This window comes from Thermus oshimai DSM 12092 (genome assembly GCF_000373145.1).
GTDB classification, from domain to species: domain Bacteria; phylum Deinococcota; class Deinococci; order Deinococcales; family Thermaceae; genus Thermus; species Thermus oshimai.
The window spans coordinates 50,782-104,212 of sequence record NZ_KB890603.1 but is presented as its reverse complement, the minus strand read 5'-3'; the positions used below and the strand labels follow the sequence as shown (position 1 = coordinate 104,212).

Below are 53,431 nucleotides of genomic sequence, written 5' to 3'. Positions count from 1 at the left end.
ATACCTCGAGGCCCCTCTCCTTATCGCACGGTGAGGACCGGCCCCACCGCGTGGCGCACCACCTCCTCCGCGGTGCTTCCCAAAAGGAACCGCCGCACGGGAGCGCCCAGGGTGAGGAGGTCGGAGGGCCCGGCCAGGCCCAGGAGGTGCTCCGCGGGGTCCCCCGAAAGGGCCAGCCCCTCCGCGGCCACCCCGTGGTCCTTGAGGTAGGTTTCCGCCTCCAAGGCCCAGGCCCCCGCCTGGGTGGGGTCCTCGTGCACGCTCACCACCCGCACGAAAAGCCCCAAGGCGCGGGCCAGGGGGGCCAGGGTGTGCAGGGCCCGCACCGCGCTTTCCGAGGCGTTGTACCCCAGGACCGCCCCCTCGAGCTCCACGTACTCCAGGGGGGCCACCAGGGTGGGGATGGGGGAGGCGCGAAGGACCCGGTCCACCGTGCTCCCCAAGCCCATAAACCCCGCCCCGTGGGCCTCCCCGCTCCGGCCGAGGACCAGGAGGTCCGCCGAGCGGGCCTGCCGCAGGATGGCCTCGTGGGGCAGGCCCTTTTCCAGAAGGCCCTCCGCCTCCACCCCGGCCGCCTTGGCGCTTTTCACCACCCGCTCCAAGACCGCCTCCCCCTTGAGGCTAAGGAGCCTTTCCACCTCCTCCCGCCGCACGGGCAGGGGGATGGTGAGGGCCCCCAGGTCCAGGGGCTCCAGGGCCTGGACCAGGCGGAGGTCCACCACGTAAAGGACCAGGAGCTTGGCGGAAAGCTTGTAGCCAAGCCACTCCGCCAGCACCTCGGCCCCCTTGGCCTGGGGCGAGCCGTCGGTGGCCAGGAGGATCCTCATGCGCCCATTCTACCGGGCTCCCGCACCCCCCGGGCCAGGGCCCAGGCGGGGAGGATGAGGCCGCCTAAGGCCAAAAGGACCGGAAGCACCCCGAAGGCCTCGATGAGCCCCCCGATGGGGGCGTAGAAGAGACCGGCGAACCCCCAGGTGAACCCCATGAGGAGGCCGGAGACCGTGGCCGTCTGGGTGGGCTCGAGGTCCTGGGCCAGGGCCACGGCCACGGGGATGCCGGCGTTCATCAGGGCCCCCGTGGCGGCAAGGAGGAGGAGGTAAAGGGGGTTTTCCGGGGGGAAGAAGAGGAGGGCCAGGTAAAGGGGCAGGCCCAGGCTCAGGGTGCCCACCAGGACCGCCTTCCGTCCCAGGCGGTCGGAGAGGGTCCCCCCGAGGAAGGTCCCCAGGGTGGCGGAGAAGCTGTAGACGGAAAGGCTCAAGGCGGTGTAGGCATCCGAGAGCCCCTTTTGCGCGTACCAGTAGGGCAGGGTGGTGGAGAAGCTCATGAAGACCAGGCTCCTCAGGGTGGCCATCCCCCAGAGCCGGGCCACGTCCCCCCGGAAGACCCGGAGGAAGTCCCCCATCCCTGCGGGCCTCCCCTTCCGGCGCACGGGGGGTAGCCGGAGGAGAAGGAGGGCGGGGAGGAGGACCAAAGGGGTGAGCCAGAGGAGCCCCTCAAGCCCCCAGGCCCCCACGGTGAAGAGGGCCACCACCGGCCCCAGGGAAAGCCCCAGGTACCCCGCGGAGCCGAAGAAGGAAAGCCAGAACCCCTTCCGCTCCCGGGGGGCGTACTCCCCCACCAGGCTGGCCCCCGAGGCGTGGAAGAGGGCCGAGCCCAGGCCCGAAAGCCCCAGGACCAAAAGAAGGGCCTCAAACCGGGGCCAGACCCCCAAGGAGCCCATCCCTAGCGCCACCAGCACCGGCCCCAAGGCGGCGAGGAGCCGGCGGTCCATGCGGTCGGCCAAGAGGCCGGCGAAGGGCTGGAGAAGGCTTCCCGTGAGGGAGTAGACCGAGACCAACAACCCCGCCGTCCCCAGCCCCACCCCGAAGCGGTCCATGAGCTTGGGGAGGAGGGGGGTGAGGAAGTTGGAGAAGAGGTCGTTGGTCGTGTGGAGCCAGGCGAGGAGAAGGGGCAGCACCCCCTCATCCTAAGGGGTTTTCTCACCCAGGGTGTGCTAGAATCCCTTTGTGCTTGGGCTTTTCCGGGGTACCAAAAGAAAAATGGCGCGCCCGAGAGGACTCGAACCTCTGACCTTCGGCTCCGGAGGCCGACGCTCTATCCAGCTGAGCTACGGGCGCACTCAGCAGGAGCTACTTTAGCACGCGGGAGAGGAGGCGGTCAAGTGTTCGGACTGAGCAAACGGGTCATCACCATCCTCTTTGGGCTTTTGGCCTTGGCCTTTGCCGTGGGGGCCATCCTGCTTTTCACCCCTCAGGCGGGGCAGCAGGCCCGGGGTAAGGCGGTCCTTTGGGTCAACAACAAGCCCGTGTACGAGCTGGATCTCCTCAGGCTCCAGGGGAACGACCCCCTGTACGCGGCCAACCCCGAGGGGCTTCTCAAAACCCTGGTGGACACCCACTTCCTGGAGCAGGTCATCCTCACCGAGGCCCTGAAGCAGGACGCGGCCCGGGTGCGGGTTTCCAGCGCGGAGGTGCGGTCGGAGCTTAACCGCATCCGCGAGCAGTTCGGCCTGAAGGAGAAGGAGGCCTACGAGAGCTTCCTGAACCAGGTGGGCTACACCGACGCTCAGCTAAGGGCCGAGATCAAGACCCAGCTCCAGATCCAAAAGCGCCTGGACCAGATCCGCACCTCGGTGAAGCCCACCCCCGAGGAGGTGGCCTTCTACTTTGAGGTGCACCGGGACGACTACAAGACCGAGCCCCGGGTCCTGGCCCGGCAGATCGTGGTGGACGACAAGGCCCTGGCGGAGGAGCTCCACCGGAAGGCCAAGGCCGGGGAGGACTTCGCCGCCCTGGCCAAGGCCCACTCCAAGGTGGGGGCGGAAGCAGCGGGGGCCCTCGGGGCCGAGCCCGGGAAGAGCGAGCCCAAGCCCGTGGCCCAGGTGGTCTTCCCCGAGGCGGTGGGCCAGGCGGTCTTCGCCCTCAAGGGCCCCGGCCTGGTGGGGCCCATCGAGGCCGGGGGGCGGTACTACCTGGTGAAGGTGGAGGCCTACCTCCCCCCCAAGGCGCCGGGCTTTGAGGAGGTCAAGGCCCGGGTGGAGGAGGACGCCAAGCGGGTCAAGGGGGAGGGGGCCCTCGAGGCCTACCTGGAGGAGCTCCGCAAGAAGGCCCAGGTGCGCTTCGCCGAGGACGCCCCCTACAGCTACAAAAACCCCGCCGTGGCCCAGGTGAACGGGAAGGAGATCCTCCTTGCCCAGGTCCTCCAGCCCGTCTTTTCCAACCAGCAGACCGCGGCCCTCATCCAGCAGGGCCTGGGGGAGCTTGCGGTGCAGTTCTTCCTCCCCCAGACCCTGGAGAACCTCATTGACCGGGAGCTTTTGGTGGAGGCCGCCAAGGGGAGCGGCAAGCCCTTCTTGGGTTCCAAGGACGCCATGGCCCAGGCCTACGCCCTCTGGGCCACACGGGAGGTCACCGCCACGGAGGAGGAGGCCAAGAGGTTCTACGCGGAAAACCCCGCCCTCTTCACCGTGCCCGCCAGCGCCAAGGTGGTGGGGGTGAGCTTCAAGGAGGAGGCCAAGGCCAAGGCCTTCCGGGCCGCGGCCCTCAAGGGAGGGGACCTCGAGGCCCTGGCCAAGGCCCAGGAAGGCACGGTCACGGACTACGGCACGGTGAACCCCAACAGCCTGCCCGCCGTCTTGGACCGGCTGGTCTTCAAGACCACGGCCACCTTCCCCAAAGGGCCCTTGGGGGAGGTGAGCGAGGTGGTGAAGCTGGAGGACGGCACCTTCGTGGTCCTCCTCATCTCCGAGCGCAAGGCGGAGGTCCTTAAGCCCTACCCCGAGGTGGCGGAGGAGGCCAAGGAGCGGGTCATCGCCAAAAAGCGTTCGGAGCAGGCCCAGGCCCTCATCCAGGAGCTCCGCAAGAAGGCCCAGATTGAAAACCGCCTGAACCAGGTCCTGGCGGAGCTCGCCCCCAAGACGGAGGAGGCCCCCAAAGAGGCCCCCGCCAAGCCCTAAGGGCCTTCCTTGCCCCGCCCCAGGACCCTGGGGCGGGGCGAAGCTTTTAGCATGGGGGCATGGACCTCCTCAAGCTCCTCACCCTCTACTACGAAGAGGCCCCGGACCCCAAGAACCCCTTAGAGCGGGTGGCCTTCGGCACCAGCGGCCACCGGGGCACCTCCCTAAGGCGCACCTTCAACGAGGCCCACGTCCTGGCCTTGGCCCAGGCCGTGGCCGACCTAAGGGCCTCCTTTGGGGCCACGGGGCCCCTCTTTCTGGCCAAGGACACCCACGCCCTCTCCGAGCCCGCCTGGGCCACGGCCCTTCGGGTGTTCGTGGCCAACGGCCTCGAGGTCCGGGTGGAGGCCGACGGGGCCTACACCCCCACGCCCCTCGTCTCCCTGGCCATCCTGGAGCACAACGCCCGCCACCCCGCCAAGGCCGACGGGGTCCTCCTCACCCCCAGCCACAACCCCCCGGAGGACGGGGGCTTCAAGTACAACCCCCCCACGGGGGGCCCCGCGGACGCCCGGGTGACCCGGGCCCTGGAGGAGCGGGCCAACGCCCTGCTGGCCGAGGGGCTCAAAGGGGTGCGGCGCGTCCCCCTGGCCGAGGCCCTGGCCCAGGCGGTGCCCTTTGACTACGCGGGGCTCTACCTGGAGAGGGTGAAGGAGGCGGTGGACCTCGAGGCCATCCGGGCCGCGGGGCTCCGCATCGGGGTGGACCCCCTGGGCGGGGCGAGCCTTAGGGTCTGGGAACGCCTGGCGGAGGCCTACGGGCTTGGCCTGGAGGTGGTGAACCCCACCCTGGACCCCACCTTCCGCTTCATGCCTCAGGACCACGACGGCAAGATCCGCATGGACTGCTCCAGCCCCCACGCCATGGCCGGGCTCCTCGCCCTGAAGGAGCGCTACGACCTGGCCATCGGCAACGACCCCGACGCGGACCGGCACGGCATCGTCACCCCCAAGGGCCTCATGAACCCCAACCACTACCTGGCGGTGGCCGTGGAGCACCTCTTCACCACCCGCCCCTGGCCGGGGGCCAAGGTGGGGAAGACCGCGGTGACCAGCGCCCTCCTGGACCGGGTGGCCCGGGCCCTAGGCCGGGAGGTCTACGAGACCCCGGTGGGGTTCAAGTACTTCGTGGAGGGCCTGCTTGGGGGCTGGCTGGGCTTTGGCGGGGAGGAGAGCGCGGGGGCAAGCTTCCTCCGCCAAGACGGCCGCCCCTTCACCACCGATAAGGACGGGATCCTCCTGGGCCTTCTGGCGGCGGAGATCACCGCCAAGCGGGGGAAGGACCCCGGGGTCCTTTACGAGGAGCTGGCGGAGCGCCTGGGCCGCCCCTTCTACGCCCGCAAGGACCTCCCCATCCCCCCCGAGGCCAAGGCCCGCCTGAAGGCCCTGGACCCCAAGGCCCTCCCCCTTGCGGCGGGGGAAATCCTCACCCACGCCCCCGGAAACGGCGAGCCCCTGGGGGGGCTTAAGGTGGTGACGGAAGGGGGCTGGTTCGCCCTTAGGCCCAGCGGCACCGAGGACCTGGTCAAGGTCTACGCGGAAAGCTTCCAGGGCCCCGAGCACCTCGAGGCCCTTCTGGAAGCGGCGCTGGAGCTTTTGAACGCCCTCCTCTGAAGCGCCTACCCCTTCACCGCCCCCGCGGTGAGCCCGGCCACGATGCGCTGCTGGAAGACGAGGACCAGGACCACCAGGGGCACGGTGACCACCACGCTGGCGGCCATGATGGACCCCCAGGGGATCTCAAAGGGCGTGGCCCCGCCGAAGCTGGCGATGGCGGGGGGCACCGTCTTCACCGAGTCCCCCACGGTGAAGGTGAGGGCGAAGAGGTACTCGTTCCAGGCGGCGATGAAGGCCAAAAGCCCCGTGGTCACCAGCCCGGGCCCGGTGAGGGGGAGCATCACCTTGAGGAGGGTCTGTAGGGGCGTGGCCCCGTCCACGTAGGCCGCCTCCTCCAGCTCCCGGGGCAGGCCCTTGAAGTAGCCCACCAGGACCCAGACCGTGAAGGGCAGGGTGAAGAGGAGGTAGCTCAGGATGAGGCCCAGGTGGGTGTTGAAGAGGCCGAGGCCCCTAAGGAGCAGGAAAAGCCCGCCCAAAACGGCGATCTGGGGGAACATGGTCATGGCCAGGACGAGGTAAAGGACGGCGTTCTTGGGGGGAAAGGGGAGGCGCCCCAAGGCGTAGGCGGAAAGCACCCCCAGGACCAGGGAGAGCAGGGTGGCCCCCCCGGCCACGACGAGGGAGTTCAGGAGGTTCCGCCCGAAGTTGGCCTGGAGGAAGACGTTCTTGTAGTGGTCCAGGGTGAAGGGCAGGGGGAGGAAGCTGGGGTCTGGGGAGAAGAGGGCATCGGAGGGCTTGAAGCTGGAGATCACCGCCCAGTAGAAGGGGAAGACGCTGTAGACCACCACGAAGGCCACCAGCAGGTAGAAGAGGAGCCGGTTAACCACCTTAAGGGCCCCCTTCATTTCAAGGCCTCCCTTCCCAGGGTGCGCATGTAGAGCACCACGAAGACGAAGATGATTACCAGGATGGCCACGCTGAGGGCCGAGCCGTAACCCAGGTCCTGGAAGTCGATAAGGGTCTGGCGGTTGTAGACCGCCAGGGTGCGGGTGGTGGGGTTTACCCCGCTCATGACGAAGATCACGTCAAAGACCCTGAGGGCGTCCAGGGTGCGGAAGATGAGGGCCACCACCAGGGCGGGGGTGAGGAGGGGCAGGGTGATGCTCCAGAACTGCTGCCACCGGCTGGCCCCGTCAATGCTGGCCGCCTCGTAGAGCTCCTCGGGGATGAGCTGGAGCCCGGCGAGGAGGAGAAGGGCCATGAAGGGGGTGGTCTTCCACACGTCCACGGCGATGATGGCGGGCAGGATGAGCTCGGGGCGGGCCAGGAAGGCCACCTTTTGGCTTAGGATTCCGAGCTTTACCCCCAGGACGTTGATCACGCCGTAGACGTCGTGGAGCATCCACTGCCACATCTTGGCGGAGACCACCGTGGGGATGGCCCAGGGGATGAGGATGGCGGTGCGCACCAGCCCCCGGCCCCGGAAGCTGGAGTGGACGATGAGGGCGATGGCAAGCCCCAGCACCGTTTCCAGGCTCACGGAAATGAGGGTGAACTTCAGGGTGTTCCAAAGGGCCTGGCGGAAGTCCGGGTCCTTAAGGAGGAAGAGGTAGTTCTCCAGGCCCACGAACTCCGGGGGTTCCACGAAGGCGATGTCGGCCTTGAAAAGGGACCAGTAGAAGACCTGGGCCAGGGGGTAGCCCGCCACCAGGACCACCGCGAGAAGGGTGGGGAGGACCAGGAGCCAGGCCAGGCGGACCTGCCTTAGGGTGAGCATGGTCTAAGGATACGCCCGGGGGGAGGCCCCCCCGGGCCTACAGGGGCTTAGCGCAGGATGCGCTGGAGGCGGGCCTCGAGGTCGCGCACCGCGGCCTCGCCCCTCTTGCGGCCGGTGAGGGCGCTATGGACCTCGGTCCAGATGGCCTCGGACACCTGGTTGTACTTGGCCCCGGCCACGTCCGAGGGGCGGGAGACGGCGTTCTGGAAGACGGGAAGGAGGTCACGGAACCAGGGGTTCTTGGCCAGGACGTCCCGGTCCGTGTAGAGGGCGGGCCGGGTGGGCAGACGGGAGAGGCGCACGGCGTTGTCCTTCTGCACCTCGTAGGAGGCCAGGTACTTCACCAACTCCGCGGCCAGCCTGGGGTTGCGGCTGTAGGCGGAGACCATCAGCTGCCAGCCGCCCAGGGTGGCCGCGTTGGGGGCGTCCGCCGCCCCTTTGGGCAGCACGGTCACCCCGAATTTGCCCCGCACCGCGCTCCCCTCGCTCTGGCCCAGGGCGTAGGCGTAGGGCCAGTTGCGCATGAAGAGGCTGTTCCCCTGCTGCCAGACGTTGCGGGCCTCCTCCTCCGCGTAGCTCGTGACCCCCTGGGGGGCGATGGTGCCCACGAACCGGCGCACGGTGTTCAGGGCCAGGGCGGCCTTGGGGTTATTGACGCTGATGCGCCCGTCCGCTTCCACGATGCGCCCGCCCCCGAAGGAGTAGATCCACTCCAGGGCGTCGCAGGTGAGGCCCTCGTAGGGCTTGCCCTGGAAGACGAAGCCCCAGAAGTCCTTGTTGGACTTCCGCTCCCCTTCCATGACCTTCTGGGCCATCTGCTCCAGCTCGGCCCAGGTCCTGGGGGGGTTCTTGTAGCCGTACTTCTCCAGGAGGTCCTTGCGGTAGTAGAGGATGCCCGCGTCGGTGAAGAAGGGGATGGAGGTGAGCTTGCCCCGGATGGTGTTGTTCTGGACGATGCGGGGGAAGAACTCCTTGAGCTCGGCCTCGCTGAAGTACTCCTTCAGGTCCAGGGCGTGGGGGGCCACGATGCCCGGCCAGATGACGTCGATCATGTAGACGTCCACGTCCGGGCTTTTGGCCGCCCAGTACTGCTGGTAGAGGGCCAGGCGGTCGTTGGTGTCCGCGGGGGAGTCGATGTACTCCACCCGGGTGCCCGTCTTCTTGCCCCAGGCCTCCACCATCTCCTTCATCCAGCGGCCGCCCTCCCCCACCGCGGTGGAGTCCCCGGCCACGCGGACGATGGGGCTTTGGGCCCGGACGCGCACGGAGCTGAAGAGGACCCCCGCGGCCAGACCCACGCCCGCCTTCTGCAAGAACTCGCGACGCTTCATCCTGTACCTCCCTTAGAAACGCTTCCAGGGGTACTTTACCCCTTCTTTTCCGGTCCCGTCAAGCCCTACTCCAGGGCGAGCCCGATGGGGTCTTCCAGGAGGGAGGCCAGGTGGCGGCAGAAGCGGGCGGCCTCGGCCCCGTCAATGAGGCGGTGGTCGTAGGTGAGGCTGAAGGGCATAAGGAGGCGGGGCACGAAGGCCTCCCCGTTCCAGACGGGCTTCGTTTGGGCCCGGGAGACCCCCAGGATGGCCACCTCCGGCCAGTTCACGATGGGGGTGAAGCCCACGCCCCCGATCCCCCCCAGGTTGGAGAGGCTGAAGGTGCCCCCCTGCATCTCCTCGGGGGTGAGCTTGCGAGCCCGGGCCCGTTCGGAGATCTCCTGGAGCTCCCGGGCCAGGGCGAAGACCCCCTTCTGGTCCACGTTCCGGATCACGGGGACCAGGAGGCCGTGGGGGGTGTCCACGGCCACCCCGATGTGGAGGTAGTCCTTGTAGACGATCTCCTGGGCCTTCTCGTCAATGGAGGCGTTGAACTTGGGGAAGGCCTTGAGGGTGAGGGCCAGGGCCTTGAGGAGGAAGGCGGTGGGGGTGAGGCGGAAGCCCCGCTCCTCCGCCTTGGGGGCGTAGCGCTTGCGCAGGGCCTCGAGGTCGGTGATGTCCGCCTCGTCAAAGTGGGTGACCATGGGCACCTGGGCCCAGGCCTGGGCCATGGACCTAAGGGTGGCCTTCCGCACCCCGCTCATGGCCTCGCGGCGCACGGGGCCGAAGCGGGCGAAGTCGGGGAGGGGGGGACGAGTGGGGGCGGGGATGGCCCGTTCGGGCGCGGCCAGGCCCGCCGCGCGCCTGACGTCCTCCTCCGTGATCCGGCCCGCAAGCCCCGTGCCCCTTAAGGCGTAGATGTCCACCCCCAGCTCCCGGGCGAGCCGCCTGATGGAGGGGGAGGCCGGGACCAGGCGCCGCCCCTCGGTGGGGGGGGCTGGGGAAGGGGCTTCGGGGGGGGCAGGGGGTTGGGCCTTTTCTGCCCTTTGGGGAGCCTCGGCCTTAGGGGCCTCTTCCTGGGCGGGGGCTTCCGGGGCAGGCGCCTCCCCTTCGGCCTGCAGGACCAGGAAGGGCTGCCCCGGCTTCACCTCTTCTCCTGGCTTCACCAGGACCTTCTCCACCACCCCGCCCGCCTCCGCGGGCACCTCCATCACCGCCTTGTCGGTTTCCAGTTCCAGGACGGGCTGGCCGGGGGCCACCCGGTCCCCTTCCTTCACCAACACGCCCACCACGGTGGCCGTGGCCACGTTGTCGCCGAGTTCGGGTAGCCTGAGCTCCATACCTCCTCCTTACCGCCGGTGGGGCGGCGCCTCCTTTAGGCTAAGCCCAAGCCGGGTGCGGGCCTCTTCCAGCACCTCCCCTTTAAGCTTCCCCTCCTCCGCCAAAAGGGCCAAGGCAGCGTAGGCGATGTGCCGGGCGTCCACCTCAAAGAAGTCCCTTAAGGCCTCCCGGGTGTCCGAGCGGCCGAAGCCGTCCGTGCCCAGGGCGCAGAAGGGCCGGTCCAGGTAGCCCCGGATGAGGTTGGGGAGGGCCTTGAGGTAGTCCGTGGCGGCCACCACCGGGCCTTCGTGCCCCTTCAGGGCCTCGGCCACATAGGGCGTGCGGGCCCTGCCGAGAAGCCGCCGCTCCCGCTCCGCCTCAATGGCGTCCAGGTAGAGGGCCTTGTAGCTGGTGGCGCTCCAGACGTCCGCCACCACCCCGAAGTCCCGGAGAAGGTCCTGGGCCTTGATGGCCTGGGGCAGGATGGGCCCCGAGCCGAGAAGCTGGACCCTGGGGCCTTCCCCCTCCCCTTTCCGGAAGAGGTAAAGCCCCTTGAGGATCCCCCGCTTCACCTCCTCCCGGGGTTCGGGCATGGGGGGGTGGGGGTAGTTCTCGTTCTCAATGGTGATGTAGTAGAAGACGTCCTCCCCCTCCCCGTACATGCGCCTTAGGCCGTCCTCCAGGATCACCGCAAACTCGTAGGCGAAGGCCGGGTCGTAGACCTGGAGGTTGGGGGCCGCCAGGGCGTAGACCTGGCTCTGCCCGTCCTGGTGCTGGAGGCCCTCCCCTTCCAGGGTGGTCCTTCCGGCGGTGGCCCCCAGGATGAAGCCCCGGGTCCTTTGGTCTGCGGCGGCCCAGACCAGGTCCCCCACCCGTTGCAGGCCGAACATGGAGTAGGTGATGAAGAAGGGGACGGTGGGGACGCCCCAGTGGGCGTAGGCCGTGCCCGCGGCGATGAAGTCCGCCATGGCCCCCGCCTCCGTGATCCCCTCCTCCAGGATCTGCCCCTCCTTGCTCTCCTTGTAGGCGGTGAGGGTGCCCGCGTCCACGGGGATGTAGAGCTGCCCCTTGGGGGAGTAGATCCCCACCTGGGCGATCAAGGCCTCCATCCCGAAGGTGCGGGCCTCGTCGGGCACGATGGGGACGATGTACTTGCCGATCTTGTGCTTTAGGAGCTTGGCCAGGATGCGCACGAAGGCCATGGTGGTGGAGATGGCCCGCTCCCCCGTGCCCTCGTAGAACTCCTGGAAGAAGGCCTCGTCGGGGACCTCGAGGCCCCCCCCAAAGCGCACCCGCCTTTCCGGCACAAAGCCCCCTAGCGCCTTCCGCCTCTCCAGGAGGTAGCGCACCTCGGGGGCCTCCGGCCCTGGGTGGTAGTAGGGGAGCTCCTTAAGCTTCTCCTCGGGGACGGGGATCCCGAGAAAGCGCCGGGCCTCCTTTAGGTCCTCCTCCGTGAGCTTCTTCACCTGGTGGGCCACGTTCTTGGCCATGGCCGTGGGGCCCATGCCGTAGCCCTTGATGGTGCGGGCCAGGATGACCACCGGGCTCCCCTTGTGTTCCACCGCGGCCTTGTAGGCGGCGTAGATCTTCTTGAGGTCGTGCCCGCCCCGGGAGCGGGTGAGCTCGGTGAGCTCCTCGTCCGAAAGGCCCTCAATGAGCTTCTTGAGCTCCGGGGTGTTGAAGAAGCGCTCCCTAAGCTCCTTCCCCCCAAAGGCGGCGTAGCGCTGGGACTCCCCGTCCACCAGGGCCTCAAAGCGGCGGAGGAGGTGGCCCTCCTTGTCCTTGGCGATGAGCTCGTCCCACAAGGAGCCCCAGACCACCTTGATCACGTGCCAGCCCGCGCCCCGGTAGAGCCTTTCCAGCTCCTGGATGACCTTAGAGTTGCCCCGCACGGGGCCGTCCAGGCGCTGGAGGTTGCAGTTCACCACGAAGATGAGGTTGTCCAGCTCCTCCCGGGCCGCCAGGTGCAGCGCCCCCACGGTCTCGGGCTCGTCGTGCTCCCCGTCCCCCAGGAAGGCCCAGACCTTGGCGGAGCTCTTGGGCTTCAGGCCCCGGTCCTCGAGGTAGCGCATGAAGCGGGCCTGGTAGATGGCCTGGATGGGCCCAAGGCCCATGCTCACCGTGGGGAACTCCCAGAAGTCGGGCATGAGCCAGGGGTGGGGGTAGCTGGAAAGCCCCCGGCCCCCCTCCGCCGGGGGGTGGACCTCCCGGCGGAAGTTCTCCAGGTCCTCTTCCTTAAGCCGCCCTTCCAGGAAGGCCCGGGCGTAGATCCCGGGGGAGGAGTGCCCCTGGAAGAAGACCAGGTCCCTCTCAAGCCCCGCCTCGGGCCCCCGGAAGAAGTGGTTGAAGCCCACCTCGTATAGCTCCGCGATGGAGGCGTAGGTGGAGATGTGCCCCCCGATGCCGTCCGCCTTCTGGTTGGCCCGGGCCACCATCATGGCCGCGTTCCAGCGGAGGATGTTGACGATGCGCCCTTCCAGCTCCAGGTCCCCCGGGTAAGGGGGCTCCTTCTCCTTGGGGATGGTGTTCAGGTAGGGGGTGGAGAGGCGGTTTTGCGGGGTGTGGCCCTGGAGGTAGAGGTATTCGTCCAGGAGGCGGAAAAGCTCCTCCACCCGCTCGGGGCCCTCCACCCTCAGGACGTACTCCAAGGCCTCCAGCCACTCCCGGTTTTCCTCTGCGAAAAGCGCCTTCCGTTCCTCCGGCGAAAGCCGGGCGAAGGCGGCTTTGAGCTCCCGTTCCGTCATGGCGCCCTCCTTGGTGACCACTTACACTACACCAGTTTGGCCAAGGGGGCGGGGCGCTGTCCAATAGCAAGGGCTTCCCCAATGTGATAATCTTTTCTTATCATGAACCTGCGCCGCCTGCGCTGCTTTCTGGTCCTCGCGGAGGAGCGGAACTTCCACCGGGCGGCGGAGCGCCTTTTCCTCTCCCAGCCCGGCCTCACCCAGCAGATCCGGGCCCTGGAGAGGGAGCTTGGGGTGCGCCTTTTGGAGAGGCGCCCCTTCCGCCTGACCCCGGCGGGGGAGGTGCTCTACCGGGAGGGCCGGGCCCTTCTGGAACGGGCGGAGGCCCTAAAGGAGCGGGTCCGGCGGGCCGGACGGGCGGAGCTCCGCTTTGGGGTCCCGGAGAACCTCCTCCCCGACCTCATGCCCCTTCTGGACCACCTGAGGCGGGGCCTGGGCCGAGCGGTGGAGATCCTGGAGATGCACACCCCCGAGCAGGTGAAGGCCCTGAAGGAGGGCCGCCTGGACTACGGCCTGGCGGGGCTTAGGGTGGAGGATCCCGCCATCGCCAAGGAGCCCCTCCTGAAGGTGCCCATCGTGGTGGCCTTGCCCGAGGACCACCCCTGGGCGAGGGCGGAGCGGGTGCCCCTGAGGGCGCTGAAGGACGAGCCTTTCCTCCTCATGCCCAAGGAGGCCCTGCCGCCCCTCTACGAGGCCTTCATGGAGGTCTTCCGCCGGGCGGGCTTCCAGCCCAAGGTGGTGCGGGAGGTGGCCCGCTTTCCCCAGGCGGTGGGCCTGGTGGCCGCGGGGGTGGGGGTCTACCTTACCCTGGCCCCCTACCGGGTCTTCCCCCACCCCGGGGTGGTGCTGAGGCCCCTTTTGGAGGAGGCGGCGTTGGAGGTGGCCCTCATCTACCCCAAGGCCCCCCCGCCCCCCTCTTTGGAGGAGGTCCGGGCCCTCCTCAAGGCCCTGGTCCTTTAGGGTAAAATCCCCCCGTGCCCGATCTCCTTTCGGCCCTCCGCACCCACCCCGGCCTTAGGCGCCCCAAGAACGAGGACGCGGTGGGTGGGGTGGGGACCCCTTGGGGCGGGGTCTTCGTGGTGGCGGACGGGATGGGGGGGCACCGCACGGGGGAGGTGGCCTCGAGGCTGGCCGTGGAGGCCATCCTGGAGGTCCTAAGCCAAAAGGAGCCTTCCCCCAAGGCCCTCCTGGAGGCCTTTGAGGAGGCGAACCGGAGGATCTACCAGGAGGCCCAGCGCCCGGAGAACCGGGGGATGGGCACCACCGCCACCTGCCTCCTCCTGGACCTCCCCTACGCCCTCATCGCCCACGTGGGGGACTCCCGGGCCTACCTCTTCCGCAAGGGGGTTCTGAAGCAGCTCACCGAGGACCACTCCTGGGTGGCGGAGCGGGTCCGCCAGGGCCTCCTCACGGTGGAGGAGGCCCGCACCCACCGCTGGCGCAACGTGATCACCAACGCCCTGGGCTCCTTCCCGGAGGCCCGGGTGGACCTCTTGGGCCTCAAGGTGGAGCCCGGGGACATCTTTCTCCTCTGCACGGACGGGCTTTATGGGGTCCTGGAGGACCGCACCCTGCAGGAGGTGCTGAGGAACTACCCACCCGAGGAGGCGGCCGAGCGCCTGGTGGCCTTGGCCAACGAGTGGGGGGGGCCGGACAACATCAGCGTGGCCGTGGTCCGCGTGCCCGAAACCCTTCCCGAAAGGACCCGCCCCTACGCCCTGCCCCTCGAGGCCGCGGGGGGTGAACCCGTGCACCTGAAGCTGGGGGAGGTGCCGGAGGAGCTCCCCACCCAGGTTCTGGAGCCCAAGCCCCGCCCCCGGGTGGGCTGGCGGGACGTCCTCCTCATCCTCCTTTGGGTGGTGGTGGTGGCCTACATCCTCCTGGGCTACTTCCGCGGGCCCTAGACGAAACCCAAGCCCCCAAGTAGACTCCGAAGGGTATGGAGCGGACCTTCGTCATGGTGAAGCCGGACGGTGTGCGCCGGGGCCTGGTGGGGGAGATCCTGGCCCGTTTTGAGCGCAAGGGCTTCCGCCTGGTGGGCCTGAAGCTCATCACCCTAGACCGGGAGCTTGCCGAGAGGCACTACGCGGAGCACCGGGAAAAGCCCTTCTTCCCTGGGCTCGTGGCCTTCATCACCTCGGGGCCGGTGGTGGCCATGGTCCTGGAGGGGCCGAACGTGGTGGCCGAGGTGCGCAAGATGATGGGGGCCACCCACCCCAAGGACGCCCTCCCCGGCACCATCCGCGGGGACTTCGCCACCACCATTGACGAGAACGTGATCCACGGCTCGGCCACCCTCGAGGACGCCCAAAGGGAGATCGCCCTCTACTTCCGTCCGGAAGAGCTGGTGTAGGGGCGGCGGGAAAGCCCCGCCCGGGGGTTTTATTCTTCTGGGGCCTGGGGGAGGGTCTGGGCCCGGAGGCGGTCCCAGGGGAAGTCGTCCAGGGGGTAGAAGCGGTCCGCCTGCTGGGCCAGGCGGTGGGAGGAGAGGGCGTGGAAGGTGGTGTTCTCCACCTGCTTGCCCATGTCCTGCACCACCCGCACCACCTCGGCGAAATCCCCGTCCCCCGAGACCAGGACGGCCACATCGTAGGCGTCCGCGTAGGCCAGGCGCAGGATGTCGATGGCGATCTGGATGTCCACGCCCTTTTCCACGAACCCGTCCGCCCGCCTCTCCAGCCTTCCTAAGCGCACGGCCACGTAGGGCACCCGCTTGAGGTAGTTGAGGAAGCTCTGGTGGGCCTTGGCCGCGGGGTCCTCCGGGGGGAGGGGGGCGTTGTAGTAGTAGGCCCTGAGGAGCCTGCGCCCGGCGGTGAGGAGGGTGATGAACTCCACAAAGTTCAGCCGATAGTCCGAGCCCAGGTGCTGGACCAACCCCTTGTACAGGTTGGACCCGTCTATGAATATCGCCACCCTTTCCATAAAAGCCCGCCCCTTTCCGGGCTCCTCCAGTGTACTCCCCCCGGATGAGAGCTTTTATAACCCACCGCTCAATGAGCGGTGGGGGCGCGGATACGGCTATCGGCTTAGGCCCCCTTTGAGGGCGGAGGCATCCTACCATGATCCTTCCATGAGCGCAAGATAAGAAGCAAAAGAACCCATCAGGAGCGGCCCTTTTCCGTTTCCGCGTACACGTCCCGGAAGACCCCGGGGATGGGGGCGTGGGGCTTGTGCACCCGCACCCGCACCCTCAGGAGGCGGGGGAAGGCCTTGAGGAGCTCCTCCGCCAGGTGGTCCGCCAGGGCCTCGATGAGGTAGAACCGCTTCCCCCGCACGATCCTTTCCACCAGGGCGTAGACCGCGGCGTAATCCACGGTTTCCTCCAGAAGGTCCCCCCGGCCCTCAAAGGGCACCTCCAGCCAAAGGTCCACCACGAACCGGGCCCCAAGCCGCCCTTCCTCGGGGTGGACCCCGTGGCGGCCGTAGAACTCTAGTCCGAGGAGGGCGATCTCTCCCATAAGGCGCTCCAGACCTTCAGGGCTTCCCGGTGGGCCTTCACGTCGTGGACCCGGAGGATATGGGCCCCTTTTAGGAGGGCGAAGAGGTGGGCGGCCACGCTGCCCACCACCCTTTCCCGTGGGTTTTCCACCCCCGTCAGTTCCCCGATCGTTCGCTTCCGGGAAAGCCCCACCAGGACGGGGTGGCCCAGCTCCACGATCTCCTCTAGCCGCTTTAGGAGGGCCAGGTTGTGGGCAAGGAGCTTCCCGAACCCAAAGCCCGGGTCCAGGACCACCTGGGGCACCCCCATCCTCAGGGCCCGTTCCGCCTGGGCCTTCAGGAAAGCCTTCACCTCCGCCACCACGTCGGCGTAGCGGGCGTGGGCCATCATGGTCTTGGGGTCGGGGACGGGCATGTGCATGACCACCGCGGCCACCCCATAGCGCGCGGCCAGGGCCGCCATGCGCTCGTCCCTGAGGCCGGTCACGTCGTTGAGGAGGTGGGCCCCAAGCCTAAGGGCCTCCTCCGCCACCTCGGGCTTGCGGGTGTCCACGGAGACGGGGGCCCCCAGGGGGAGGACGGCATCGAGGACCGGCAATAGCCTCCGTTTCTCCTCCTCCACCGGCACGGGCTCGGCCCCGGGGCGGGTGGACTCGGCCCCGAGGTCCAGGAGGTCCGCCCCTTCCTCCAGAAGGGCCTTGGCCCGGGCCAGGGCCTTTTCCGGCTCCAGGTAAAGCCCCCCGTCGGAGAAGGAGTCGGGGGTGAGGTTCAGGATCCCCATGAGGAGGGGGCGGTCCAAGGGGAGGGCCCGGTCGCGGAGCCAGAGCACGCCTTGGATTATAGTGGCCCTATGAGGCTCCTAGCGGCGGTGGACTTCGGGGCGACCCACGAGAGCGTGGTGGCCACGGCGGAGGCCTTGGGGGAGGTCCTGGGCCTCGAGCCCTTCCTCCTCCACGTCATCCCCGATCCCTACTTCCAGGGCCTGGCCCACCACTTCCCCGACCTTAAAGAACCCATCCAGGCCCTCCTGGCCCAGGTGGAGGCCCGGGTGGGGGCGGCCCTTAGGGCGCGGGGGCTGAAGGCCCAGGTCCTCCGGGGCCTGCCGGCTTTTGTGGTGGGCGGGGAGGCCACCCGGGCCAAGCTGGTGGTCCTGGGCCAGGTGGGGGAAGCCCCCCTGGAGCGCCTGGCCCGGGGCGGGATGGCCCGCTACCTCCTCCACCGGGGGGAGGTCCCCGTCCTCCTGGTACCCCCCCACCGGCCCCTCCTCCGCCCGGCCCGGATCGCGGTGGGGGTGGACGAGGGGGACGCGGCCCTCGCCGCGGCCCGCCTGGCCCAGATCTTTGGGGAAAGGCTGGGGGCCGAGGTGGTAGGCCTCCACCTGGTGAGCGGGGAGGGGGGGTGCTGCTACCCCACCTACCTGGACCCCAAAGGCCTGGGCCTGGCCCAGGTGCTGGAGCGGGCGGAGGCCTTCTTGAGCGAGCGGCTTGGGCTTAAGGTCCAGGCCTTCAAAGGGGAGGAGGCCCTGGACCTCCTGGAGGCCGCCAAGCGCCTGGGGGTGGACCTCCTCGTCCTGGGCTCCAAGGCCAAAAGCACCTGGCGCCACCGCCTGGGCCAGATGGTGGAGGCCGCCCTGCGCCACGGGGAGCTCCCCCTTCTGGTGGTGCCCGAGGCCGCCCGCTGGTAGAATCCCGCCGTGCAGGGGCCCGGCTGGTACCTCCGCCTTTCCGCGTACTGGTTCGCCACCAGCTTCAAGTGGTTCCTGGTCCTCCTGGTCCTCCTGCCGGCCCGGGTGGCGGAGCTCTCCCCAGAAGGGGAGCGGGCCAGCCGGCTTGGCCTCCTCTTCGGCCTGGGGGCGGTGATGGCCATCCTGGGCCCGCCCCTCATGGGCTTCCTTTCCGACCGCCTGGGAAGCAGGCGCCCTTTTCTTCTCCTGGGGGCCCTCCTCACCGCCTTCGCCCTCTTCTACCTGGCCCACGCCCCGAGCTTCGCCCACCTCCTCCTGGCCTACCTCCTCCTCCAGGTGGCGGACGACCTGGCCACCGGCCCCTACTCCGCCCTCATCCCCGACCTGGTGCCCAAGGGTAGCCGGGGGCTGGCCTCGGGGTACATGGGGGCGCTCCAGGTCCTGGGCCAGATCCTGGGCGGGGCGGTGGGGTTCCTCCTCCCCTTGGCCCCCCAGGCCTACCTGGCCGCCTTCGTGAACCTCCTGGCCGCGGCCCTCACCCTGGGGGCCATCCCCCCCAGGCCCCTGCCCCAGAACCCCACCCCCCTTCGGAAGGCCCTTCTCCTTCCTTTCGCCGACCCCGACTTCCGCCTGGTCTACCTCACCCGCTTCCTGGTCATGCTGGGCTTTTACCTGGCCCAGACCTACCTGCAGTACTACCTGGCGGACGTGGTCCGCCTTTTCCAGGCCTTTGGGCGGACCCTGGCGGAGGAGCCCTTCCAGGCGGTGGCCCTCTTGGGCCTCCTCATCTCCCTGGGGGCCGCCCTCTCCAGCGTCCCCGCGGGCCGGGCCTCGGACCGCTTGGGCCGTAAGCCCCTCATCTACCTCTCGGGGGCGGGGCTGGCCGTCCTCATGCCCTTCCTCCTCACCCTGCCCCGGTACGAGGTCCTCCTCTTCCTGGCCCTCTTCTTTGGGGTCTTCTACGGGGTTTATCTGGCGGCGGACTGGGCCTTGGTGGCCGATGTCCTTAAGGACCCCAAGGCCCACGCCACCGACATGGGGATCTGGCAGACCTCCATCGTGGTGCCCCAGGTGCTGGCGGGGGCCTTTGGCCGGCCCCTGGACCTCTTGAACGCCCGGGAGCCGGGCCTGGGTTACACCGCGCTCTTCCTCCTGGCGGCCCTCTTCTTCCTCCTGGGGGCGTTTCTGGTGGCGGGGGTGCGGCGGGCCCGGTAGGGAGGTGTATATTTATACGCGTTCTTGAAAAGCCTCCGTTGACACCCTCCTTGCGCCCCGTTAGGATGGTCCGGGTTTTTCGGGAGGGGAAAGAATGAAAACGCTCCTGGCTTTGGCCCACGCCATAGACGCCCTAAGCGAGGGCATCGGGCGGGTGATCGCCTGGCTGGCCCTTTTGGTGGCCCTCCTCTCCGCGGGGAACGCCATCCTGCGCTACGGGTTCAGCTACAGCTCCAACGCCTACCTCGAGGCCCAGTGGTACCTCTTCTCCCTCATCTTCCTCCTGGGGGGGGCTTACGCCCTGAAGCGGAACGCCCACGTGCGCATCGACCTCCTCTACGGGCGCCTGTCCCCCCGCGCCCGGGCCTGGATTGACCTGGTGGGCACGGTCCTCTTCCTCATCCCCATGAGCCTGGGGATCCTCTACCTGGCCTGGCCTTGGGTGGCGGAGTCCGTGCGCATCCGGGAGGTTTCCCCGGACGCCGGGGGGCTTCCCCGCTGGATCATCAAGCCCTTCCTCCTGGTGGGCTTTTTCCTCCTGGCCCTCCAGGGCCTTTCCGAGCTCATCAAGAAGGCGGCCTACCTCATGGGCCTGTGCTCCTTGGAGGAAGAACGGGAGGAGGTGCTGGAGTGATGGACCTGCACAGCCTCATGCCCCCCCTAATGTTCCTGGGGCTCATCGTCTTTCTCCTTTCCGGCTACCCCGTGGCCTTCGCCCTGGGGGCCACGGGCATCGTCTTCGGTTTCCTGGGCATCGCCCTGGACCTCTTCCCCCCCGCCCTCCTCCGGGCCATGCCCGACCGCATCTTCGGTATCATGGCCAACCAGCTCCTCCTGGCCATCCCCTTCTTTACCCTGATGGGGATCCTCCTGGAGCGGAGCGGGCTGGCCGAGGACCTCCTGGACACCATGGGCCAGCTCTTCGGCCCCTTGAGGGGCGGCCTCGCCCTGAGCGTGGTCTTCGTGGGGGCCATCCTGGCCGCCACCACGGGGGTGGTGGCGGCGAGCGTCATGGCCATGGGCCTCATCTCCCTTCCCGTCATGCTCAAGTACGGCTACAACCCCCGCTTCGCCAGCGGGGTCATCCTGGGCTCGGCCACCCTGGCCCAGATCATCCCCCCCAGCTTGGTCCTCATCGTCATGGCCGACCAGCTGGGGGTGAGCGTGGGGGACATGTACAAGGCGGCCCTCATCCCCGCGGCCTTCACCGTGGGGCTTTACTTCCTCTACGTGGTGGCCGTGGCCCTCTTCCGCCCCAAGGCCGCCCCCGCTTTGCCCCTCGAGGCCAGGCCCCATGCAGGCAAGGAGCCCGAGGCCGCCTTCGCCCTCCTCTCCTACCTCCTGGTGGGGGTGGGGGCCTGGAAGCTGGGGGAGCTTTTGGCCCTTCCCGCCTGGCTGGAGGGCCTCGAGGTCCTCTTGGGGCTTGCCCTTTGGACCCTCTTCCTCCTCCCCCGCATCCGGAAAAACGCCCTCCTCCGCCGGGCCCTCCTTTCCATGGTGCCCCCCTTGGTCCTCATCTTCCTGGTCCTGGGAACGGTGCTCCTGGGCATCGCCACCCCCACGGAGGCCGGGGCCATGGGGGTGGTGGGGGCCTTGGTGCTGGCCGCCCTGAACCGGCGCCTCTCCTTCCCTGTCCTCTACCAGGCCATGGACCAGACCGCCAGGCTCACCGCCTTCGTGGTCTTCATCCTCATCGGCTCCACCATGTTCAGCCTGGCCTTCCGGGGGGTGGACGGGGACCTTTGGGTGGACGGTTTCCTCACCAACCTCCCCGGGGGGGAGGTGGGGTTCATCGCCTTCGTGATGCTGGTGGTCTTCCTCCTGGGCTTCTTCATAGACTTCTTTGAGATCGCCTTCATCGCCCTGCCCCTCCTGGCCATCGGGGCGGAGAGCCTAAACATAGATAAGCTCTGGTTCGGCCTCCTGGTGGGGGTGAACCTGCAGACCTCCTTCCTCACCCCGCCCTTCGGCTTCGCCCTCTTTTACCTGAGGAGCGTGGCCCCCAAGGAGGTGAAGACCGCGGACATCTACCTGGGGGGCATCCCCTTCATCCTCCTCCAGCTTGTGGTCCTGGCCCTGGTCTACTTCCTGAAAGACCCCATCCTGCGCTTCGTAAACGGTTTCTAGGGCCCTATACTGGGGCACTTCAAACCCCCCGCCCCTTGGGGCGGGGGGCCTTTTGGGGGGGCTTCTTAGACCGAGGGGAAGGCGAACTGCTCGTAGCCCAGCTCGGCCACCGCGAACCAGCGGTACTGCTCCTCCCGGAACTTCTTCCAGGCGGTGTAGACCTTGCGGTAGGTGGCGTCCTTGGCCGCCTCCTCCTCGTACCAGGCGAAGGCCGCCTTCTGGGCCGCCTGCATGATCTCGTTGGGCCACTTCCTTAGGCGCACCCCGGCCCGGATGAGGCGCTGGAGGGCGGGCGGGTTCAGCTGGTCGTACTTGGCCATCATCCACTGGTTGGCCTCGGCCGCGGCCACCTCAAAGGCCTGCTGGTACTCCTTGGGGAGCTTCCGCCACTCGTTCAGGTTCACGTAGAAGGAGAGCATGGGCCCGGGCTCGTGCCAGCCGGGGTAGTAGTAGAACTTGGCCACCTTGTGGAAGCCCAGCTTCTCGTCGTCGTAGGGGCCCACCCACTCCGTAGCGTCGATGGTGCCCCGCTCCAGGGCGGGGTAGATGTCCCCCCCCGCCAGCACCTGGGGCACCACCCCCAGCCGGCTCATCACCTGGCCCCCGGGGCCGGGGATGCGCATCTTGAGGCCCTTGAGGTCCGAGAGGCTCTTGATCTCCTTGCGGAACCAGCCCCCCATCTGCAACCCGGTGTTCCCGCCGGGGAACTGGATGATGTTGAAGTCGGCGAAGATGGGGCGGAAGAGCTCAATCCCGCCCCCGAAGTACATCCAGGCGTTCTGCTGCCGTGCGGTGAGGCCGAAGGGCACCGCGGTGTCGAAGGCCAGGACCTGGGCCTTCCCCACGAAGTAGTAGCTGGCGGTGTGGCCCACCTCCACCGTGCCCTGCTGCACCGCGTCCATCACCTGCAGCCCCGGCACGATCTCCCCCGCCTGGTAGGGGCGGATCTGGAACCGGCCCCCGGTGAGGGCGGAGACCCGCTCCGCCAGCACCTCCGCCGCCCCGTAGATGGTGTCCAGGCTTTTGGGGAAGCTGGAGGCTAGCCGCCAGCGCACGCTGGGGCTTCCCTGGGCGAAGACCGGGCCGAAGGCCGCGCTTGCCGCTACGCCGATACCCGCCTTCTTCAAAAAGTCCCGCCTTTGCATGGTTGACCTCCTTAGCGGTCGCGGGGATTATACCCCAAGGGGGGGTAGGGCCTGCAACCCCGCCCTGCATGGACTTGCGTTAGCGGAGGTAGAAGAAGGTTTCCGCCCGGTCGTGGCGGCGGGCCTGGGCGGCCTCGAGGTAAAGCCTTAAAACCCCCTCAAAGTCCCGGTAGACCCCCTCCAGGCGCAAGGTGGTGGGGGCCTGGTCGGTGTACACCGCCCACACCCGGTGCAGGCCCCTGGGGGGCACCAGGGTGTAGCGGTAGGCCCCGGGGGGGAGGACGTGGGTGCCCCGGGCAAGGTAGAAGCGGTCCAGCCCGTAGGTGCGGCCGTCCGGGTCCTCCACGAAAAGGGCCACCCAGCCGGGCTCGGCCAGGGTGAGGAGGAAGCGCACCTCCTCCCCCAGGTAGTAAACCCCTCCGGGCCCCCGGTCGGGTTCAAAGCGCAGGATGGCCCGGCCGAAGTCCAGCCGGTAGGTGAGGGAAAGCCCCGCGGGCTCCACCACCAGGGTGCAGGCGGAAAGGAGCCCCGTAAGGAGGAGAAGCCCCAAGCGCATGTCCACCTCCTCCCTTCCAGGATACGCCCCCCTTTCCCCCTCCGCCTTGAGCCTTCCTTAAAGGAGGGGAGGGCGGGCCACGGGGGCGAAGCGCCGGCGGTGGACGGGGGAGGGGCCGAGGGCGAGGAGGGCTTTCTGGTGCTCCTCCGTGCCGTAGCCCTTGTGCCGGGCGAAGCCGTAGCCGGGGTAAAGCCGGTCCAGCTCGGCCATCTTTCGGTCCCGGTGCACCTTGGCCAGGATGCTGGCCGCGGCCACGCTGGGGCTTTGGTCCTCCGCCCGGGGCGGGGCCAGGAGGGGGAGGGCGGTCTTTAAGGGAAGATAGTCCGCCACCAGGGCCTCCGGGGGGAGGGGGAGGGCCTTCAGGGCCCGTTCGGCCGCGAGCAGGGTGGCCTTCAAGACCCCAAGCCGGTCGATCTCCTCCACCTCCGCCACCCCTAGGGCGAAGGCCAGGGCCACCCGCTCCACCTCCTCCGCCAGGCGCTGCCGGTGCTTGGGGCTTAGCCTCTTGGAGTCCCGGAAGGGGTAGGCCCCGGGGGGGAGGACCACCGCCCCCACCACAATGGGGCCCGCCCAGGCCCCCCGGCCCGCCTCGTCCAGGCCCGCCACCCTTAGGCCTGCCTGCCAAAAGGGGGCCTCGAGGGGGTCGGGAGGGATCATGGGGTTTATTCTACGGGCCGTTTCCTGGATTACCTTCACTAAAAACCAAGGTGCGGCAGGGCGCGGCGCCTTGGGCTACCATAGCCCTATGCGGGCCACCTGCCCTCTGGACTGCCCGGACGCCTGCCGCCTCCGCCTCACCTTCCGGGAGGGGCGCCTCGCCAAGGTGGAAGGGGACCCGGAGCACCCCATCACCCGGGGCTTCGCCTGCGCCAAGACCTACCGCTACCCCGAACGGGTGAGGGAACGCCTCCTCTACCCCATGCGCCGCGTGGGGGCCAAGGGGGAGGGGCGGTTCGTGCGGGTCTCCTGGGAGGAGGCCCTGGACGGGATCGCGGAGCGGCTTAGGGCCACCCTGGACCGGTACGGGGGCGAGGCCGTCCTCCCCTACCACTACGCGGGCACCATGGGCCTGGTGGAGGGGCAGCACCCTTTGGCCTTCTTCCGGGCCATCGGGGCGAGCGAGCTCCTGGAGACCATCTGCGCCACCGCCGGGGGCGAGGCCTGGGCCATGACCTACGGCCCCCGCCTGGCCCCAGACCCCGAGGACATCCCGGAAAACGCCCGCTACATCGTCCTTTGGGGCATCAATAGCCTCTCCACCAACAGCCACCTCACCCCCCTCCTCAAGGAGGCCCGGAAGCGGGGGGCCAAGGTGGTCCACCTGGACCCCTACGAGAACGCCACCAGCCGCTTCGCGGACTGGCACCTCAAACTCCGCCCCGGCACGGACGCCGCCTTGGCCTACGCCATCGCCCACGTCCTCTTCCGGGAGGGCCTGGTGGACTGGGCCTATCTGGAAAAGGCGGCCATAGGCCTTGCCGACTTCCAGGCGAGGGCCGAGGCTTGGCCGCCCGAGCGCGCCAGCGCCCTCACCGGGGTGCCCGAGGAGGCCATCCTTCGCCTCGCCCGGGAGATGGGGGAGGCCAGGCGGGTCTTCCTGCGGGTGGGCTACGGCATGACCCGCCACCCGGGGGGCGGGAACGCCCTGAGGGCCGTGGTCCTCCTCCCCGCCCTCCTTGGGGCCTGGCGCTACCCGGGGTGCGGGGCCATGCTCTCCACCAGCGGGGCCTTCCCCCTAAACAAGCGCTTCCTCGGGGGGCGGCACCTCCTGGAGGGGCCGAGGCCCCACCAGGGCTACTTCCGCCCGAACCCCAAGGCCAGGGCGGTGAACATGAACCAGCTGGGGACGGCCCTCCTGGAGCTAGACCCCCCCATCCGGGCCCTTTTCGTCTTCAACTCCAACCCCCTGGTGGTGGCCCCGGACACGGGCCGGGTGAAGAGGGGCCTAGAGCGGGAAGACCTCTTCACCGTGGTGCTGGAGCAGGTCATGACCGAGACCGCCCGCTTTGCGGACTACCTCCTCCCCGCCACCTTCTTCTACGAGCACCCTGACCTCTACACCAGCTACGGCCACCACTACCTCTCCTGGAACGAGGCCCTGGTGCCCCCGGAAGGGGAGGCCAGGCCCAACACCTGGGTCTTCCGGGAGCTCGCCCAACGGCTCGGCCTAGAGGAGCCCACCCTCTACTGGACCGCGGAGGAGGTGGCGAGAAGCCTCCTGGACTCGGACCACCCCTACCTCCGGGGGATCACCTTTGAGGCGCTAAGGGAGGCGGGCTTCCTCAAGCTCAATCTCCCAACGCCCTTCCTCCCCTTCGCCCAGGGCCCCGTGCGCTTCAGCCCACCCCCGGAGGTCATCCCCACCCTCCCCGAGCCGGGTTACCCCCTGATCCTCCTCACCCCCCCGGCCCACCGCTTCCTGAACACCACCTACGGGAACGTGGAGGCCCTGGTGGAGGCGGAAGGGGGGGAACCCCGCCTCCTCATCCACCCAGAGGACGCGGAGGCCCGGGGGATCCAGGACGGGATGCTGGTCCTGGTGCGCTCGGGGAGGGGCCAGGTGGTGCGAAGGGCAAGGGTCACGGAGGCCCCCCTGCCGGGGGTGGTGGTCCTCGAGGGCACCTGGTGGGAGCGGTGGGCCCCGGACGGGAAGGGGATCAACCACCTCACCTCAGAACGGCTCACCGACCTTGGGGGCGGGAGCACCTTCCACGCCAACCCCGTGGAGGTGGCCCCCCTGCTTGGGGACTTTCCCGATGCTTCGTGGGCCTAAGCGGGGTACAGGCTCCTCCGGTAGGTGAGGGCCTCGGCCACGTGGGCCTCCTCCACTCGCTCCGAGCCCATGAGGTCGGCCACCGTGCGGGCCACCCTCAGGAGGCGGTCGTAGCTCCGGGCGGAGAGGAGGAGCTTCTTGGCCGCGGCTTGGAGGAGGGCCTCCGCCCCTGGGGTGAGGTGGAGGTGGGCCCTCAAGGCCCTTCCCGAAAGCTCCCCGTTGGGCCGCCCCTGGCGGGCGAGCATCCTTTTGCGCGCCAGGAGCACCCTTTCCCGCACCGCCTCCGTGCTTTCCCCTTCGGGGGCCCGGGCGAGCTCCAGGGGGGTGAGGCGGGGCACCTCCACCACCAGGTCAAACCGGTCCAGGAGGGGCCCCGAGATGCGGTTGGCGTAGCGCAGGCGTTGGGTGGGGGTGCAGGCGCAGGGGCGCTCCGGGTCCCCGTACCAGCCGCAGGGGCAGGGGTTCATGGCCGCCACCAGGAGGAAGCGGGCGGGGAAGGTGAGGCTGGCCCGGGCCCGGGCCACGGTGACCACCCCGTCCTCCAGGGGCTGGCGCAGGGCCTCGAGGGCCTCCCGGGAAAACTCCGGGAACTCGTCCAGGAAGAGGACCCCGCGGTGGGCCAGGGAGACCTCCCCCGGCTTGGGGATGGCCCCGCCCCCGATGAGCCCGGCGTAGCTCACCGTGTGGTGGGGGGCGCGGAAAGGGGGGGTGCGGAGAAGGCCCCGCACGGGGAGCCCCGCGGCGGAGTGGACCCGGGTTACCTCCAAGGCCTCCTCTTGGCTTAGGGGCGGGAGGAGGAAGGGCAGGCGGCGGGCCAGCATGGTCTTCCCCGAGCCCGGGCTCCCCACCATGAGGAGGTGGTGGCGGCCGCTGGCGGCGATCTCCAGGGCCCGCTTGGCCTTGGCCTGGCCCTTCACGTCCCGGAGGTCCAGAAGGGCCTCTTCCCAGAGGGCCTCCTCCCCTTCCGCCGGCGCAAGCTCCCGCTCCCCCCTCAGGAAGGCCACGGCCTCCCCTAAGGAGCCCACCCCGTAGGCCTCCACCCCCTCCACCAGGGCGGCTTCCTTGGCGCTTCCCTTGGGGAGGAGGAGCTTTTTCCCCTCCCCTAGGGCCCCGAGGGCCAGGTTCACCGCGCCGGGGACGGGCCTTAAGCTTCCGTCCAGGCCCAGCTCCCCGGCGAAGGCGAAGGGGGCCAGGGCCTCAGGGGGCACCACCCCTTGCGCCGCCAGGAGGCCCAGGGCGATGGGCAGGTCAAACTGGCTCCCCTCCTTGCGGAGCTCCGCCGGGGCTAGGTTCACCACCACCCGGGCCTGGGGGTAGGGGAGGCCGCTGTTCTTCAGGGCGGAGCGCACCCTTTCCCGGCTCTCCTCCACCGCCTTGTCGGGCAGGCCCACCAGGGCGTAGCTGGGAAGCCCCGGGCTGACATCCACCTCCACGGTGACGGGGACCGCCTCGAGGCCCAAAAGGGCGTAGCTCCGCACCTGAGCTAGCATGGAAAAAGCTTACCACCTGGAATGGTGTGGGGATTTTTCCACCTCACCCCTTGCGCAGGAGGGGCAGGTAAAGCCCCACCCCCAGGAGGAGAAGCCCCAAAAGCCCCAAGAAGGCCGCCCCGTACCCCAGGGCCCCCACCGCCACCCCCACCCCCCACTGGAGGAGGAAAGTCCCCCCGATGCCGAAGAGGTTCACCAGGGTGGTTGCCCGGCCCACCAGGTGGGCGGGGACCAGCTCCCGGGCCTGGGTCAGGGTCAGGATGTTGAAGGCCCCAAAAAACCCCAAAAGGGCGTAGGCGGGGAGGAGGACCTTTAGGAGGAGGAAAAGAAGCCCCAAAGCGAAGAGGAGGGCGGAGAAGAGGAGGACCCGCGCCGTCCCCAGGCGGTCCGCCAGGTAGCCGGAGACCAAAAACCCCAAGACCGCCCCGCCGCTATAGAGGAGGAGGAGGTTCCCCACCTCTAAGGCCGAAAGCCCCAGGGCGTACCCATAAGCCCCCGCCCAGAGGGTCTGGAGGGCCAGGAAGCTCCCCGCAAAGGCCAGGGCTAAAAAGGCCACCCGGAGGAGGGGCCCGTTCCCCAAGACCTCCCTAAGCCCCCCTACCCCTCCGCCTTGGGGCCAGGCCACCCCCTTAGGGGTGTTCCTCACCCCTAGGGCGATGGCCAGGGCCACCAGGACCACCACCCCGCTTCCCACCAAGAAAACCCCCCGCCAACCCAGGGCCTCCTTCAGGAAGGCCAGGGGCGTGGCGGCCATGAGCCCCCCCGTGGCCCCCAGGCCCACGAGGAGGGTGGACACCGTGGCGTAGTTCCTGGGAAACCAGAGGCTGAAGGCCTTCAGGGCCCCCATGAGGGCCGCGGCCATGCCCACCCCGATGAGGGCCCGCCCCAGGGCGAGGACGGGGAAGCTTTGCGCCAGGCCGAAGACCAGGCTTCCCAGGGCGGCTAGGAGGAGGAAGGCCGGGGTGATGAGCCTGGGTCCGTGCCGGTCCAGCAGCCCCCCTAAGGGGAGTTGGACCGAGGCGAAGGCCAGGTAGAAGAGGCTGGTCATGAACCCAAGCTCCGCCGGCCCAAGCCCCATTTCCGCGGAGAGGTCCTTGGCCAAGACGGCGTTGGCCGAGCGGTAGAAGTAGGAAAGAAAGTAGCCCAGGGTGAAGAGGAGGAAGACCCTTAGCGCCATATCACCTCCGGTTCAAGGCTACCCCCAGGAGGATGAGAAGCCCCCCCAGAAGGGCATCGGGGCTCAGGGGCTCCCCCACGAGGGGCACGGCGAAAAGGGCCCCCGCCACCGGCTCCAGCATGGCAAGGAGGGTGGCTTGGCGGGCGGGGACCCTTTTCACCCCCAGGAGGAAGAGCCCAAAGGGGATCACGGTGCCGAAGACCACCAGGTAGAGCACGGCCAGAACCTCCTTAAGTCCCAAGCCCCAGAGGAGGGGCAGGTGGTAAAGGAGGACGGGGAAGGCGAGGAGGCTCCCTACCCCTGTGGCCACCGCCAGGCTGGTGAAGGGGGGGGTCTTGAGCCCGTAGGAAAAGGCGGCGTAGGCGGCGAAGGAGACCGCGGAGAGGAGCCCAAAGGCTACCCCCACCGCGCCCCCTACCAGGCCCTCGGGCCCCACTACCAGGAGGTAGGCCCCCAGGAGGGCAAGCCCCACCCCCGCAAGGGCTTTGGTGGGAAGGCGCTCCCCCCGGAGGAGGGCGTAGAGGGTGAGGAGGGCCGGGGCCAGGTACTGGAGGAAGATCCCCGTGGCCACGGTGGTGGCGTGGATGGCCAGGTAGTAGAAGGCCTGGGCTCCGGAAAGGGCGAGGCCCACCCTAAGGAGGCGCGGCCTCTCCTCGGGAAGGGGCGGGTGGCGGCGGAGGAGGGGCAGGAGGAGGAGGAAGCTTAGGAGGAAGCGCAAGGGGATGAGGAGCCCGGGGGGGATGGCCTCCATGAACCGGCCCGCCAGGGCCCCGCCCAGGCCCCAAAGGAGCGCGGCGAGAAGGATGGGGATCACCGCCTACCCCCCAGCACCGCAAGCCCCACCCCCACGAGGAGGACCAAAGCCCCCAGGAGGACCAAGGGCCCCGGCACCTCCCCGAAGAGGAGGAAGGCCAGGAGGCTCGCCCCCACCGGCTCAAACAGGATGGCCAGGGTGACCAGGACGGGGGAGATGTGGCGGGTGGCCCAGTTGAAGCTGGTGTGGCCGATGAGCTGGGGGATCAGGGCCATGAGGAGGATGTAGAGGTACACAGGAAGGGGGTATCCGCCGTACCCTCCCCCGAAGAGGTAGGGCAGGGGGAGGAGGAGAAGGGCGGCCGCGGTGTAGGCGAAGCGGATGTACTCCAAGGTGGAAAGCCCCCGCCGCTGGGCCTCCCGTCCGAGGAGGAAGTAAAAGGAAACGGCCACCGCCCCCAAGAGGGCCAGGAGGTCCCCCAGGAGGGGGTTCTTCCCCCCACCCCCCTGCGCGTCCCCCAGGCCGATGAGAAGCCCCCCCGAGAGGGCCACCCCTACCCCGAGGAGGGTGAGGGGGGTGGGCTGTTCCCGGAAGAGGAGCCAGCCGAGGAGGGTCACCCAGACGGGGTTGGTGGTGACGAGGGCGGTGCTGGCCGCCACGGAGGTGTAGGAGAGGGAGGTGATCCAGAAGGCGAAGTGCAGGGCCAGAAAGGCCCCCGCCCCCAGGGCCCAAAGGACCCCTTCTCCCTTCGCGGGCCTCCGCCAGCCCGGGAGGAGAAGGAGGGCGGCCAGGCTCAAGCGGCCTGCGCTCATCACCAGGCTGAAGGCGAGGCTCGCATCCCCGCTGGCCCCTAGGGCGAGCCGCACCAGGATGCTCCCGAAGCTGATGGCCAGGATCCCCAGGAGGAGGACGGCGAGGAGTTTTGCCCCCGAGGGCCGCATGGGAGCATTTTTCCACGAAGGGGCGTATATGACCAGTGGGTCAAGGGGCTTCTGTCCCTTTACCATGGGACCAATGCCCATACCTGGGCTGGTATACTTGCGGCGAAGGAGGACCGTATGGTGACGGTTGCGGTTCCTAAAGAGAGGGCGCCAGGGGAACGAAGGGTGGCCCTGGTGCCCGAGGTGGTGGCCCGCCTGGTCAAGGGGGGGGCCCGGGTGCGGGTGGAGCGGGGCGCCGGCGAGGGCGCCTACCACCCGGACGAGGCCTACCTCGAGGCCGGAGCGGAGGTGGTGGAGCGAGGCGAGCTCCTAAAGGGCGCCAACCTCCTCTTCACCGTCCAGCCCCCGGACGAGGAGCTCATCGGGGGCCTCGAGGCGGGGGCCATCCTGGTGGGCTTCATCCAGGCCCATAAGAACCCGGACCGGGTGCGGGCCCTGGCGGCCAAGAAGGCCACGGTCATCGCCATGGAGCTCATCCCCCGCATCACCCGGGCCCAGAGCATGGACGCCCTCTCCAGCCAGGCCACGGTGGCGGGGTACCTGGCGGCCATCCACGCGGCCAGGCTTTCCCCCCGCTTCTTCCCCATGCTCACCACCGCCGCGGGCACCATCCGCCCCGCCAAGGTCATGGTCATGGGGGTGGGGGTGGCGGGCCTCATGGCCATCGCCACCGCCAAGCGGCTTGGGGCCCAGGTCTTCGCCTACGATGTGCGCAAGGCCGCGGTGGAGCAGGCCCTCTCCTTGGGGGCCAAGCCCATTGAGCTCCCCATCAGCGCGGAAGGGGAGGGGGGGTACGCCCGCGAGCTCACCGAGGAGGAAAAGCGCATCCAGCACGAGGCCCTAAGGGAGCACGTGGCGGGGATGGACGCCATCATCACCACCGCCCAGGTGCCGGGGCGGAGGGCCCCCATCCTCCTCACCGAGGACATGGTGGAGCGCCTCAAGCCGGGCACGGTGGTGGTGGACCTGGCGGCGGAAAGCGGGGGGAACTGCGTCCTCACCAAGCCTGGGGAGCTGGTGGAGGTCCGGGGGGTGAGGATCTACGGGCCGTTGAACCTCCCCAGCGAGCTTTCCGTCCACGCCTCGGAGATGTACGCCAAGAACCTCTTGAACCTCTCCAGCCTGCTCATCGAAAAGGGGGAGTTTGCCCCCAAGTGGGAGGACGAGATCATCCAGGGGGCCCTCCTCATGAAGGAGGGCGAGGTGGTCCATGGGCCCACCAAGGCCCTTCTGGGAGGTGCGTGATGGAGTTTAACCTTTGGGCCGCGCTTTACATCTTCATCCTGACCGCGTTCTTGGGGTACGAGCTCATCACCCGGGTGCCGGTGATCCTCCACACCCCCCTGATGTCCGGCTCCAACTTTATCCACGGGGTGGTGGTGGTGGGGGCCATGGTGGTCCTGGGGCACGCGGACACCGCCCTGGAAAAGGCCATCGGCTTTATAGGGGTGGTCCTGGGGGCGGCCAACGCCGCCGGGGGGTATGCGGTCACCGTGCGCATGCTGGAGATGTTTGAACGGAAGCCCGGCAAAGGGGGTGGGGCGTAATGGACCTCATCCAGCTGGCCTATCTGGTGGTGGCGGTGCTCTTCATCACCGGCCTTAAGCGCATGGCCCACCCCACCACCGCCAAAAGCGGCATCGTCTGGGCGGGCTGGGGCATGCTCCTTTCCGTCCTCGCCACCTTCTTCTGGCCGGACATGGGGAACTTTGGCCTCATGCTCACCGCCCTCCTCCTAGGCACGGTGGTGGCCTGGTGGGCGGCGGTGCGGGTGGCCATGACGGACATGCCCCAGATGGTGGCCATCTACAACGGCATGGGCGGGGGTGCGGCGGCCACCATCGCCGCGGTGGAGCTTTTGAAGGGGGCGTTTGAGAACGCGGGCCTCATGGCCCTGGCCATCCTGGGGGGGCTCATCGGGAGCGTGGCCTTCACGGGAAGCCTCATCGCCTTCGCCAAGCTCCAGGGGCTCATGCGCGCCCGGCCCATCCTCTTCCCCGGGCAGAAGCCCCTGAACCTCCTGGTCCTCCTCCTGGCCGTGGCCTTGGGGCTTTACCTCCTCTTGAACGACGCCACCCCCCTCATCGTCCTCTTCTTCCTCCTGGCCCTCCTTTTTGGCGTCCTCATGACCCTGCCCATCGGCGGGGGGGATATGCCCGTGGCCATCTCCTTCTACAACGCCTTCACCGGGATGGCCGTGGGCTTTGAGGGCTTCGCCGTGGGGAACCCCGCCCTCATGGTGGCCGGCACCCTGGTGGGGGCCGCGGGCACCCTCCTCACCGTGCTCATGGCCCGCGCCATGAACCGCTCCGTCTGGAGCGTTCTGGTGGGGGGCTTTGGGGTGGAGCAGGCCGCGGGGGAGATCCAGGGGAGCCTCAAGCCCATCGACGTGGAGGACGCCGCGGTCATGCTGGCCTACGCGAACAAGGTGGTCTTCGTGCCCGGCTACGGCATGGCCCTCTCCCAGGCCCAGCACAAGGTGAAGGAGCTGGCGGACCTCCTGGAATCCCGGGGGGTGGAGGTGAAGTTCGCCATCCACCCCGTGGCGGGGCGGATGCCCGGGCACATGAACGTCCTCCTGGCGGAGGCAGGGGTGGACTACGACAAGCTCAAGGACCTGGAGGAGATCAACCCCGAGTTCCCCACGGTGGACGTGGCGGTGGTCATCGGGGCCAACGACGTGGTGAACCCCGCCGCCCGCCGCCCCGGAAGCCCCCTTTACGGCATGCCCATCCTGGACGTGGACAAGGCCAAGAACGTCATCGTCATCAAGCGGGGGCAGGGGAAGGGCTTCGCGGGGGTGGAAAACGAACTCTTCTACGCGGACAACACCCGCATGCTCTATGGGGACGCCCAGGACGTCCTCACCCGGCTCACCCAGGCCCTGAAGAAGCTCTAGCGCCGTAGGGGCCCCGCCGTGGGTTCCACGGCGGGGTTCCCTTGACGCCCTTTTAGGCCCTTGGTATAGTACCTACTGCGGTCGGTCCGCGGTAGCTCAGTCGGTAGAGCGGCCGGCTGTTAACCGGTTGGTCGCAGGTTCGAGTCCTGCCCGCGGAGCCAAGAGGGGGGCCTAGGCCCCCCTGGGTCTTTTATTTGGGGGGAAGAGCGGGTATAATCTCCCTTCGTGCGGCCTGCCGGCCGGGAAAGGAGGTGAGGCTTCCCCTAAGGGAGCTCACATGCGCGTATACGAGGTGAACATCATCCTGAACCCCAGCCTGGACCAGACCCAGCTGGGCCTGGAGAAGGAGATCATCGGCCGGGCCCTCGAGGCCCACGGGGCTGAGGTGGAGAAGGCGGAGGACCGGGGGGTGCGCCGCCTGGCCTACCCCATCGCCAAGGACCCCCAGGGCCACTTCCTCTTCTACCGGGTGAGGATGCCCGAGGACCGGGTGAACGCCCTGGCCGCGGAGCTCCGTCTCCGGGACAACGTGCGCCGGGTCATGGTGGTCAAGGCGGTGGAACCCTTCCTCAGCAAGGCGTAAAGTGAAAGCATGGCCAGAGGCCTGAACCGCGTTTTTCTCATCGGAACCCTCACCGCCCGCCCGGACATGCGCTACACCCCTTCTGGGATGGCCATCCTGGAGCTCAACCTGGCGGGCCAAGACCTCATCCGGGACGAGACCGGCCAGGAGCGGGAGCTCCCCTGGTACCACCGGGTGCGCCTTTTTGGCCGCCAGGCGGAGATGTGGGGGGATGTCTTGGAAAAGGGCCAGCTCCTCTTCGTGGAGGGGCGGCTTTCCTACCGCCAGTGGGAGCGGGAGGGGGAGAAGCGGAGCCAGCTGGAGATCCGCGCGGATTTCATTGACCCCCTGGCCCCCGCGGGCCGGGAGACCCTGGAGGACACCCGGGGCCAGCCCCGCCTCAAGAACGCCCTCAACCAGGTTTACCTCATGGGCAACCTCACCCGGGACCCGGAGCTCCGCTACACCCCCCAGGGCACCGCGGTGGCCCGGCTGGGCCTGGCGGTGAACGAGCGCGGGCGGCAACAGGGGGAGGAGAGGACCCACTTCGTGGAGGTTCAGGCCTGGCGCGACCTGGCCGAGTGGGCCGGGGAGCTGAGGAAGGGCGAGGGGCTTTTCGTCATCGGCCGTTTGGTGAACGACTCCTGGACAAGCTCCACCGGAGAGCGCCGCTACCAGACCCGGGTGGAGGCCCTCCGCCTGGAGCGACCCACCCGTGGGCCTGCCCAAGCCGGCGGAAGCAGGCCCCAAACCGTCCAGACGGGTGGGGTGGACATAGACGAAGGACTCGAGGACTTCCCGCCGGAGGAGGATCTGCCGTTTTGAGCACCAAGAACGCGAAACCCAAGAAGGAGGCGCAGGCGCGCCGCCCCCGGAAGGTCACCAAGGTGAAGGCCAGCCTGGGGGAGTTTGACCTTAAGGACTACTGGAACGTGGAGGTCTTGAAGCGCTTCCTGTCGGAGACGGGGAAGATCCTGCCCCGCCGCCGCACGGGGCTCAGCGCCAAGGAGCAGCGGATTCTGGCCCGGACCATCAAGCGGGCCCGGATCCTGGGGCTTCTGCCCTTCACGGAGAAGCTGGTGCGCAAGTAGGGGGACGCCATGAAGGTCATTCTTCTAGAACCCCTGGAGAACCTGGGCGATGTGGGCCAGGTGGTGAACGTCAAGCCCGGCTACGCCCGCAACTACCTCCTGCCAAGGGGCCTTGCGGTCTTGGCCACGGAGAGCAACCTCAAGGCCCTGGAGGCCAAGATCCGCGCCCAGGCCAAGCGCCTGGCGGAGCGCAAGGCCGAGGCGGAGCGGCTTAAGGAGATCCTGGAGAACCTCACCCTCACCATCCCGGTGCGGGCGGGGGAGACCAAGATCTACGGCTCCGTCACCGCCAAGGACATCGCCGAGGCCCTAAACCGCCAGCACGGCATCGCCATTGACCCCAAGCGCCTCCAGCTGGAAAAGCCCATCAAGGAGCTGGGGGAGTACGTCCTCACCTACAAGCCGCACCCCGAGGTGCCCATCCAGCTCAAGGTGAGCGTGGTGAGCCAGTAACCCCTTTCCCGGCAGGCCGCACCCCGGGGGGCCTATGGGCTCCCCGGGCCTTTTTTGGGGCCCCCACCGCCGGGTGGGGTTTTATCGGAGCACCACCCCCGGCTGGACCCGAAGGGCCCTGAGGAGGGGGAGGAGGGAGGAGAGGAGGACCGCCCCCAGGCTTGCCGCGCTCACCAAGAGGAAGTCCCGCCCCTCCATCTTCACCGGGAGGTGGGTGAGGAAGTAGAGTTCCCCGGGGAGGTCCAGGGGCCTTTGGGCCAGGTAAAGCCCCAGGAGGTAGCCGAGCCCGTTCCCCAAAAGCACCCCCCCAAGCCCCAAAAGCACCCCCTCCAGGGCGAAGACCAGGCCCACGGTGGCCCTCGAGGCCCCCATGGCCCGCAGGAGGGCGATCTCCGGGGTCTTCTCCACCACCTTGAGCACCAGGAGGTTGGCCACGCCCAACGCGGCCACGGCCACGATGAGGTAAACGAGAATGCCCAAGACCCGCTTTTGCAGGGCCAGCTGCTCCAGAAGCGTCCTCTGGGTGTCCTGCCAGGCCTGGGGGTAGAAGCGGGTGCCGGCCATCTCCGCCCCCACCTCCTTGGCCCGCCAGGGGTCTTGTAGGCGCACCTGGTAGCCCTGGGCCTTAAGGCCGGCCAGGGCCTCCACGCTCTTTAGGTCCACGAAGGCGTAGGCCGAGTCTATGAGGTAGTTGCCCGTGCGAAAGGAGCCCAAGACCCTAAGCTCCACCCGTTCTTGCAGGGCCGAAAGGGCGTAGATCCGGTCCCCGGGCAGGGCCCCTAGGCTCTGGAGGAGGGCCGAGCCCAGGTAGATCCCCCCAGGCTCCAGCTTTAGGCCCAGCTCCGGGTAGAGCGCCTCTCCCCCCTCCCCCAACCCCACCAGGGTGGCGAAGTCCACCCCCGGCCCCCGGCCGGGCTCCGCAGGCCGGGTGAGGAGGGCCTTGGTGGCGGCGAAGGGGGCCTGGGCCACGGCCTCGGGGTGGGGGGGGAGGGGGGGGAGCCCGGGGGTCAGGCTGAAGAGGACCAGGTGGGGGTAGGCCTTGAGGGTGGCCCGCACCAGCCCGTCCACAAAGCCGTTGGTGAGGGAAAGGGCCAAAAGGAGCACCGCCACCCCCACCCCCACCCCCAGGAGGGCCAGGCCGCTTTGCAGGGGGCGGCGGCGGATGTGGGCCAGGGCCAGGAAAAGGGCGAAGCGCACCCTTCCAGTCTAGGGTTTCCTCCCGCCCGGGTAGGCCACCACCTCCAGATGCACCAGCCTGCGCCCGAAGCGCAAGGCCGTGGCCCGGTCGGGGAGCCACACGTCCACCTTCTCCCGCATCCTGGGGTGCATCACGTCCGCCACCACGAAGACCAGGCCCCGGAAGAGGGGGTCAAACTGGCCCTTGCCCCGGCCGTAGACCGTGCCCAAATCCCTTAGCCGCACCTGGGTGCCGAAGGGGAGGACCTTGAGGAGGTCCCGGCTTACCGCCAGGACCCCGAGCCGGGTGCGCATCCCCGTGGCGGTCACGAAGGGGGTGGCGTCCGTTTCCCGCACGCTGGAGGTGTAGGCGGTGGCCTCGAGGACCATCGCCTTGGGCGCCTGGGCCTTGCCAATGGGCAAGACAAGGAGGAGAAGGAGAATCCAAGGCATAGCGTCCTTTACTATCCCCACCAACCCTTGAAGACCCTGAGAAGGATTAGGCCGGAGGCTCATGCGGCGGGGGCCTTTTTTCTTGGACCCAGTCTTAGGGTAAGAAAATCCCGCCGGATAGGGAGCTTATCCGGCGGGGCTGGATGAGAAAATCCTCTAATCCCTTAAGTTTAGCCTCATCTCTTTCCCAAAGAGCCCCTCAGGGGCAGGGGGTGTTGGAGAGCTCCAGGGTGTACCGTCCGCTCCCCTCCTCGTCAAACCCCGCCCGGGCCAGGCCCCGGTCCCGCACCACGAGGAGGGTGGCGGGGCTTACGGGGGCGCAAGCGTAGACCGAGTCCAGGGTAAGGGGGGTGGGGTCGCTTGGACTCCCATAGAGAAGGACCACCAGGTCCAGGGGGCCGCTGTAGGAGAGGCGCAGGTACCCCGTGGCCGAGGCCACGTTGTAGCGGTCAAACTCCCCCAAAAACTCTATGGCCCCCGTGACCGTGCCCGAAGAGAAGGCTTCGCCCTGGCCCCTTGGGTCTGGGGTGAAGTCCTCCGCGTAGAGGCTCACGGTGTCCCCTGCGGGGGCGAAGTTTTCCACCTTGAGGTAGTAGGCCTTCCCCGCCTGGGCCTTGAAGTTTAGGCGGATCCCGGGGTCCGGGGTGAGGCCTAAGGTCTCGAGGCCCAGGGGGGCCAGTTCGGGCCCCAGGGCGAAGTAGTTCCGGGCCACGCTCACCCCCTGGACCACGTAGTTCCCGTCGTACAGGGTGAGGCGGAGCCGGGCCCGGCCCTCTAGTTGGGCCGAGACCGCCCCTACCCGCACCGGGCCGCTTCCCCCTACCAGGCGGTAGACCTTGACCCCGGGGCGTAGGGTACCGTCCGGGCGTTCCTCTGCCGGGGGTAGCTCCACGGACACGCTTTCCCCCACCCTGAGCTCCCCGCTCACCGGGGCCCCGAGCTGAAGCTCCCCGCACCCCGCCAGGGCCAAGGCAAGGGTGAAAAGCCCCAAGACCTTGCGCATACGTCCCTCCTTAGGACAAAGCTTACCCTCCTGGGCCGGGGGGCGGGCTTTAGCCTCCCTTTACTCCAGGACCCCCAGGTAGGGGTAGAGGTCGGGCCCCCCGGGGAGGATCTCCACCGCCAGATGGGGAAAGGCCTCCACCACCCTTTCCGCCCGTTCCCGCTCCACCCTGGGGCCCAGGAAGAGGGTGAGGACCTCCTTGCCCTCCTGGGCCAGGCGGAGGAGGCGGTCTAGGACCTCTTCCGGCGTCTCCCCCACGGTCACCAGCCTGCCGTCCAGGAGGCCGATGGGCTGGTCCTTCAGGACCTTGACCCCATCCACCTCCGCGTCCCGGCTGGCCCAGGTGACCTCGAGGGTCCGGGCGCCCGCCATGGCCTCCTCCATCTCGGGGAGGAGGGTCTCCGGCTCCTCCTCCGGCAGGTAGCGCACCGCCGCGGCTAGGCCCTGGCCGATGGTGCGGGTCTTTAGGAGGTGGACCTCCTTGCCCAGTTCCCTGGCCAGCCTCGCCGCCTCCTCCGCGGCCAGGAAGACGTTGGGGTTGTTGGGGAGGAGGATGACCTTGGGGTTGGGGAGGCTTTTGATGGCGGAGAGGATCTCCTCCACGCTGGGGTTTTGCGTCTGCCCCCCCGCCACCACCCGCGCCCCCAGGCTCCGGAAGGCCTTGGCCACCCCGTGCCCCAGGGCCACGGCCACCAGGCCCGTGGGGGGCGGGGCCTCCTCCAGAAGGCCCGCCATGGCCAGGATCTCCGTGTGCTGGGCGGTCATGTCCTCCACCTTGGTGCGCACCATGCGGCCGAAGCGGGCCACCGTGGCGAGGAGACCGTCGGGGTCGTCGGTGTGGATGTGCCCCTTCACGTAGCCCTCGGCCCCCACCACCAAGAGGGAGTCCCCGAAGGGGGCCACCGCCTCCCGGATCTTTTCTATGGGCACCTCCACCCCCTCCATGAGGAACTCCGTGCAGTAGCCGAACTCCTCCGTTGCGAAGGCGGTCTGGGCGTAGCGCTCCACCTTGGGGGCCTCGGGAAGGGGAAGCTTAAGGGTGTACCCCAAAAAGCCCTCCAGAAGCCGCACGTACCCCGCCCCCCCGGCGTCCACCACCCCCGCCTGCTTGAGCACGGGGAGGAGGTCGGGGGTCTTCGCCAGGGCTTCCCGCGCGGCCTCCAGGGCGCTTTGCCAAACCTCCTCCAGGGTGTCCCCGCGGGCCCCTTGGGCCGCCGCCCTTGCCACGGTGAGGATGGTGCCCTCCACGGGCTTCATCACCGCCTTGTAGCCGGTTTCCGCCCCCAGGCGCAGGGCCTCCTTTAGGAGGGGGGCCTCGAGGCGCTCCCCCTTGCGCAGGGCCTCGGTGAAGCCCTTCAGGATCTGGGAGAGGATGACCCCGCTATTGCCCCTGGCCCCAAGAAGGCTTCCGTAGGCGATGGCCCGGGCCACCTCGGCCATCTTGGAGGTGTCCTGCAGGTCCAGCTCCCGCCGGGCGGAGCTCAGGGTGAGGTGCATGTTGGTCCCCGTGTCCCCGTCGGGCACGGGGTAGACGTTGAGGGCGTTGAGCTCCTCCACGTACACGGAAAACCAGTCCGTGGCGTAGCGGAAGGCCTGGGCCAGCTCCTCCGGGCTCCAGCTACCCACGCCCCACCCCCACCACGTGCACCCGCACCTGGGAGAGCTCCACCCCGGCAAGCTTCCGGGCGGCGAAGGAAACCCGCTCCGCCAGGGACTCCACCACGGTGGGGATGCGGGTGCCGTAGGCCACCACCACGTAGAAGTCCGCCTGGTACTGGCCGGGCCTAGTGGGGTCTTGGCGCACCACCACCCCCTCGCTCGCCTCCTGGCGCCTCAGGATGCGCACCACCTGGTCCTTAAGCCCCGCGGGGGCCATCCCCACCACCCCCGGGACCTCGTGGGCCGCCAGGGCCAGGATGGCCGCCAGGGCGTTTTCCGTTACCGTGACCCGTCCCCCCATGGCTACCCCCTTAGGGCCTCCTCGGGGGGCGTGTAGGGGAGGCCGAAGGCCTCGGCCACCCCGGGGTGGGTGAGGCGGCCCTCGTGGGTGTTAAGCCCCTTGAGGAGGGCCGGGTCTTCCTTTAGAGCCTCCAGGCCCTTCTCCGCCAGCTTCAGGAGGTAGGGCAGGGTCTGGTTGGTGAGGGCGAAGGTGCTGGTCCTGGGCACCGCCCCCGGCATGTTGGCCACCCCGTAGTGGACCACCCCGTCCACCACGTAGGTGGGCTCCGCATGGGTGGTGGGGCGGATGGTCTCCACGCACCCCCCCTGATCCACGGCCACGTCCACGATCACCGCCCCTTCCTTCATCAGGGGGAGCATCTCCCGGGTGACCAGCTTGGGGGCCTTGGCCCCGGGGACGAGCACCGCTCCGATGAGGAGATCGGCGTGCTGGACGCTCTTCTTGATGTTGGCCTCCGTGGCCGTGAGGGTCACCACCCGGCCCCCGAAGACGTCGTCCAGGTACTGGAGGCGCTTGTGGTTCACGTCCAGGATGGTCACCTGGGCCCCCATCCCCAGGGCGATCTTGGCGGCGTTGGTGCCCACGGTGCCGCCCCCCAGGATGACCACGCTGGCCGGGGCCACCCCGGGCACGCCCCCCAGGAGCACCCCCCGGCCCCCCTTGGGCTTTTCCAGAAACTCCGCCCCCACCTGGGGGGCCATGCGGCCCGCCACCTCGCTCATGGGGATGAGGAGGGGAAGGGAGCCGTCGGGAAGCTGCACGGTCTCGTAGGCGATGCCCGTGACCCCGCTTTCCAGCATGGCCCGGGTGAGGGCCTCGTCCGCGGCCAGGTGGAGGTAGGTGAAGAGGATGAGGCCCCTCCTGAGGAAGCGGTACTCCTCGGGCAGGGGCTCCTTCACCTTCACCACCAGCTCCGCCCCCCAGGCCTCGTCCCGGCCCACCAGGATGGCCCCGGCCCGCTCGTACTCCGCGTCGGATAGGCCCGAGCCCACTCCCGCGCCCCGCTCCACCAAGACGGTGTGGCCGCGCCGCACCAGGCTCTCCACGCCCCCCGGGGTCAGGGCCACCCGGTTCTCCAGGGTTTTGATCTCCTTCGGTACGCCGATCACCATGCTAGGCCTCCTTTACGAACACCCGTTTGATCTTGAGCTTGAAGCCATCGCCCTCCGCGATGGCCAGAAGCCGCCTGCGGGAGTCTACCAGGGTTACGTAGCCCAAGGCGGGGATGGGGAGGGGGATGCCCTCCAAGACCCTCCGCGCCTCGGTGTGGGAAAGCTCCACCACCGGGAAGGGAAGGGCGTCCAGCTCGGGGATGGCCTTGTCGGGGGCCAGCTCGGAAAGGGGCACGGCCCGCTCCAGGCCGATCTTGCCGATGCGGGTGCGCACCAGCCCCGAGAGGAAGGCCTTGGTCTTCAGCATCTCCCCCAGGTCCCGGGCGAAGGCCCGCACGTAGGTCCCGGGGCCCACCAGAAGCCGGATCACCGCGGTGGGGTAGGGGCCTAAGGGCCTGGGCAGGGCCACCTTCCGCCCCCCCTTTTCCGCAAGCCGCCACCCCCGGGCGGAAGGGGCGATGGGGTGGGGGGTGGGGAAGGGGTCAAAGGCCAAAAGCTCCACCTCCAGGTAGCGCACGGGCCTCGGCCCAAGCTCCAAGGGCTTGCCCTCCCGGGCGGCCTCGTAGGCCCGTTTGCCCCCCACCTTGATGGCGGAATAGAGGGGAGGAACCTGCTCTCTCATCTCCAGGAAGCGGGGGAGGGCCGCTTCCAGATCCTTGCGGTCAAAGCGCACCGGGGCCTCCTCGCTCACCGGCCCTTCCGCATCCAGGGTGGGGGTGGTGGCCCCGAAGGAGACCCAGGCCAGGTACTCCTTGTCCTCCCCCGAGAGGAAGGGGACCAGCTTGGTGCTCTCGTCGGAGACCAGGAGGAGGAGCCCCGTGGCCAGGGGGTCCAGGGTGCCCGTGTGCCCCACCCGCCTCGTTCCCAGGCGCCGCCTCGCCTCCTCCACGGCGTGGTGGGAGGTGAGGTGGAGGGGCTTATCCACCGCGTAAAGGGCCATGCCTTAGGGATTCTATCACCCCAGGAAAGGGGGGTAAAATGCCCTTTATGGACCTAGCCGCCCGCTACCCGAGCCTAGGTTTCGCCTGGCCCAGGCCGGGGGTTTTGGAGATCACCTTCCGGGGGGACAAGCTCAACGCCCTCTCCCCGGAGGCCCACCGGGCCCTGGCCCGGGTCTGGAAGGACCTGGAGGGGGTGGAGGGCCTCCGGGCGGTCCTCCTAAGGGGGGAAGGCGGGGTCTTCTCCGCCGGGGGCTCCTTCGCCCTCATCGAGGAGATGCGGGCCTCGAGGGAGGCCCTCCTTAGGGTCTTCTGGGAGGCCAGGGACCTGGTCTTAGGGCCCCTAGACTGCCCCTACCCGGTGGTGGCCGCGGTGGAGGGCGTGGCGGTGGGGGCGGGGCTCGCCCTGGCCCTGGCCGCGGACATCGCCGTGGTGGGGAAGGGGGCAAGGCTTCTGGACGGCCACCTGCGCCTGGGGGTGGCCGCGGGGGACCACGCCGTCCTCCTCTGGCCCCTCCTGGTGGGCCTCGCCAAGGCCAAGTACCACCTCTTCCTGAACGAGCCCCTCACGGGGGAGGAGGCGGAAAGGCTTGGCCTGGTGGCCCTGGCGGTGGAGGACGAAGGGGTCTACGCGAAGGCCCTGGAGGTGGCGGAGAGGCTCGCAAAGGGCCCTAAGGAAGCCCTTCGCCACACCAAGCACGCCCTAAACGGCTGGCTCAGGGCCTTCCTGCCCCAGTTTGAGGTTTCCTTGGCCCTGGAGTTTCTGGGCTTTTCCGGGGAGGAGCTGGAGGAGGGCCTGAGGGCCCTTAGGGAAAAGCGCCCGCCCCGCTTCCCATGAGGCTTCAGGCCTACCTGGCCCGCGCAGGGGTAGGGAGCCGGAGGAAGGCGGAAGACCTCATCCGCCAGGGCCGGGTGCGGGTGAACGGGGCCGTGGCCCACCTGGGCCAGAAGGTGGGCCCCCATGACCGGGTGGAGGTGGACGGGAAACCGGTGGCCCTCCCCGAGCGGGTGGTCCTCGCCCTGCACAAGCCCCGGGGCTACACCACCACCCGCTTTGACCCCCACGCGGAGCGCACGGTCTACGAGCTCCTCCCCCACATCCCCGGCCTCCACCCCGTGGGGCGGCTGGACCGGGACTCGGAGGGCCTCCTCCTCTTCACCAACGACGGGGAGCTCACCTTCCGCCTCACCCACCCCCGGTACGGGGTGGAAAAGGTCTACCGGGTCTGGACCGAGGGGGGCACCCTGCCCGAGGCGGTCTGCCGGCGGCTTTTGGAGGGGGTGGAGCTGGAGGACGGGCTGGCCCGGGCCCTCGCCTGCCGCCCGGCCCCCGGGGGGGCGGTTCTGGTCCTGGCCGAGGGCCGCAAGCGGGAGGTGCGGCGGATGCTGAAGGCGGTGGGCTACCCCGTGCGGCGCCTCCTCCGCACCCAGGTGGGCCCCGTGCGCCTGGGGGACCTTCCCCCTGGGCGCTGGCGCTTCCTGAAGGGGTCCGAGCTTAAGGCCTTGGAGAAGCGGGTGGGCCTGCTGGGGTAGTATAGACGGGATGTTCGCGCCCGGAAACGGACCGGTACAGATCAGCCAGGAGGCCATCGCCAAGCGGGTGGCGGAGCTGGGGGCGGAGATCGCCCGGGACTACCAGGGCAAGACCCCCCATCTCATCTGCGTTCTGAACGGGGCCTTCATCTTCATGGCCGACCTGGTGCGGGCCATCCCCCTGCCCCTCACCCTGGACTTCATCTCCATCAGCTCCTACGGCAACGCCTACAAGACCAGCGGGGAGGTGGAGCTCGTCAAGGACCTCCGCCTCCCCATCCACGGGCGGGACGTGATCGTGGTGGAGGACATCGTGGACACCGGCCTCACCCTCTCCTACCTCCTGGCCTACCTCGAGGCCCGGAAGCCCGCCTCCATCCGGGTGGCCGCCCTGCTCTCCAAGCCCGCCCGGCGCCAGGTGGAGGTGCCCGTGCACTACCTGGGCTTTGAGGTGGAGGACGCCTACGTCTACGGCTACGGCCTGGACCGGGCCCAGTTTGACCGCAACCTGCCCTTCATCACCTCCATCTCCCCGGAGGAAGAATGAGGTACCTGGACCTCATCGCCGTGCTCTTCGCCGCGGTGCTCCTCGTCTCCAACGTGGCCTCCACCAAGCTGGTGGTCCTGGGCCCCTTCACCTTTGACGGGGGCACCCTGCTTTTCCCCTTGGCCTACATCTTCGGGGACGTGCTCACCGAGGTCTACGGCTACCGGAAAAGCCGGAGGGTGATCTGGCTGGGGTTTTTCTCCCTCCTCCTCGCCGCCTTCACCTTCCAGCTGGTTTCGGCCCTGCCCGCGCCGGGGGATGAGGAGAGCCGGCGCTTCGCCGAGGCCTTTGGCCTCCTCCTCGGCCTCACCCCGAGGATCGTCCTGGGGAGCCTTCTCGCCTACTTCGTGGGGGAGTTCGCCAACGCCTACGTGCTGGCCCGGCTCAAGGTGCGCACGGAAGGGCGGCACTTCTGGCTCAGGGCCCTCCTCTCTACCCTGGTGGGCCAGGGGCTGGACACGGGGGTCTTCCTCCTGGTGGCCTTCCTGGGGGTCTTCCCCCCGGAGGTCCTCCTCGCGGTCTTCCTCTCCAACTACGCCTTCAAGGTGGGGGTGGAGGCGGCCATGCTCCCCCTCACCTACGGGGTGGTGGGCTTCCTGAAGCGGGCCGAGGGCCTGGACGTCTACGACCGGGACACGGACTTCAACCCCTTCCGCCTGGCATGAACCCCCTTTTTTCCCACCCCATGGGCGTGGGCACCTGGGCCTGGGGGGACCGGCTCTTCTGGGGCTACGGCCGGGGGTATGGGGAAGGGGAGCTGGAAGGGGCTTTTCGGGCCGGCCTCGAGGCCGGGGTGCGCCTCTTCGACACCGCGGAGTTCTACGGCTTTGGCCTCGCCGAGCGCCTCCTCGGCCGCTTCATGGCCCGAAGCGGCGAACGGCCCTACCTGGTCACCAAGTTCTTCCCCTACCCCTGGCGCCTCTCCCGGAAGAGCCTCCTCCTGGCCCTAAAGGGAAGCCTTGGGCGGCTTGGGGTGGAGGCGGTGGACCTCTACCTCCTCCACTGGCCCTGGCCCCCGGTGCCCTTAAGGGTCTGGGCCTCGGCCCTGGCGGAGGCCTATGAACGGGGCCTCGCCCGGGGCGTGGGGGCCTGCAACCTGGCCCTGGGCCAGCTTGGGGAGGTAAAGGAGGTTTTGGACCGCCACCGGGTGCTCCTTTTGGCCCTGCAGGTGGAGTATAGCCTCCTCAAGCGGGACTGGGAGCCTCACCTTCCGGCCCTCCGCCGGGAGGGGATCGCCCTCATGGCCTATAGCCCCCTGGCCATGGGCTGGCTCACCGGCAAGCTGGACCCCAAGCGCCCCCCCAAGGGCTACCGGGGGGCCAAGTACCGCCCCCTGCTCGCCCAGGTGGAGCGCCTCCTTCCCCCGCTTAGGGCCCTGGCGGAGGCCAAGGGGGTAAGCCCCGCCGCCGTCGCCCTCCGCTACCTCATGGAGAAGGGGGCCCTCCCCATCCCGGGGGCCAAGAACGCGGCCCAGGCCCGGCTCAACGCCGAGGCCCTGCGCTTCCGCCTCACCCCCGAGGAGGTGGCCCTTTTGCAGGCGGCGTCGTAAGCTTTAGGGGGATGCCGGGGATCGCCATCATCGGGGCGCAGTGGGGGGACGAGGGCAAGGGCAAGGTGGTGGACGCCCTGGCCCCGGAGGCGGACTACGTGGTGCGCTACCAGGGCGGGGCCAACGCCGGCCACACCGTGGTGGCCGAGGGGCGGGTGTTCAAGCTCAACCTCCTCCCCTCGGGGGTCATCCACCCCCACGCGGTGAACGTCCTGGGGGACGGGATGGTCATAGACCCCTTCCGCTTCCAGGAGGAGCTTTCCGCCCTGGAGAAGGAGGGCTTCCGGCCCCAGGTCCTGGTCTCCGAGCGGGCCCACCTGGTCCTTCCCCACCACAAGCACGTGGAGAGCCGCCACAACTTCGTGGGCACCACCGGACGGGGGATTGGCCCCGCCTACTCCGACCGGGCCCGCCGGGTGGGGATCCGCGCGGGGGACCTCCTGGACGAGGAGGTCCTGAAGGAACGGGTGCGCCGCCTCCTCTTTGAGAAGCCCAACTCCACCCGGGAGGCGGGCTGGACCTCGGAGGAAAAGGCCCTGGAGGACCTCCACCGCATGCGGGAGATCCTCGCCCCCTACCTCGCGGACACCGGGGCCCTCCTAAGGGAGGCGGTGCGCAAAGGGAAAAGGATCCTCTTTGAGGGGGCCCAGGCCACCCTTTTGGACCTCAACTACGGCACCTACCCCTATGTGACCAGCTCCCACCCCACGGTGGGGGGCATCCTGGTGGGGGCGGGGGTTAACCACAAGGCCATCACCAAGGTCTACGGGGTGGCCAAGGCCTACGCCACCCGGGTGGGGGAGGGGCCCTTCCCCACGGAGATCGGGGGGGCCTTGGCCCACCACCTCCGGGAGAAGGGCGGGGAGTACGGCACCACCACCGGCCGTCCCCGCCGGGTGGGCTGGCTGGACCTGGTGGCCCTGAAGTACGCCTGCGAGGTGAACGGGTTTGACGGGCTGGCCCTCACCAAGCTGGACGTGCTTTCGGGGCTGGAGACGGTGCGGGTGGCCGTGGAATACCTGGACGGAAGCCGCCCTGGGGAGGCCCCGCCGGAAGCGGTGCGCTACCTGGAACTCCCGGGCTGGGGGGACCTTTCCGGGGTTAGGCGGCGGGAGGACCTCCCCAAGAGCCTCCAGGCCTACCTCGAGCTCATTGAGGAGCACACCGGAGTCCCCGTGGTCCTCTTCTCCACCAGCCCCCGGCGGGAGGACACCTTCGGGGCGGTGAGCTGGGTCTAAGGGCCCTGTCGCGGCTTGCGCCGCGACGGGAACCCCACAGAGCGCCCCACCAAAGCGGAAGCTTCGGTGGGGTGATTAGAGGGGCCTTACCCAGACCTCCCGCCTCCTCGGCCCGTCAAACTCCGCCAGGAAGACCTGCTGCCAGCGCCCAAGCTTAAGCCTTCCCCCCTCGGCGAAGAGGAGGAGGCTCACCCCGGTGAGGAGGCTTTTCAGGTGGGCGTGGGTGTTGCCCTCGGCGTGCCGGTCCTTGGGGTGGAGCTTAGGGGCAAGCTCCTCCAGGCGCCGGAGGAGGTCGTGGGCCACGTCGGGGTCCGCCCCTTCCTGGAGGAGGAGGCCGCAGGTGGTGTGGGGGGTGAAGAGGTAGACCAGGCCCGTGTGGCCCGAGAGGGCCTCCTCCACCTTCCGGGTGATGTTCACGAAGCCTTCCCTTGGGGTTTCTACTTGGATGGTCTTCATCCCAGCCGGGTCACGCGCAGGTGGAAGCTCTTCTCCACGGTGAAGGGCCGGTCCAGGTCGCCGAAGGTGCCCTCGGCCCAGGTCCAAAGCCGGGCCATGGCCCGCTCGTGGGCCTCCTGGGGCACCCTTTGGGTGAAGGAGTAAAGCCTTTCCTGGAGGGCCTCGAGGCTCTCCCTGGGGGTCCTCTCCTCCCGCCAAAGGGCCACCTGGCGGGCTTTGGGCCTAAGGCCGAGCCGCCTAAGGGCCTCCTCCACCTCCTTTAGTCTCCTCTGGTGGAGCCCCCGCTCCACGGGAAAGCCCTCTTCCTCCACCAGGGCCCGCCACTTCTCCTGCAGGGCCCACTCCTCCTCCGAGACCACCCGGTCCCAGCCCTCCAGGAGGACCCCCCCGGGCTTCAAGACCCTTAAGGCCTCCGCCAGGGCTTTGGGCCAGTCGGGAAGGAGGTGCCAAAGGTGCACCGCGATCACCGCGTGGACGCTTTCGTCCGGCAGGGGCACCTTCCTGGCGTCCGCCTCCAGGACCTGGACCTTGCGCATAACCCCCGCGGCCTTCTGCCGGAAGACCTCCAGCATGGCGGGGTCATGGTCCAGGGCGATGTACCGGTACCCCCGGGCGATGAGGGGGAGGGCGATGCGCCCCGTGCCCACCCCAAGCTCCAGGAACACCGCTTCCTCCCCCCTGGTCTGGAGGGCGCCCGCCATGGCCGTGGCGATCTGCCCTGCCACCTCCGGGGGGTGGGCCCTCAGGCGGTCGTACGCGTAGGCCACCCGGGTCAAGGTGTACCCCATGCCCCTTCTCATTCTACCGGGTATGCTTTCCCCCATGAAGGGTCTCATCCTGGCCGCGGGCCGGGGCACGCGCCTCAGGCCCCTCACCCACACCCGGCCCAAGCCCGTGATCCGGGTGGCGGGGCGGCCCATCATCCACTACGCGGTGGAGAACCTCCTCCAGGCAGGGGTGGAGGAGATCGGGGTGGTGGTCTCCCCGGAAACCGAGAAGGACCTGAGGCTGGCCCTCGAGGCCTACCCCGTGCGCTACATCCTCCAGGAGGAGCCCCAGGGCCTGGCCCACGCGGTGGGGGTGGCCCGGGGCTTCCTGGGGCAAAGCCCCTTCGTCCTCTACCTGGGGGATAACCTCTTCCAGAAGGGCATCCGCCCTTTCCTGGAAGCCTTTTCCGAGGGGGTGAGCGCGGTCATCGCCCTGGTGCGGGTGGAAAACCCCCGCCAGTTCGGGGTGGCCGTCTTGGAGGGGGAGCGCATCGTCCGCCTGGTGGAGAAGCCCAAAGACCCCCCTTCGGACCTGGCGGTGGCCGGGGTCTACGTCTTCACCCCGGAGATCCTGGAGGTCATCCGGGACCTCAAGCCCTCGGCCCGGGGGGAGTACGAGATCACGGACGCCATCCAGGGCCTGATTGAGCGGGGCCGGAAGGTGGTGGGGGTGGAGGTCCAGGGCTGGTGGAAGGACACCGGCCGCCCCGAGGACCTCCTGGACGCCAACCGCCTCCTCCTGGAGGAGCTTGCCCCCCGGCTGGACGGGGAGGTGGAGGAAAGCCACCTCACGGGCCGGGTGGTGGTGGAGCGGGGGGCGAGGGTGGTGGGAAGCCGGGTCATCGGCCCGGCCTACATCGGCGAGGGCGCGGTGGTGGAGGGGGCCTACATCGGCCCCTTCACCTCCTTGGGGCCGGGGGCGAGGGTGGTGCGGGCGGAGGTGGAGTACGCCATCCTGGAGGACCAGGCGGTGGTGGAGGACTCCCCCCTCCGCCTCCAGGAGAGCATCCTGGGCGTGGGGGCCCAGGTGAAGGGGCGTAACGGCCTCCCCCGGGCCCACCGCCTGGTCCTGGGGGATCTCTCCCAGGTGGAGCTGGCCTGATGCCGGCCCTGCTGGACCTCCTTACCGAGGAGTTCCAAAGCGGCGAGGCCCTGGCCCGCCTCCTCGGGGTGAGCCGGGCCGCGGTGCACAAGGAGGCCCACCGCCTCCTGGAAGAGGGCTACCCCCTGGAGGTGGGGCGGAAGGGGTACCGCGTCCGCCCCGGCACCCCCCTTCCCCATCTCTTCCACCCCCCGGGGCGGTTTGGGCGCCCCTACCGCTACCTGGGCCGGGTGGGGAGCACCCAGGACGCCCTCAAGGCCTGGGCGGAGGAGGGGGCCCCGGAAGGGGCCTTGGTCCTTTCCGAGGTGCAGGAAAGGGGCCGGGGCCGGAGGGGGAGGCCCTGGCAAAGCCGCCCTGGGGATAGCCTCACCTTCTCCCTCCTCCTGAGGCCGAGCCTTCCCTTGGCCGCCTTGGGCCTTCTCCCCCTCCTTTCCGGCCTGGCCCTGTGGGAGGCGGTGGGGGTGGGGGGGCTCAAGTGGCCCAACGACCTCCTGGCCCCGGACGGCCGCAAGCTGGCTGGGGTCCTCCTGGAGGCCAAGGTGGAGGGGGAGGAGGTGGCCTACGCCCTCCTTGGGGTGGGGGTGAACGTGGCCTGGGCCCCCGAAGGGGCGGCACCCCTCCTGGAGTTTGGGGCCTTTTCCCGGCGGGGGATCTTGGAGGCCTTCCTCCTCCGCTTGGAGGCCCTCCTCCCCCTCCTGGAAGACCCCCCCTCTTTCCTCGCCCGCTACCGGGAGGCCTCCTACACCCTGGGCCGGAGGGTGCGGGTGGAAACCCCAAAGGGCCCCGTGGAGGGGGTGGCGGAGGCGGTCCTCCCCGACGGGAGCCTGGTGGTGGGGGGGGTGCGGGTGGCCGCGGGGGAGGTGGCCCTTCTGCCCATTATTGAGTAAGCTGCGCTCATATTTTCCCAACACCCATGCTATACTGAGGGCAGGATGTTCGCTCGCATCTTCACCAAGGAAGAAGCCGACGCCCTCCTCCCCGAGCTCCGGCGGGTCCTGGCCCAGATGCGCCAGGCCAAGGGGGAGCTTAAGGACCTCCAGGCCCGCCTCCCCGAAGCCCGGGGCCTCGAGCGCCGGAGGCTGGAAGAGGAGGCCCGCTTCCTCCTGGGGGCCCTGGAGGCCGACGCCCGCTATTTGGCCTCCTTGGGGGTCTTCCTAAAGGACCTGGACCGGGGGCTGGTGGACTTCCCCGCCCGGGTGGGGGGGGAGGTGGTCTTCCTCTGCTGGCAGGAGGGGGAGCCCGAGGTGGCCCACTACCACCCCCTTTCCGGGGGGTTCAAGGACCGGCGCCCTTTGGGGCCTAACCCGCCCCTTCTCCCGGAGCCCCGCCCCGGCGAAAGGCGGCCAGGCGCCTAAGGTCCTCCTCCACCAGGTCGCTCCGGCCCGCCAGGGATTCCAGGTGGTGCCTTAGCTCATGGAGGAGGGTTTCCCACACCTCCCCCTCCCAGTCAAACCCCTCGTCCGCCACCTCTAAAAAAGAGCCGTAGTAGAGGGCGATGTGCCGACCCAGGCCCTCAAAACCCCCCAGGGCGCTGGGGGGCCCCGGGTCCAGGTACTCCCCGAGCCGCCACACCCCGGGCAGGCCAGGCTCGGGCTTGGCCTCGGGGAGGACGTGGACCCCTTGGAGCCCCTCTTTGAAGGCCTCGGGAATTTCCGCCCAAAGCCGCTCCACCAGTTTTTGAAACGCCCGGTAGGTCATCGGTGGTAGGGGTGGCCCGCCTTGAGGGTGAAAAGGCGGTAAAGCTGCTCCAGGAGCACCAAGAGAGCCAGCTCGTGCTGGAGGGTGAGGGGGGAGAGGGCGAGGAGGAGGTCCGCCCTTTTCCGGACCTCCTCGGGGTGCCCTTCCGCGCCCCCCACCAGGAAGGCCACCCTTTGCCCCTCCCATCCCTGGAAGAGCCGGTAAAGCCCCTCCGTGGTGAAGAGCTTCCCCCTTTCGTCTAGGACCACCTTGAGGTGGCCCTCCGCCTTGGGGAGGAGGGCTTCCCCTTCCCGCACGAAGAGGAGCTCGAGGGGGGCGTACCTTCCGATGCGCCCCGCGTACTCCTCCACCCCGAGCCTGGCGTAGGCCAGCCGGGGCCTGCCCACCGCCACCACCCGCAGGCGCACGCCCCCATCCTACCCCTTGGGGCGGTATACTCGGGGGCGAAGGGAAAGTGGGACCTAACCCCCACCCCGAAAGGAGCCTGAAGCCCTTACCCAGGGCGGGCTGAGAAGGCGCCACAAGCGCCCAAGAAGGAGGGTTTATGGTCAAGGACACCCACCGGTTCCAGCCCTTCACCCCCGAGCCCATAAGGCTCATTGGGGAGCGAGGGGAGTGGCTAGGGGACTTCCCCTTAGACCTGGACGAGGCGGTCCTCCGCCGCATGTACCGGGACATGCTGGCCGCCCGGATGCTGGACGAGCGCTACACCATCCTCATCCGCACGGGCAAGACCAGCTTTGTGGCCCCTTCGGCGGGGCACGAGGCCGCCCAGGTGGCCATCGCCCACGCGGTGAAGCGGGGGTTTGACTGGATCTTCCCCTACTACCGCGACCACGGCCTGGCCCTGGCCTTAGGGATCCCTCCCCGGGAGCTTTTCGGCCAGATGCTGGCCACCCAGGCCGATCCCAACAAGGGCCGGCAGATGCCCGAGCACCCCGGTTCCAAGGCCCTCCACTACTTCACCGTGGCCAGCCCCATCGCCTCCCACGTCCCTCCGGCGGCGGGGGCGGCCATCAGCATGAAGCTCCTCCGCACCGGCCAGGTGGCGGTCTGCACCTTCGGGGACGGGGCCACCAGCGAGGGGGACTGGTACGCCGGCATCAACTTCGCCGCCGTCCAGGGGGCCCCGGCGGTCTTCGTGGCGGAGAACAACTTCTACGCCATCAGCGTGGACTACCGCCACCAGACCCATAGCCCCACCATCGCCGACAAGGCCCACGCCTTTGGCATTCCCGGCTACCTGGTGGACGGGATGGATGTCCTGGCCAGCTACTACGTGGTGAAGGAGGCGGTGGAAAACGCAAGGCTCGGCAAGGGGCCGAGCCTGGTGGAGCTTCGGGTCTACCGCTACGGGCCCCACTCCTCCGCGGACGACGACAGCCGCTACCGCCCCAGGGAGGAGGTGGAGGCCTGGAGGAGGAAAGACCCCATCCTCCGCTTCCAGCGCTTTTTGGAGGCCCGGGGCCTCTGGACCCTGGAGTGGGAGGAGGACCTCAAGGAGGAGATCCGCGCGGAGCTGGAACGGGGCCTGAAGGAGGCCGAGGAGGCGGGGGAGGTGCCCCCCGGGTGGATGTTTGAGGACGTCTTTGCGGAGATGCCCTGGCACCTGAAGCGCCAAAAGGCCCTTCTAGAGGAGGAGCTCTGATGGCCCTCATGACCATGGTGCAGGCCCTGAACCGGGCCCTGGACGAGGAGATGGCCCAGGACCCCCGGGTGGTGGTCCTGGGGGAGGACGTGGGGAAAAGGGGCGGGGTCTTCCTGGTCACGGAGGGGCTTCTCCAAAAGTACGGCCCCGACCGGGTCATGGACACTCCCCTCTCCGAGGCGGCCATCGTGGGGGCCGCCCTGGGCATGGCCGCCCACGGCCTCAGGCCCGTGGCGGAGATCCAGTTCGCGGACTACATCTTCCCGGGGTTTGACCAGCTGGTGAGCCAGGTGGCCAAGCTCCGCTACCGCTCTGGGGGGCAGTTTGCCGCACCCCTGGTGGTGCGCATGCCCTCCGGGGGCGGGGTCAAGGGGGGGCACCACCACTCCCAAAGCCCCGAGGCCCACTTCGTCCACACCGCGGGGCTTAAAGTGGTGGCCGTCTCCACCCCTTACGACGCCAAGGGCCTCCTGAAGGCCGCCATCCGCGACGAGGACCCGGTGGTCTTCCTGGAGCCCAAGCGCCTCTACCGGGCGGTGAAGGAGGAGGTGCCGGAGGAGGACTACACCTTGCCCCTGGGCAAGGCCGCCCTTAGGCGCGAGGGGAAGGACCTCACCCTGATCGGTTACGGCACGGTGATGCCCGAGGTCTTGAAGGCCGCGGAGGAGCTTCAGGGGGTGGGGGTTTCCGCGGAGGTCCTGGACCTGAGGAGCCTCATGCCCTGGGACTACGAGGCGGTGATGAGCTCCGTGGCCAAGACCGGGCGGGTGGTCCTGGTCTCCGATGCGCCCAGGCATGCGAGCTTTATCAGCGAGGTGGCGGCCACCATCGCCGAGGACATCCTGGACATGCTCCTGGCCCCCCCCATCCGGGTTACGGGGTTTGACACCCCCTACCCCTACGCCCAGGACAAGCTCTACCTGCCCACGGTGACCCGCATCCTGAACGCGGCCAAGCGGGCGTTAGAATACTAGGGGAGGTTCCATGCGCTTTAAGGTGGTGCTGGAAAAGAGCGAGGACGGGGGGTACACGGTGTACGTGCCCGCCCTTCCAGGGTGTATCAGCGAGGGGGACACCTTGGAGGAAGCCTTGGCCAACATCCGGGAGGCGATTGCCCTTTACCTCGAGCCCCTAGACGAGGAGATTCCCGAGGGTGTGGAGTTGGCTGAGGTGGAGGTTTGAAGGTCCCTTCCCTTTCCTACAAGAGGGTGATTGCGGCCCTGGAAAGGGCGGGGTTCCAGCATGGAGAAGCGCTTGGGTGGAGAGCGGATTGTGGTGATCGTC

At 68.9% G+C, this 53,431-nt stretch carries 58 protein-coding genes and 2 tRNA genes (1 of these 60 cut by a window edge); 31 read left to right on the top strand and 29 right to left on the bottom strand.

Annotated features, from left to right (window positions below):
- Positions 1-20: 20 nt before the first annotated feature.
- From B043_RS0102870 to B043_RS0102860, 3 genes are all read right to left on the bottom strand, one after another.
- Positions 21-827: a universal stress protein gene (locus B043_RS0102870; protein ID WP_016330332.1), complete on the bottom strand. Its 807-nt coding sequence runs from the start codon at positions 825-827 to the stop codon at positions 21-23.
- Positions 824-1,957, bottom strand: coding sequence for an MFS transporter (locus B043_RS0102865; RefSeq protein ID WP_016330331.1), 1,134 nt, complete (start codon positions 1,955-1,957; stop codon positions 824-826). Before B043_RS0102865 ends, B043_RS0102870 begins: the two co-directional genes overlap by 4 nt.
- Positions 1,958-2,040: 83 nt before the next feature.
- Positions 2,041-2,117, bottom strand: a tRNA-Arg gene (locus B043_RS0102860).
- 44 nt (positions 2,118-2,161) lie between these two features.
- Between B043_RS0102860 and B043_RS0102855 the strand changes: the two genes are divergently transcribed.
- Both B043_RS0102855 and B043_RS12200 read left to right on the top strand, forming a co-directional pair.
- Entirely contained in the window at positions 2,162-3,955 is a 1,794-nt protein-coding gene (locus B043_RS0102855; RefSeq protein ID WP_018460880.1) for a peptidyl-prolyl cis-trans isomerase, read from the top strand.
- A 59-nt stretch (positions 3,956-4,014) separates the two neighbouring features.
- Positions 4,015-5,568, top strand: a complete 1,554-nt coding sequence (locus B043_RS12200) for a phosphohexomutase domain-containing protein (protein ID WP_018460879.1) — start codon at positions 4,015-4,017, stop codon at positions 5,566-5,568.
- A 5-nt stretch (positions 5,569-5,573) separates the two neighbouring features.
- Here B043_RS12200 and B043_RS0102845 read toward each other — a convergent pair whose 3' ends face one another.
- The 5 genes from B043_RS0102845 to aceE all read right to left on the bottom strand — a co-directional run bounded on the left by B043_RS0102845 (position 5,574) and on the right by aceE (position 12,662).
- On the bottom strand, positions 5,574-6,416 hold the full coding sequence (locus tag B043_RS0102845; protein WP_018460878.1) for a carbohydrate ABC transporter permease: 843 nt from the start codon (positions 6,414-6,416) through the stop codon (positions 5,574-5,576).
- Positions 6,413-7,288 carry a carbohydrate ABC transporter permease gene (locus tag B043_RS0102840; protein WP_016330327.1) on the bottom strand — a complete coding sequence of 292 codons (876 nt, stop codon included), beginning with the start codon at positions 7,286-7,288 and terminating at the stop codon, positions 6,413-6,415. The genes B043_RS0102845 and B043_RS0102840 overlap by 4 nt, the downstream gene beginning before the upstream one ends.
- 47 nt (positions 7,289-7,335) lie before the next feature.
- Positions 7,336-8,619 carry an ABC transporter substrate-binding protein gene (locus tag B043_RS0102835; RefSeq protein WP_026234098.1) on the bottom strand — a complete coding sequence of 428 codons (1,284 nt, stop codon included), beginning with the start codon at positions 8,617-8,619 and terminating at the stop codon, positions 7,336-7,338.
- 65 nt (positions 8,620-8,684) lie between these two features.
- Positions 8,685-9,938 carry a 2-oxo acid dehydrogenase subunit E2 gene (locus B043_RS0102830; protein WP_018460876.1) on the bottom strand — a complete coding sequence of 418 codons (1,254 nt, stop codon included), beginning with the start codon at positions 9,936-9,938 and terminating at the stop codon, positions 8,685-8,687.
- Positions 9,939-9,947: 9 nt separating this feature from the next.
- Positions 9,948-12,662: a pyruvate dehydrogenase (acetyl-transferring), homodimeric type gene (gene aceE / locus B043_RS0102825; RefSeq protein WP_018460875.1), complete on the bottom strand. Its 2,715-nt coding sequence runs from the start codon at positions 12,660-12,662 to the stop codon at positions 9,948-9,950.
- A gap of 102 nt (positions 12,663-12,764) precedes the next feature.
- On the opposite strand from aceE, the gene B043_RS0102820 reads away from it, so the two are divergent.
- The 3 genes from B043_RS0102820 to ndk are packed head-to-tail and all read left to right on the top strand — an operon-like array spanning position 12,765 to position 15,015.
- Complete coding sequence (locus B043_RS0102820; RefSeq protein WP_016330323.1) at positions 12,765-13,622, top strand: LysR family transcriptional regulator; 858 nt, start codon at positions 12,765-12,767, stop codon at positions 13,620-13,622.
- Between the two features lie 14 nt (positions 13,623-13,636).
- Positions 13,637-14,566: a Stp1/IreP family PP2C-type Ser/Thr phosphatase gene (locus B043_RS0102815; RefSeq protein WP_018460874.1), complete on the top strand. Its 930-nt coding sequence runs from the start codon at positions 13,637-13,639 to the stop codon at positions 14,564-14,566.
- A gap of 35 nt (positions 14,567-14,601) precedes the next feature.
- On the top strand, positions 14,602-15,015 hold the full coding sequence (gene ndk, locus B043_RS0102810) for a nucleoside-diphosphate kinase (RefSeq protein ID WP_018460873.1): 414 nt from the start codon (positions 14,602-14,604) through the stop codon (positions 15,013-15,015).
- Positions 15,016-15,044: 29 nt separating this feature from the next.
- Here the strand turns inward: ndk and B043_RS0102805 are convergent, their stop codons facing one another.
- From B043_RS0102805 to folP, 3 genes are all read right to left on the bottom strand, one after another.
- Positions 15,045-15,584 carry a LabA-like NYN domain-containing protein gene (locus B043_RS0102805; protein WP_018460872.1) on the bottom strand — a complete coding sequence of 180 codons (540 nt, stop codon included), beginning with the start codon at positions 15,582-15,584 and terminating at the stop codon, positions 15,045-15,047.
- A 179-nt stretch (positions 15,585-15,763) separates the two neighbouring features.
- Entirely contained in the window at positions 15,764-16,120 is a 357-nt protein-coding gene (folB, locus tag B043_RS0102800) for a dihydroneopterin aldolase (RefSeq protein WP_018460871.1), read from the bottom strand.
- On the bottom strand, positions 16,093-16,929 hold the full coding sequence (folP, locus tag B043_RS0102795) for a dihydropteroate synthase (RefSeq protein ID WP_018460870.1): 837 nt from the start codon (positions 16,927-16,929) through the stop codon (positions 16,093-16,095). Before folP ends, folB begins: the two co-directional genes overlap by 28 nt.
- 21 nt (positions 16,930-16,950) lie before the next feature.
- Between folP and B043_RS0102790 the strand changes: the two genes are divergently transcribed.
- From B043_RS0102790 to B043_RS0102775, 4 genes are all read left to right on the top strand, one after another.
- A complete protein-coding gene (locus B043_RS0102790) occupies positions 16,951-17,784 on the top strand; it encodes a universal stress protein (RefSeq protein WP_018460869.1) in 834 nt (277 codons plus the stop codon).
- 9 nt (positions 17,785-17,793) lie between these two features.
- Complete coding sequence (locus tag B043_RS0102785; protein WP_016330311.1) at positions 17,794-18,999, top strand: MFS transporter; 1,206 nt, start codon at positions 17,794-17,796, stop codon at positions 18,997-18,999.
- Positions 19,000-19,093: 94 nt separating this feature from the next.
- A complete protein-coding gene (locus B043_RS0102780) occupies positions 19,094-19,633 on the top strand; it encodes a TRAP transporter small permease subunit (protein ID WP_018460868.1) in 540 nt (179 codons plus the stop codon).
- Positions 19,633-21,126, top strand: a complete 1,494-nt coding sequence (locus tag B043_RS0102775; RefSeq protein WP_016330309.1) for a TRAP transporter large permease — start codon at positions 19,633-19,635, stop codon at positions 21,124-21,126. Before B043_RS0102780 ends, B043_RS0102775 begins: the two co-directional genes overlap by 1 nt.
- Before the next feature lie 65 nt (positions 21,127-21,191).
- Here B043_RS0102775 and B043_RS0102770 read toward each other — a convergent pair whose 3' ends face one another.
- The 3 genes from B043_RS0102770 to B043_RS0102760 form a co-directional block, all read right to left on the bottom strand.
- Positions 21,192-22,271: a TRAP transporter substrate-binding protein gene (locus tag B043_RS0102770; RefSeq protein WP_018460866.1), complete on the bottom strand. Its 1,080-nt coding sequence runs from the start codon at positions 22,269-22,271 to the stop codon at positions 21,192-21,194.
- A 79-nt stretch (positions 22,272-22,350) separates the two neighbouring features.
- Complete coding sequence (locus B043_RS0102765) at positions 22,351-22,827, bottom strand: DUF4384 domain-containing protein (RefSeq protein ID WP_016330307.1); 477 nt, start codon at positions 22,825-22,827, stop codon at positions 22,351-22,353.
- Between the two features lie 57 nt (positions 22,828-22,884).
- The gene (locus tag B043_RS0102760) at positions 22,885-23,481 is read right to left on the bottom strand and encodes a ribonuclease HII (RefSeq protein WP_155987389.1); all 597 of its coding nucleotides are present in this window, start codon (positions 23,479-23,481) and stop codon (positions 22,885-22,887) included.
- A 91-nt stretch (positions 23,482-23,572) separates the two neighbouring features.
- Between B043_RS0102760 and B043_RS0102755 the strand changes: the two genes are divergently transcribed.
- Positions 23,573-25,600 (top strand): molybdopterin oxidoreductase family protein, encoded by a 2,028-nt coding sequence (locus B043_RS0102755; RefSeq protein WP_018460864.1) that lies wholly within the window; start codon positions 23,573-23,575, stop codon positions 25,598-25,600.
- On the opposite strand, the gene B043_RS0102750 is transcribed toward B043_RS0102755, so the two are convergent.
- Genes B043_RS0102750 through B043_RS0102735 form a run of 4 tightly spaced genes read right to left on the bottom strand, consistent with a single transcriptional unit; the run spans position 25,597 to position 29,962 of the window.
- Positions 25,597-27,090 carry a YifB family Mg chelatase-like AAA ATPase gene (locus B043_RS0102750; protein ID WP_026234097.1) on the bottom strand — a complete coding sequence of 498 codons (1,494 nt, stop codon included), beginning with the start codon at positions 27,088-27,090 and terminating at the stop codon, positions 25,597-25,599. The two genes, B043_RS0102755 and B043_RS0102750, sit on opposite strands and share 4 nt — an antisense overlap.
- A gap of 43 nt (positions 27,091-27,133) precedes the next feature.
- Positions 27,134-28,267, bottom strand: coding sequence for an MFS transporter (locus tag B043_RS0102745; protein WP_018460862.1), 1,134 nt, complete (start codon positions 28,265-28,267; stop codon positions 27,134-27,136).
- Between the two features lies 1 nt (position 28,268).
- Positions 28,269-29,081 (bottom strand): EamA family transporter, encoded by an 813-nt coding sequence (locus B043_RS0102740; protein ID WP_018460861.1) that lies wholly within the window; start codon positions 29,079-29,081, stop codon positions 28,269-28,271.
- Positions 29,078-29,962, bottom strand: a complete 885-nt coding sequence (locus B043_RS0102735; RefSeq protein ID WP_018460860.1) for a DMT family transporter — start codon at positions 29,960-29,962, stop codon at positions 29,078-29,080. Before B043_RS0102735 ends, B043_RS0102740 begins: the two co-directional genes overlap by 4 nt.
- A 117-nt stretch (positions 29,963-30,079) precedes the next feature.
- On the opposite strand from B043_RS0102735, the gene B043_RS0102730 reads away from it, so the two are divergent.
- The 8 genes from B043_RS0102730 (at position 30,080) to rplI (ending at position 34,967) form a co-directional block, all read left to right on the top strand.
- Entirely contained in the window at positions 30,080-31,207 is a 1,128-nt protein-coding gene (locus tag B043_RS0102730) for an NAD(P) transhydrogenase subunit alpha (RefSeq protein WP_016330299.1), read from the top strand.
- Positions 31,207-31,509, top strand: a complete 303-nt coding sequence (locus B043_RS0102725; protein ID WP_016330298.1) for a proton-translocating transhydrogenase family protein — start codon at positions 31,207-31,209, stop codon at positions 31,507-31,509. The genes B043_RS0102730 and B043_RS0102725 overlap by 1 nt, the downstream gene beginning before the upstream one ends.
- Complete coding sequence (locus tag B043_RS0102720; protein WP_018460859.1) at positions 31,509-32,861, top strand: NAD(P)(+) transhydrogenase (Re/Si-specific) subunit beta; 1,353 nt, start codon at positions 31,509-31,511, stop codon at positions 32,859-32,861. Before B043_RS0102725 ends, B043_RS0102720 begins: the two co-directional genes overlap by 1 nt.
- A gap of 85 nt (positions 32,862-32,946) precedes the next feature.
- Positions 32,947-33,022 (top strand) — tRNA-Asn (locus B043_RS0102715).
- A gap of 116 nt (positions 33,023-33,138) precedes the next feature.
- Complete coding sequence (gene rpsF, locus B043_RS0102710) at positions 33,139-33,444, top strand: 30S ribosomal protein S6 (RefSeq protein ID WP_016330296.1); 306 nt, start codon at positions 33,139-33,141, stop codon at positions 33,442-33,444.
- A gap of 9 nt (positions 33,445-33,453) precedes the next feature.
- The gene (locus B043_RS0102705) at positions 33,454-34,248 is read left to right on the top strand and encodes a single-stranded DNA-binding protein (RefSeq protein ID WP_026234096.1); all 795 of its coding nucleotides are present in this window, start codon (positions 33,454-33,456) and stop codon (positions 34,246-34,248) included.
- Positions 34,245-34,514, top strand: a complete 270-nt coding sequence (gene rpsR / locus B043_RS0102700; protein WP_018460858.1) for a 30S ribosomal protein S18 — start codon at positions 34,245-34,247, stop codon at positions 34,512-34,514. Before B043_RS0102705 ends, rpsR begins: the two co-directional genes overlap by 4 nt.
- A 9-nt stretch (positions 34,515-34,523) precedes the next feature.
- Positions 34,524-34,967, top strand: coding sequence for a 50S ribosomal protein L9 (gene rplI, locus B043_RS0102695; RefSeq protein ID WP_016330293.1), 444 nt, complete (start codon positions 34,524-34,526; stop codon positions 34,965-34,967).
- Positions 34,968-35,048: 81 nt separating this feature from the next.
- Here rplI and B043_RS0102690 read toward each other — a convergent pair whose 3' ends face one another.
- The 7 genes from B043_RS0102690 to truB form a co-directional block, all read right to left on the bottom strand.
- Positions 35,049-36,164 carry an ABC transporter permease gene (locus B043_RS0102690; RefSeq protein ID WP_018460857.1) on the bottom strand — a complete coding sequence of 372 codons (1,116 nt, stop codon included), beginning with the start codon at positions 36,162-36,164 and terminating at the stop codon, positions 35,049-35,051.
- 9 nt (positions 36,165-36,173) lie between these two features.
- Positions 36,174-36,596 (bottom strand): 3D domain-containing protein, encoded by a 423-nt coding sequence (locus B043_RS0102685; protein ID WP_018460856.1) that lies wholly within the window; start codon positions 36,594-36,596, stop codon positions 36,174-36,176.
- 199 nt (positions 36,597-36,795) lie between these two features.
- On the bottom strand, positions 36,796-37,599 hold the full coding sequence (locus B043_RS0102680; RefSeq protein WP_018460855.1) for a hypothetical protein: 804 nt from the start codon (positions 37,597-37,599) through the stop codon (positions 36,796-36,798).
- A gap of 60 nt (positions 37,600-37,659) precedes the next feature.
- Positions 37,660-39,225: a DAK2 domain-containing protein gene (locus tag B043_RS0102675; RefSeq protein WP_018460854.1), complete on the bottom strand. Its 1,566-nt coding sequence runs from the start codon at positions 39,223-39,225 to the stop codon at positions 37,660-37,662.
- Positions 39,218-39,559, bottom strand: a complete 342-nt coding sequence (locus B043_RS0102670; protein ID WP_016330288.1) for an Asp23/Gls24 family envelope stress response protein — start codon at positions 39,557-39,559, stop codon at positions 39,218-39,220. Before B043_RS0102670 ends, B043_RS0102675 begins: the two co-directional genes overlap by 8 nt.
- A 2-nt stretch (positions 39,560-39,561) precedes the next feature.
- The gene (gene ald, locus B043_RS0102665; protein WP_018460853.1) at positions 39,562-40,671 is read right to left on the bottom strand and encodes an alanine dehydrogenase; all 1,110 of its coding nucleotides are present in this window, start codon (positions 40,669-40,671) and stop codon (positions 39,562-39,564) included.
- 1 nt (position 40,672) lies between these two features.
- On the bottom strand, positions 40,673-41,611 hold the full coding sequence (truB, locus tag B043_RS0102660; RefSeq protein ID WP_018460852.1) for a tRNA pseudouridine(55) synthase TruB: 939 nt from the start codon (positions 41,609-41,611) through the stop codon (positions 40,673-40,675).
- A 47-nt stretch (positions 41,612-41,658) separates the two neighbouring features.
- Between truB and B043_RS0102655 the strand changes: the two genes are divergently transcribed.
- From B043_RS0102655 to B043_RS0102630, 6 genes are read left to right on the top strand one after another with little or no spacing between them, the layout of a single operon-like run.
- Entirely contained in the window at positions 41,659-42,447 is a 789-nt protein-coding gene (locus B043_RS0102655; protein WP_026234095.1) for an enoyl-CoA hydratase/isomerase family protein, read from the top strand.
- Positions 42,444-43,142, top strand: a complete 699-nt coding sequence (locus tag B043_RS0102650; protein WP_016330284.1) for a pseudouridine synthase — start codon at positions 42,444-42,446, stop codon at positions 43,140-43,142. The genes B043_RS0102655 and B043_RS0102650 overlap by 4 nt, the downstream gene beginning before the upstream one ends.
- 10 nt (positions 43,143-43,152) lie before the next feature.
- Positions 43,153-43,689: a hypoxanthine phosphoribosyltransferase gene (gene hpt / locus B043_RS0102645; RefSeq protein WP_016330283.1), complete on the top strand. Its 537-nt coding sequence runs from the start codon at positions 43,153-43,155 to the stop codon at positions 43,687-43,689.
- Positions 43,686-44,354: a queuosine precursor transporter gene (locus tag B043_RS0102640; RefSeq protein WP_018460850.1), complete on the top strand. Its 669-nt coding sequence runs from the start codon at positions 43,686-43,688 to the stop codon at positions 44,352-44,354. Before hpt ends, B043_RS0102640 begins: the two co-directional genes overlap by 4 nt.
- Entirely contained in the window at positions 44,351-45,238 is an 888-nt protein-coding gene (locus B043_RS0102635; RefSeq protein ID WP_018460849.1) for an aldo/keto reductase, read from the top strand. The genes B043_RS0102640 and B043_RS0102635 overlap by 4 nt, the downstream gene beginning before the upstream one ends.
- A gap of 11 nt (positions 45,239-45,249) precedes the next feature.
- Positions 45,250-46,476 carry an adenylosuccinate synthase gene (locus B043_RS0102630; protein WP_018460848.1) on the top strand — a complete coding sequence of 409 codons (1,227 nt, stop codon included), beginning with the start codon at positions 45,250-45,252 and terminating at the stop codon, positions 46,474-46,476.
- 75 nt (positions 46,477-46,551) lie between these two features.
- Here the strand turns inward: B043_RS0102630 and B043_RS0102625 are convergent, their stop codons facing one another.
- A complete protein-coding gene (locus B043_RS0102625; protein WP_016330279.1) occupies positions 46,552-46,932 on the bottom strand; it encodes a secondary thiamine-phosphate synthase enzyme YjbQ in 381 nt (126 codons plus the stop codon).
- Positions 46,929-47,720 carry a class I SAM-dependent methyltransferase gene (locus B043_RS0102620; RefSeq protein WP_016330278.1) on the bottom strand — a complete coding sequence of 264 codons (792 nt, stop codon included), beginning with the start codon at positions 47,718-47,720 and terminating at the stop codon, positions 46,929-46,931. Before B043_RS0102620 ends, B043_RS0102625 begins: the two co-directional genes overlap by 4 nt.
- A gap of 34 nt (positions 47,721-47,754) precedes the next feature.
- Here B043_RS0102620 and B043_RS0102615 point away from each other — a divergent pair, with 34 nt between their 5' ends.
- Genes B043_RS0102615 through B043_RS0102605 form a run of 3 tightly spaced genes read left to right on the top strand, consistent with a single transcriptional unit; the run spans position 47,755 to position 50,156 of the window.
- The gene (locus B043_RS0102615; RefSeq protein WP_026234094.1) at positions 47,755-48,801 is read left to right on the top strand and encodes a glucose-1-phosphate thymidylyltransferase; all 1,047 of its coding nucleotides are present in this window, start codon (positions 47,755-47,757) and stop codon (positions 48,799-48,801) included.
- Positions 48,801-49,688 (top strand): biotin--[acetyl-CoA-carboxylase] ligase, encoded by an 888-nt coding sequence (locus B043_RS0102610; protein ID WP_018460846.1) that lies wholly within the window; start codon positions 48,801-48,803, stop codon positions 49,686-49,688. The genes B043_RS0102615 and B043_RS0102610 overlap by 1 nt, the downstream gene beginning before the upstream one ends.
- Positions 49,689-49,733: 45 nt before the next feature.
- Complete coding sequence (locus B043_RS0102605; RefSeq protein WP_018460845.1) at positions 49,734-50,156, top strand: DUF2203 domain-containing protein; 423 nt, start codon at positions 49,734-49,736, stop codon at positions 50,154-50,156.
- Here the strand turns inward: B043_RS0102605 and B043_RS0102600 are convergent.
- On the bottom strand, positions 50,101-50,499 hold the full coding sequence (locus B043_RS0102600) for a metallopeptidase family protein (RefSeq protein WP_016330274.1): 399 nt from the start codon (positions 50,497-50,499) through the stop codon (positions 50,101-50,103). The two genes, B043_RS0102605 and B043_RS0102600, sit on opposite strands and share 56 nt — an antisense overlap.
- A complete protein-coding gene (locus B043_RS0102595; RefSeq protein ID WP_016330273.1) occupies positions 50,496-50,906 on the bottom strand; it encodes a 23S rRNA (pseudouridine(1915)-N(3))-methyltransferase RlmH in 411 nt (136 codons plus the stop codon). The genes B043_RS0102600 and B043_RS0102595 overlap by 4 nt, the downstream gene beginning before the upstream one ends.
- A 137-nt stretch (positions 50,907-51,043) precedes the next feature.
- On the opposite strand from B043_RS0102595, the gene B043_RS0102590 reads away from it, so the two are divergent.
- The 4 genes in view from B043_RS0102590 to B043_RS13285 are tightly spaced (at most 60 nt apart) and all read left to right on the top strand, a layout consistent with a single transcriptional unit that may run on beyond the window.
- Positions 51,044-52,147: a thiamine pyrophosphate-dependent dehydrogenase E1 component subunit alpha gene (locus tag B043_RS0102590; protein WP_018460844.1), complete on the top strand. Its 1,104-nt coding sequence runs from the start codon at positions 51,044-51,046 to the stop codon at positions 52,145-52,147.
- Complete coding sequence (locus B043_RS0102585; protein ID WP_018460843.1) at positions 52,147-53,121, top strand: alpha-ketoacid dehydrogenase subunit beta; 975 nt, start codon at positions 52,147-52,149, stop codon at positions 53,119-53,121. The genes B043_RS0102590 and B043_RS0102585 overlap by 1 nt, the downstream gene beginning before the upstream one ends.
- Positions 53,122-53,131: 10 nt before the next feature.
- On the top strand, positions 53,132-53,329 hold the full coding sequence (locus B043_RS0102580; protein WP_016330270.1) for a type II toxin-antitoxin system HicB family antitoxin: 198 nt from the start codon (positions 53,132-53,134) through the stop codon (positions 53,327-53,329).
- Positions 53,330-53,389: 60 nt separating this feature from the next.
- Positions 53,390-53,431, top strand: partial view of a type II toxin-antitoxin system HicA family toxin gene (locus B043_RS13285; RefSeq protein WP_018460842.1) — the beginning only. It continues 90 nt past the right edge of the window; 42 of the gene's 132 nt are visible here — the first part of the coding sequence; the start codon lies at positions 53,390-53,392; its stop codon lies off the right edge, out of view.

Coding starts and splice junctions, on each gene's coding strand:
- B043_RS0102870 (WP_016330332.1), bottom strand. CDS start 827: ATGAGGATCCTCCTGGCCACCGACGGCTCGCCCCAGGCCAAGGGGGCC.
- B043_RS12200 (WP_018460879.1), top strand. CDS start 4,015: ATGGACCTCCTCAAGCTCCTCACCCTCTACTACGAAGAGGCCCCGGAC.
- B043_RS0102845 (WP_018460878.1), bottom strand. CDS start 6,416: ATGAAGGGGGCCCTTAAGGTGGTTAACCGGCTCCTCTTCTACCTGCTG.
- B043_RS0102840 (WP_016330327.1), bottom strand. CDS start 7,288: ATGCTCACCCTAAGGCAGGTCCGCCTGGCCTGGCTCCTGGTCCTCCCC.
- B043_RS0102835 (WP_026234098.1), bottom strand. CDS start 8,619: ATGAAGCGTCGCGAGTTCTTGCAGAAGGCGGGCGTGGGTCTGGCCGCG.
- B043_RS0102830 (WP_018460876.1), bottom strand. CDS start 9,938: ATGGAGCTCAGGCTACCCGAACTCGGCGACAACGTGGCCACGGCCACC.
- aceE (WP_018460875.1), bottom strand. CDS start 12,662: ATGACGGAACGGGAGCTCAAAGCCGCCTTCGCCCGGCTTTCGCCGGAG.
- B043_RS0102820 (WP_016330323.1), top strand. CDS start 12,765: ATGAACCTGCGCCGCCTGCGCTGCTTTCTGGTCCTCGCGGAGGAGCGG.
- ndk (WP_018460873.1), top strand. CDS start 14,602: ATGGAGCGGACCTTCGTCATGGTGAAGCCGGACGGTGTGCGCCGGGGC.
- B043_RS0102805 (WP_018460872.1), bottom strand. CDS start 15,584: ATGGAAAGGGTGGCGATATTCATAGACGGGTCCAACCTGTACAAGGGG.
- folB (WP_018460871.1), bottom strand. CDS start 16,120: ATGGGAGAGATCGCCCTCCTCGGACTAGAGTTCTACGGCCGCCACGGG.
- B043_RS0102790 (WP_018460869.1), top strand. CDS start 16,951: ATGAGGCTCCTAGCGGCGGTGGACTTCGGGGCGACCCACGAGAGCGTG.
- B043_RS0102780 (WP_018460868.1), top strand. CDS start 19,094: ATGAAAACGCTCCTGGCTTTGGCCCACGCCATAGACGCCCTAAGCGAG.
- B043_RS0102775 (WP_016330309.1), top strand. CDS start 19,633: ATGGACCTGCACAGCCTCATGCCCCCCCTAATGTTCCTGGGGCTCATC.
- B043_RS0102770 (WP_018460866.1), bottom strand. CDS start 22,271: ATGCAAAGGCGGGACTTTTTGAAGAAGGCGGGTATCGGCGTAGCGGCA.
- B043_RS0102765 (WP_016330307.1), bottom strand. CDS start 22,827: ATGCGCTTGGGGCTTCTCCTCCTTACGGGGCTCCTTTCCGCCTGCACC.
- B043_RS0102755 (WP_018460864.1), top strand. CDS start 23,573: ATGCGGGCCACCTGCCCTCTGGACTGCCCGGACGCCTGCCGCCTCCGC.
- B043_RS0102750 (WP_026234097.1), bottom strand. CDS start 27,090: ATGCTAGCTCAGGTGCGGAGCTACGCCCTTTTGGGCCTCGAGGCGGTC.
- B043_RS0102745 (WP_018460862.1), bottom strand. CDS start 28,267: ATGGCGCTAAGGGTCTTCCTCCTCTTCACCCTGGGCTACTTTCTTTCC.
- B043_RS0102735 (WP_018460860.1), bottom strand. CDS start 29,962: ATGCGGCCCTCGGGGGCAAAACTCCTCGCCGTCCTCCTCCTGGGGATC.
- B043_RS0102730 (WP_016330299.1), top strand. CDS start 30,080: ATGGTGACGGTTGCGGTTCCTAAAGAGAGGGCGCCAGGGGAACGAAGG.
- B043_RS0102725 (WP_016330298.1), top strand. CDS start 31,207: ATGGAGTTTAACCTTTGGGCCGCGCTTTACATCTTCATCCTGACCGCG.
- B043_RS0102720 (WP_018460859.1), top strand. CDS start 31,509: ATGGACCTCATCCAGCTGGCCTATCTGGTGGTGGCGGTGCTCTTCATC.
- rpsF (WP_016330296.1), top strand. CDS start 33,139: ATGCGCGTATACGAGGTGAACATCATCCTGAACCCCAGCCTGGACCAG.
- B043_RS0102705 (WP_026234096.1), top strand. CDS start 33,454: ATGGCCAGAGGCCTGAACCGCGTTTTTCTCATCGGAACCCTCACCGCC.
- rplI (WP_016330293.1), top strand. CDS start 34,524: ATGAAGGTCATTCTTCTAGAACCCCTGGAGAACCTGGGCGATGTGGGC.
- B043_RS0102685 (WP_018460856.1), bottom strand. CDS start 36,596: ATGCCTTGGATTCTCCTTCTCCTCCTTGTCTTGCCCATTGGCAAGGCC.
- B043_RS0102680 (WP_018460855.1), bottom strand. CDS start 37,599: ATGCGCAAGGTCTTGGGGCTTTTCACCCTTGCCTTGGCCCTGGCGGGG.
- B043_RS0102670 (WP_016330288.1), bottom strand. CDS start 39,559: ATGGGGGGACGGGTCACGGTAACGGAAAACGCCCTGGCGGCCATCCTG.
- ald (WP_018460853.1), bottom strand. CDS start 40,671: ATGGTGATCGGCGTACCGAAGGAGATCAAAACCCTGGAGAACCGGGTG.
- truB (WP_018460852.1), bottom strand. CDS start 41,611: ATGGCCCTTTACGCGGTGGATAAGCCCCTCCACCTCACCTCCCACCAC.
- B043_RS0102655 (WP_026234095.1), top strand. CDS start 41,659: ATGGACCTAGCCGCCCGCTACCCGAGCCTAGGTTTCGCCTGGCCCAGG.
- B043_RS0102650 (WP_016330284.1), top strand. CDS start 42,444: ATGAGGCTTCAGGCCTACCTGGCCCGCGCAGGGGTAGGGAGCCGGAGG.
- hpt (WP_016330283.1), top strand. CDS start 43,153: ATGTTCGCGCCCGGAAACGGACCGGTACAGATCAGCCAGGAGGCCATC.
- B043_RS0102640 (WP_018460850.1), top strand. CDS start 43,686: ATGAGGTACCTGGACCTCATCGCCGTGCTCTTCGCCGCGGTGCTCCTC.
- B043_RS0102635 (WP_018460849.1), top strand. CDS start 44,351: ATGAACCCCCTTTTTTCCCACCCCATGGGCGTGGGCACCTGGGCCTGG.
- B043_RS0102630 (WP_018460848.1), top strand. CDS start 45,250: ATGCCGGGGATCGCCATCATCGGGGCGCAGTGGGGGGACGAGGGCAAG.
- B043_RS0102625 (WP_016330279.1), bottom strand. CDS start 46,932: ATGAAGACCATCCAAGTAGAAACCCCAAGGGAAGGCTTCGTGAACATC.
- B043_RS0102620 (WP_016330278.1), bottom strand. CDS start 47,720: ATGGGGTACACCTTGACCCGGGTGGCCTACGCGTACGACCGCCTGAGG.
- B043_RS0102615 (WP_026234094.1), top strand. CDS start 47,755: ATGAAGGGTCTCATCCTGGCCGCGGGCCGGGGCACGCGCCTCAGGCCC.
- B043_RS0102610 (WP_018460846.1), top strand. CDS start 48,801: ATGCCGGCCCTGCTGGACCTCCTTACCGAGGAGTTCCAAAGCGGCGAG.
- B043_RS0102605 (WP_018460845.1), top strand. CDS start 49,734: ATGTTCGCTCGCATCTTCACCAAGGAAGAAGCCGACGCCCTCCTCCCC.
- B043_RS0102600 (WP_016330274.1), bottom strand. CDS start 50,499: ATGACCTACCGGGCGTTTCAAAAACTGGTGGAGCGGCTTTGGGCGGAA.
- B043_RS0102590 (WP_018460844.1), top strand. CDS start 51,044: ATGGTCAAGGACACCCACCGGTTCCAGCCCTTCACCCCCGAGCCCATA.
- B043_RS0102585 (WP_018460843.1), top strand. CDS start 52,147: ATGGCCCTCATGACCATGGTGCAGGCCCTGAACCGGGCCCTGGACGAG.
- B043_RS0102580 (WP_016330270.1), top strand. CDS start 53,132: ATGCGCTTTAAGGTGGTGCTGGAAAAGAGCGAGGACGGGGGGTACACG.